The sequence below is a fragment of the Streptococcus sp. 400_SSPC genome (assembly GCF_001072745.1).
Taxonomy (GTDB): domain Bacteria; phylum Bacillota; class Bacilli; order Lactobacillales; family Streptococcaceae; genus Streptococcus; species Streptococcus xiaochunlingii.
Genome location: NZ_JVIQ01000069.1, coordinates 1 through 42,276, shown reverse-complemented (window position 1 = coordinate 42,276; position 42,276 = coordinate 1). Strand labels below are relative to the sequence as shown.

Annotated in this window: 46 protein-coding genes and 2 pseudogenes; 43 read left to right on the top strand and 5 right to left on the bottom strand. The window is 43.4% G+C overall.

Annotation, left to right across the window (positions count from 1 at the left end; translation table 11 throughout):
- Nucleotides 1-228: 228 nt before the first annotated feature.
- Nucleotides 229-1,191: an asparaginase gene (locus ADH49_RS08765; protein ID WP_048691740.1), complete on the bottom strand. Its 963-nt coding sequence runs from the start codon at nucleotides 1,189-1,191 to the stop codon at nucleotides 229-231.
- 64 nt (nucleotides 1,192-1,255) lie between these two features.
- Here ADH49_RS08765 and ADH49_RS08760 point away from each other — a divergent pair, with 64 nt between their 5' ends.
- Nucleotides 1,256-2,668, top strand: a complete 1,413-nt coding sequence (locus tag ADH49_RS08760; protein WP_048691738.1) for a Cof-type HAD-IIB family hydrolase — start codon at nucleotides 1,256-1,258, stop codon at nucleotides 2,666-2,668.
- 41 nt (nucleotides 2,669-2,709) lie between these two features.
- On the opposite strand, the gene ADH49_RS08755 is transcribed toward ADH49_RS08760, so the two are convergent.
- Complete coding sequence (locus ADH49_RS08755; protein ID WP_048691736.1) at nucleotides 2,710-3,162, bottom strand: universal stress protein; 453 nt, start codon at nucleotides 3,160-3,162, stop codon at nucleotides 2,710-2,712.
- A 212-nt stretch (nucleotides 3,163-3,374) separates the two neighbouring features.
- Here ADH49_RS08755 and ADH49_RS08750 point away from each other — a divergent pair, with 212 nt between their 5' ends.
- The 9 genes from ADH49_RS08750 (at nucleotide 3,375) to ADH49_RS08710 (ending at nucleotide 12,105) form a co-directional block, all read left to right on the top strand.
- Entirely contained in the window at nucleotides 3,375-4,589 is a 1,215-nt protein-coding gene (locus ADH49_RS08750) for a pyridoxal phosphate-dependent aminotransferase (RefSeq protein WP_023024219.1), read from the top strand.
- Between the two features lie 183 nt (nucleotides 4,590-4,772).
- Nucleotides 4,773-5,561, top strand: coding sequence for a GTP-sensing pleiotropic transcriptional regulator CodY (gene codY / locus ADH49_RS08745; protein WP_048691732.1), 789 nt, complete (start codon nucleotides 4,773-4,775; stop codon nucleotides 5,559-5,561).
- Nucleotides 5,561-6,130: a cysteine hydrolase family protein gene (locus tag ADH49_RS08740; RefSeq protein WP_048691730.1), complete on the top strand. Its 570-nt coding sequence runs from the start codon at nucleotides 5,561-5,563 to the stop codon at nucleotides 6,128-6,130. The genes codY and ADH49_RS08740 overlap by 1 nt, the downstream gene beginning before the upstream one ends.
- 136 nt (nucleotides 6,131-6,266) lie before the next feature.
- On the top strand, nucleotides 6,267-6,569 hold the full coding sequence (gene gatC, locus ADH49_RS08735; RefSeq protein ID WP_002884769.1) for an Asp-tRNA(Asn)/Glu-tRNA(Gln) amidotransferase subunit GatC: 303 nt from the start codon (nucleotides 6,267-6,269) through the stop codon (nucleotides 6,567-6,569).
- Entirely contained in the window at nucleotides 6,569-8,035 is a 1,467-nt protein-coding gene (gatA, locus tag ADH49_RS08730) for an Asp-tRNA(Asn)/Glu-tRNA(Gln) amidotransferase subunit GatA (protein ID WP_048691728.1), read from the top strand. The genes gatC and gatA overlap by 1 nt, the downstream gene beginning before the upstream one ends.
- Complete coding sequence (gatB, locus tag ADH49_RS08725) at nucleotides 8,035-9,477, top strand: Asp-tRNA(Asn)/Glu-tRNA(Gln) amidotransferase subunit GatB (RefSeq protein WP_048691726.1); 1,443 nt, start codon at nucleotides 8,035-8,037, stop codon at nucleotides 9,475-9,477. The genes gatA and gatB overlap by 1 nt, the downstream gene beginning before the upstream one ends.
- Nucleotides 9,478-9,577: 100 nt before the next feature.
- Nucleotides 9,578-9,958, top strand: coding sequence for a hypothetical protein (locus ADH49_RS08720; RefSeq protein WP_048691724.1), 381 nt, complete (start codon nucleotides 9,578-9,580; stop codon nucleotides 9,956-9,958).
- A gap of 108 nt (nucleotides 9,959-10,066) precedes the next feature.
- Nucleotides 10,067-11,107, top strand: coding sequence for a 2,3-butanediol dehydrogenase (locus ADH49_RS08715; protein WP_048691722.1), 1,041 nt, complete (start codon nucleotides 10,067-10,069; stop codon nucleotides 11,105-11,107).
- 86 nt (nucleotides 11,108-11,193) lie between these two features.
- A complete protein-coding gene (locus ADH49_RS08710; protein ID WP_048691720.1) occupies nucleotides 11,194-12,105 on the top strand; it encodes a DMT family transporter in 912 nt (303 codons plus the stop codon).
- 32 nt (nucleotides 12,106-12,137) lie between these two features.
- On the opposite strand, the gene ADH49_RS08705 is transcribed toward ADH49_RS08710, so the two are convergent.
- Nucleotides 12,138-12,758 (bottom strand): TVP38/TMEM64 family protein, encoded by a 621-nt coding sequence (locus ADH49_RS08705; RefSeq protein WP_048691717.1) that lies wholly within the window; start codon nucleotides 12,756-12,758, stop codon nucleotides 12,138-12,140.
- Between the two features lie 183 nt (nucleotides 12,759-12,941).
- Between ADH49_RS08705 and ADH49_RS08700 the strand changes: the two genes are divergently transcribed.
- The 25 genes from ADH49_RS08700 (at nucleotide 12,942) to ADH49_RS08580 (ending at nucleotide 32,812) form a co-directional block, all read left to right on the top strand.
- Nucleotides 12,942-13,469, top strand: coding sequence for a YqeG family HAD IIIA-type phosphatase (locus ADH49_RS08700; RefSeq protein ID WP_125329136.1), 528 nt, complete (start codon nucleotides 12,942-12,944; stop codon nucleotides 13,467-13,469).
- Nucleotides 13,470-13,471: 2 nt separating this feature from the next.
- Complete coding sequence (yqeH, locus tag ADH49_RS08695; RefSeq protein WP_048691712.1) at nucleotides 13,472-14,578, top strand: ribosome biogenesis GTPase YqeH; 1,107 nt, start codon at nucleotides 13,472-13,474, stop codon at nucleotides 14,576-14,578.
- 224 nt (nucleotides 14,579-14,802) lie between these two features.
- Nucleotides 14,803-15,114 (top strand): ribosome assembly RNA-binding protein YhbY, encoded by a 312-nt coding sequence (yhbY, locus tag ADH49_RS08690; RefSeq protein ID WP_006595720.1) that lies wholly within the window; start codon nucleotides 14,803-14,805, stop codon nucleotides 15,112-15,114.
- 21 nt (nucleotides 15,115-15,135) lie between these two features.
- Complete coding sequence (locus ADH49_RS08685) at nucleotides 15,136-15,768, top strand: nicotinate-nucleotide adenylyltransferase (RefSeq protein ID WP_048691710.1); 633 nt, start codon at nucleotides 15,136-15,138, stop codon at nucleotides 15,766-15,768.
- Nucleotides 15,765-16,361: a bis(5'-nucleosyl)-tetraphosphatase (symmetrical) YqeK gene (gene yqeK / locus ADH49_RS08680; protein ID WP_048691709.1), complete on the top strand. Its 597-nt coding sequence runs from the start codon at nucleotides 15,765-15,767 to the stop codon at nucleotides 16,359-16,361. Before ADH49_RS08685 ends, yqeK begins: the two co-directional genes overlap by 4 nt.
- Complete coding sequence (locus tag ADH49_RS08675) at nucleotides 16,362-16,862, top strand: cysteine hydrolase family protein (protein WP_048691706.1); 501 nt, start codon at nucleotides 16,362-16,364, stop codon at nucleotides 16,860-16,862. It abuts the gene before it with no gap.
- A 14-nt stretch (nucleotides 16,863-16,876) separates the two neighbouring features.
- Nucleotides 16,877-17,230, top strand: a complete 354-nt coding sequence (rsfS, locus tag ADH49_RS08670; RefSeq protein WP_048691704.1) for a ribosome silencing factor — start codon at nucleotides 16,877-16,879, stop codon at nucleotides 17,228-17,230.
- A 170-nt stretch (nucleotides 17,231-17,400) separates the two neighbouring features.
- Nucleotides 17,401-18,141 (top strand): class I SAM-dependent DNA methyltransferase, encoded by a 741-nt coding sequence (locus tag ADH49_RS08665; RefSeq protein WP_048691701.1) that lies wholly within the window; start codon nucleotides 17,401-17,403, stop codon nucleotides 18,139-18,141.
- Between the two features lie 6 nt (nucleotides 18,142-18,147).
- On the top strand, nucleotides 18,148-19,242 hold the full coding sequence (locus tag ADH49_RS08660) for a nucleotidyltransferase (protein WP_048691699.1): 1,095 nt from the start codon (nucleotides 18,148-18,150) through the stop codon (nucleotides 19,240-19,242).
- A 237-nt stretch (nucleotides 19,243-19,479) separates the two neighbouring features.
- A complete protein-coding gene (locus tag ADH49_RS08655; RefSeq protein ID WP_172605103.1) occupies nucleotides 19,480-19,734 on the top strand; it encodes a type II toxin-antitoxin system Phd/YefM family antitoxin in 255 nt (84 codons plus the stop codon).
- Between the two features lie 3 nt (nucleotides 19,735-19,737).
- Nucleotides 19,738-19,992 (top strand): Txe/YoeB family addiction module toxin, encoded by a 255-nt coding sequence (locus ADH49_RS08650; RefSeq protein ID WP_048691696.1) that lies wholly within the window; start codon nucleotides 19,738-19,740, stop codon nucleotides 19,990-19,992.
- Between the two features lie 174 nt (nucleotides 19,993-20,166).
- A complete protein-coding gene (locus ADH49_RS08645; protein WP_006146163.1) occupies nucleotides 20,167-20,883 on the top strand; it encodes a YebC/PmpR family DNA-binding transcriptional regulator in 717 nt (238 codons plus the stop codon).
- Nucleotides 20,884-21,070: 187 nt separating this feature from the next.
- Nucleotides 21,071-22,213 (top strand): amidohydrolase, encoded by a 1,143-nt coding sequence (locus ADH49_RS08640; RefSeq protein WP_048691692.1) that lies wholly within the window; start codon nucleotides 21,071-21,073, stop codon nucleotides 22,211-22,213.
- 128 nt (nucleotides 22,214-22,341) lie between these two features.
- Entirely contained in the window at nucleotides 22,342-23,169 is an 828-nt protein-coding gene (locus tag ADH49_RS08635) for an amino acid ABC transporter substrate-binding protein (protein WP_048691689.1), read from the top strand.
- A 32-nt stretch (nucleotides 23,170-23,201) separates the two neighbouring features.
- A complete protein-coding gene (locus ADH49_RS08630) occupies nucleotides 23,202-24,074 on the top strand; it encodes a MetQ/NlpA family ABC transporter substrate-binding protein (RefSeq protein ID WP_048691686.1) in 873 nt (290 codons plus the stop codon).
- Between the two features lie 68 nt (nucleotides 24,075-24,142).
- A complete protein-coding gene (locus ADH49_RS08625; RefSeq protein WP_048691684.1) occupies nucleotides 24,143-25,516 on the top strand; it encodes a M20/M25/M40 family metallo-hydrolase in 1,374 nt (457 codons plus the stop codon).
- Nucleotides 25,509-26,576, top strand: coding sequence for a methionine ABC transporter ATP-binding protein (locus tag ADH49_RS08620; protein ID WP_048691682.1), 1,068 nt, complete (start codon nucleotides 25,509-25,511; stop codon nucleotides 26,574-26,576). Before ADH49_RS08625 ends, ADH49_RS08620 begins: the two co-directional genes overlap by 8 nt.
- A complete protein-coding gene (locus tag ADH49_RS08615) occupies nucleotides 26,573-27,265 on the top strand; it encodes a methionine ABC transporter permease (protein ID WP_048691680.1) in 693 nt (230 codons plus the stop codon). The genes ADH49_RS08620 and ADH49_RS08615 overlap by 4 nt, the downstream gene beginning before the upstream one ends.
- A gap of 15 nt (nucleotides 27,266-27,280) precedes the next feature.
- Complete coding sequence (locus ADH49_RS08610; RefSeq protein WP_048691677.1) at nucleotides 27,281-27,859, top strand: MptD family putative ECF transporter S component; 579 nt, start codon at nucleotides 27,281-27,283, stop codon at nucleotides 27,857-27,859.
- Between the two features lie 17 nt (nucleotides 27,860-27,876).
- The gene (locus ADH49_RS08605) at nucleotides 27,877-28,725 is read left to right on the top strand and encodes an SAM hydrolase/SAM-dependent halogenase family protein (RefSeq protein ID WP_048691675.1); all 849 of its coding nucleotides are present in this window, start codon (nucleotides 27,877-27,879) and stop codon (nucleotides 28,723-28,725) included.
- Nucleotides 28,726-28,738: 13 nt separating this feature from the next.
- Entirely contained in the window at nucleotides 28,739-29,290 is a 552-nt protein-coding gene (locus tag ADH49_RS08600; protein WP_048691672.1) for an ECF-type riboflavin transporter substrate-binding protein, read from the top strand.
- 139 nt (nucleotides 29,291-29,429) lie between these two features.
- Nucleotides 29,430-29,624 carry a helix-turn-helix transcriptional regulator gene (locus ADH49_RS08595; protein ID WP_048691669.1) on the top strand — a complete coding sequence of 65 codons (195 nt, stop codon included), beginning with the start codon at nucleotides 29,430-29,432 and terminating at the stop codon, nucleotides 29,622-29,624.
- Between the two features lie 28 nt (nucleotides 29,625-29,652).
- Nucleotides 29,653-30,129 (top strand): DUF6773 family protein, encoded by a 477-nt coding sequence (locus tag ADH49_RS08590; protein WP_048691667.1) that lies wholly within the window; start codon nucleotides 29,653-29,655, stop codon nucleotides 30,127-30,129.
- Between the two features lie 440 nt (nucleotides 30,130-30,569).
- Nucleotides 30,570-31,553 carry a rhodanese-related sulfurtransferase gene (locus ADH49_RS08585; protein ID WP_048691664.1) on the top strand — a complete coding sequence of 328 codons (984 nt, stop codon included), beginning with the start codon at nucleotides 30,570-30,572 and terminating at the stop codon, nucleotides 31,551-31,553.
- 362 nt (nucleotides 31,554-31,915) lie between these two features.
- Nucleotides 31,916-32,812, top strand: coding sequence for a DUF4299 family protein (locus ADH49_RS08580; RefSeq protein ID WP_048691662.1), 897 nt, complete (start codon nucleotides 31,916-31,918; stop codon nucleotides 32,810-32,812).
- A 306-nt stretch (nucleotides 32,813-33,118) separates the two neighbouring features.
- On the opposite strand, the gene ADH49_RS08575 is transcribed toward ADH49_RS08580, so the two are convergent.
- The gene (locus tag ADH49_RS08575) at nucleotides 33,119-34,399 is read right to left on the bottom strand and encodes a uracil-xanthine permease family protein (protein WP_009731544.1); all 1,281 of its coding nucleotides are present in this window, start codon (nucleotides 34,397-34,399) and stop codon (nucleotides 33,119-33,121) included.
- A 459-nt stretch (nucleotides 34,400-34,858) separates the two neighbouring features.
- Between ADH49_RS08575 and ADH49_RS08570 the strand changes: the two genes are divergently transcribed.
- From ADH49_RS08570 to ADH49_RS08550, 6 genes and pseudogenes are all read left to right on the top strand, one after another.
- On the top strand, nucleotides 34,859-35,632 hold the full coding sequence (locus ADH49_RS08570) for a nucleoside phosphorylase (protein ID WP_048691659.1): 774 nt from the start codon (nucleotides 34,859-34,861) through the stop codon (nucleotides 35,630-35,632).
- Nucleotides 35,633-36,484 (top strand): annotated as a pseudogene (locus tag ADH49_RS10490) (DUF3744 domain-containing protein); the annotation flags it as partial.
- Between the two features lie 27 nt (nucleotides 36,485-36,511).
- A pseudogene (locus tag ADH49_RS10485) lies at nucleotides 36,512-37,315 on the top strand (energy-coupling factor ABC transporter ATP-binding protein); the annotation flags it as partial.
- Nucleotides 37,308-38,138 (top strand): energy-coupling factor transporter transmembrane component T family protein, encoded by an 831-nt coding sequence (locus ADH49_RS08560; protein ID WP_048691654.1) that lies wholly within the window; start codon nucleotides 37,308-37,310, stop codon nucleotides 38,136-38,138. The pseudogene ADH49_RS10485 and the gene ADH49_RS08560, both read left to right, overlap by 8 nt.
- Nucleotides 38,139-38,142: 4 nt before the next feature.
- Nucleotides 38,143-38,898 carry an SDR family oxidoreductase gene (locus ADH49_RS08555; RefSeq protein ID WP_048691652.1) on the top strand — a complete coding sequence of 252 codons (756 nt, stop codon included), beginning with the start codon at nucleotides 38,143-38,145 and terminating at the stop codon, nucleotides 38,896-38,898.
- Between the two features lie 72 nt (nucleotides 38,899-38,970).
- Complete coding sequence (locus tag ADH49_RS08550) at nucleotides 38,971-39,891, top strand: carbohydrate kinase family protein (protein WP_048691649.1); 921 nt, start codon at nucleotides 38,971-38,973, stop codon at nucleotides 39,889-39,891.
- Nucleotides 39,892-39,920: 29 nt separating this feature from the next.
- Here ADH49_RS08550 and rsmG read toward each other — a convergent pair whose 3' ends face one another.
- Nucleotides 39,921-40,634 (bottom strand): 16S rRNA (guanine(527)-N(7))-methyltransferase RsmG, encoded by a 714-nt coding sequence (gene rsmG / locus ADH49_RS08545; protein WP_048691646.1) that lies wholly within the window; start codon nucleotides 40,632-40,634, stop codon nucleotides 39,921-39,923.
- Between the two features lie 71 nt (nucleotides 40,635-40,705).
- Here rsmG and ADH49_RS08540 point away from each other — a divergent pair, with 71 nt between their 5' ends.
- Together ADH49_RS08540 and htpX are read left to right on the top strand one after the other, a co-directional pair.
- Nucleotides 40,706-41,266, top strand: a complete 561-nt coding sequence (locus ADH49_RS08540; protein WP_003004967.1) for a LemA family protein — start codon at nucleotides 40,706-40,708, stop codon at nucleotides 41,264-41,266.
- Between the two features lies 1 nt (nucleotide 41,267).
- Complete coding sequence (gene htpX, locus ADH49_RS08535; protein ID WP_048691643.1) at nucleotides 41,268-42,164, top strand: zinc metalloprotease HtpX; 897 nt, start codon at nucleotides 41,268-41,270, stop codon at nucleotides 42,162-42,164.
- Nucleotides 42,165-42,276 lie beyond the last annotated feature (112 nt).

The following is a 42,276-nucleotide window of genomic DNA, read 5'->3' as shown; positions in this document are numbered from 1 at the left end:
GCGGAGGTGGGACGACGAAATCGAATTCTAACGAATTACCGATTTCTGTCCCACTCTCTTTTTATCTTATTTTAAGTTTATGGACCTATAATCGTAAAAAATAGAAAAGAGGTCCTAGCTATGCGAACCATGTTGAAATTCATCTTGTCAATCATTATCTCAGTCCATCAGAGCTATTTTTAAATACAAAAGGCGGATGTATCCACCATCACACCTTCTATTGTCATTCTACCCTTCTATATAGCCTCTTAATTCATCGCCTTTTAATCCGGCATTGAGAGCAATCAGGAGCTTCAGCCGGGCCTTAGCTGCATTGAGCTCTTTGACAAAGAAGATGCCGTGCTCGTGAAGTTTGACTCCGCCTCCATCGTAAGCATAGACAGGTTCCGCAATTCCATTGAAGCAACGGGACACCAAGGCAATAGGAAGGCCAGCCTCTTGAAATTCAAAGAGTTTCTCAGCTACTTCCTTAGGAAGATTTCCTGCACCAAAGGCTTCAATGATCAAACCATCCATTTGTTGGACATCTAGTAGGTCAAGGACTTCTGTTTTCATGCCAGCATAGGCTGAAATGATGGGGACAACTCCCTTGATTTCTTGCAAATCAAAACGCACACGGGGTTCAGCTGTTTTGAAGAAAAGAACTTCTTTTTTCATGACCAAGCCTAGAGGGCCATGTGTGGGGGTCTGGAAGGTGCTGACATTGGTGGTATGTGTTTTGGTCACGTACTTGGCTGCATGGACTTCATCATTCATCACGACCAAGACACCCTTGTCTTGTGATTTGGGATCTGCTGCTACTCGGATGGCAGTCAGATAGTTATAGACGCCGTCGCTTCCTAATTCATTGGAGCTTCTCATAGCTCCTGTTAGGACTACCGAAATGGTTGGCAAGTCCATGGTATCTAAGAAGTAGGCTGTTTCTTCAAGAGTATCGGTACCATGGGTAATGACAATCCCATCATACTGGGAAGCCTCTTTCTGAATCTTATGATAGAGTTGCAACATGTGCTGAGGAGTTACATGAGGGCTGGGTAAATTTAAAAAATCTTCTGAAGTAAGCTCAATCCCTGCCAGTGACAGATCAATATGGTTCATGGGGTTGGATGAATTGGTCACGACAGCTCCAGAGGCATCTGCCTGCATGGAGATGGTCCCTCCTGTATGAAGGGCCAAAATTTTCTTAATCATGTGTGTCTCCTTGGAATGTGTGTTATAATTTATTGTATCATAAAACGGAAAGAAAGCAGTCATCATGGAAATAAAAGCGGTCTTTTTTGACATTGACGGAACCTTGGTCAATGATAGTCGAATGGTCTTGAAGTCAACTGAAAAAGCCATTCGCGCCTTAAAGGAACAAGGAATTTTTGTTGGTTTGGCAACAGGGCGAGGACCCTTCTTTGTCCGTCCTTTTATCGAGCGCTATGACTTTGATTTTGCGGTCACCTATAATGGTCAGTATATTTTTACCAAGGACAAGGTCTTATCTGCTTCTCCAATTGATAAGAAGAATCTGCATGACTTGATTGACTACGCAAAAAAACATCGGATTGAGATCGCCTTAGGAACAGAAGATGGAGTTGAAGGCTCTCGCATTATGAGTTTTGGTCTGAGTCCGATTTCTCTATGGTCTGCACGGTTTGTACCAAAAGGCTTTTCGAAGGCAGTGAGTCAGGGCTTCAACAAGGTGGTTAGCAAGGCTGTCCCTCAGGATCAAAAGGAACTGCAACAAATTGCCCAGGGACCAGTTTATCAGGTTCTCTTATTGGCTAGTCCTAAGGACACGCAGAAAGTTGAGCAAGCTTTTCCTGAATTAAAATTTACGCGTTCTAGCCCCTTTGCGGCGGATGTCATTAATCCAGACAACTCAAAATTGGAAGGGATTCGGATCGTAGGAGAAGAATTTGGATTTTCGATGGACCAGGTGATGGCCTTTGGAGATTCGGATAATGACTTAGAGATGCTCTCGGGTGTTGGCTTATCGATTGCGATGGGCAATGGAACTAGCAGGGTCAAAGAAGTAGCTCAGCATACGACGACCAGTAATACCAAAGACGGGATCCAAAAAGCGCTTGAACATTTTGGCATTATCACGGATCAGTCACTTTTTGTTAGTCGTGACGATCACTTTAATAAGGTCAAAGCCTTCCATCAACTCATGGATGGTCAAACTCAGGAAGAACCAAAGGCCTGGGATAATCAAGAGTCTCTTTACCGAACCATGTTTAAGCAGGAGGAATTGGTTGAATTTATTCGAGCAGCGAGCAAGGATGAAGCAACCTTTGATCGTTCAATCGAAAGCTTGCATCAAGCCTTAGATGAAGCAGCCAATAAGGTTCGTAGCAAGCATCCAGCTGAGATATCCATGGTGGGGCAGGTCGATGCCTTGATTGATACGCTCTATCTGACTTATGGTAGTTTTGTTCTAATGGGGGTCGATCCGGAAGAGGTCTTTGAGATTGTTCACCGTGCAAACATGGGGAAGATTTTCCCAGATGGTCAGGCTCACTTTGATGAAGTCACGCATAAAATTTTAAAACCGGACGACTGGGAAGAAAAGTATGCACCTGAGCCAGCCATTCAAAAAGAGTTGGAACGGCAAATCAAAGCTTATCAAAAACACTGCTCTGAAAAAACAGCAGAATCGGAAGAAAATAAAAAGGTGTGAGGAAATTCGTTTTCCTTCACACCTTTTGGTTTTTATAAAGTTTATAAGGTCTTTTCTGTCTCACGAACCACTAACAAATCGACTTTGGCATGGCGGAGAATGTATTCAGATGAAGACCCGACTAGTAAACGTTCAAAAGCATTTAGACCAGTTGCCCCAACCATGATGAGATCAACTCCCTCTGCTTCAGGGATATCAGTCGCTAAGAGGACTTTGGGATTACCCATTTCAATCACCGAAGCAATGTTTTGGACACCGGCTTCTTTAGCACGCTTGATATACCCTTCTAACAGTTCATTAGCTTCTGTTTGGAATCCTTCATACACCTCGGCATCAAAACTAGAGACACTTTGTAAGGCACGTGTATCAACGACATGAGCAAGGGTAAGTTTGGATCCGTTTCGCAACGCAACATTGACCCCTTTCTCAAAAGCGAGTTCAGCTTCGCGAGATCCATCAACTGCAACCATGATGTTTTCGTATTTTTGAGACATGTTCCGTCCTCCTTTACTGCTTGAAAACGTGAAAAGAAATGGAAGAACCCATTTATGTTACCTATAATTATATTTTAAACCTTTTACCATAGAAAGTAAAGGTCAAATCAGATATCTATAGGATTTCATCGAAAATGAAAGAGGTTGCTCAGTTGTACTCCAGATTAACTAGTGGTATAATGGAAGCAGTTTGATAAAGTGAGGAAAAAATCATGAAAGAATACAATAAGTCCGTCAAGCTAGAGCACGTTGCTTACGATATTCGTGGTCCAGTCTTAGAAGAAGCGATGCGCATGCGGGCAAACGGGGAGAAAATCCTTCGCTTAAATACAGGAAATCCGGCTGAATTTGGGTTCACGGCTCCCGATGAAGTCATTCATGATTTGATTATGAATGCTCGGGATAGTGAAGGGTATTCGGATTCAAAAGGAATTTTTTCTGCCCGTAAGGCCATTATGCAGTATAGCCAATTGAAAAAGATTCCGAATGTTGAGATTGATGATATCTATATCGGAAATGGTGTCAGTGAGTTGATCGTGATGTCTATGCAAGGCTTGCTGGATAATGGCGATGAAGTCCTTGTGCCAATGCCAGATTATCCTCTTTGGACAGCAGCGGTCAGCCTAGCAGGTGGAAATGCGGTGCATTATGTCTGTGATGAAGAAGCAGAGTGGTACCCAGATATCGATGATATCAAGTCAAAAATTACCTCAAACACCAAGGCTATCGTCGTGATCAACCCAAATAACCCAACCGGAGCTCTCTATCCAGATGAGATTCTGTTGGAAATTGTCGAAATTGCTCGTCAACATGGCTTGATTATTTTTGCAGATGAGATCTATGATCGCTTGGTCATGGATGGTGCCAAACACACAGCTATTGCTAGTCTCGCGCCAGATTTGTTCTGTGTCAGCATGAACGGTTTGTCTAAATCACACCGCATCGCGGGCTTCCGTGTGGGCTGGATGGTCTTGTCTGGACCAAAACACCACGTGAAGGGCTATATCGAAGGTTTGAATATGCTCTCCAATATGCGTCTGTGTTCAAACGTCTTGGCCCAACAAGTGGTCCAGACTTCTTTGGGAGGCTACCAGTCAGTGGACGAACTCTTGCTTCCAGGCGGTCGAATCTACGAACAACGGAACTTTATCTACAAGGCTATCAATGATATTCCAGGACTCTCAGCTGTCAAACCAAAAGCTGGTCTCTATATCTTCCCTAAGATTGATCGTGAAATGTACCGGGTAGATGATGATGAGCAGTTTGTCTTGAATTTCTTAAAACAAGAAAAGGTTCTCTTGGTTCACGGACGTGGATTTAACTGGAAAGAGCCAGATCATTTCCGGATTGTTTACCTTCCTCGAGTAGAAGAATTGGCTCAAATTCAAGAGAAGATGACTCGTTTCTTAAAACAATACAAACGATAAGTGTAAGAGAAATCGCTAATAGGCGGTTTCTTTTTTGAATGAATCCAGCGAATATTTTGTTACGTAAGGCTAATTTTTCTGAATTGCATATAATTGTAGAAAAAATAAATAATTTTCAGATAATTCGATTGAAATTCCCCCTCTTATATGATATACTTTAGCTGACTATATGCGAGGTTTATTATGGCTAAATTATTAGAAAAAACGAGAAAAATTACATCTATCTTGAAACGTTCTGAAGAACAGTTGCAAGATGAAATGCCGTATAATGCAATTGCCCGTCAACTGGCTGATATCATTCATTGTAACGCTTGTATTATTAATAGCAAGGGAACTCTTCTAGGTTATTTCATGCGCTACAAAACCAATAATGACCGGGTTGAGGCTTTTTTTGACAATAAAAAATTACCTGAAGATTATGCGAAAGCAGCCAGTTTAGTCTATGATACAGAGGCGAATTTAGATGTAGATCACGATTTAAGTATCTTTCCAGTAGAGACAAAGTCTGATTTTCCTGATGGGTTGACAACGATTGCTCCTATTCATGTATCTGGGATTCGTTTGGGGTCATTGATTATTTGGCGCAATGATAAGGAATTTGCGGATGATGATTTGATTTTGGTTGAGATTGCTAGTACCGTAGTTGGAATTCAAATGTTGAACTTCCAACGAGAGGAAGATGAGAAAAATATTCGTCGCCGGACTGCGGTCAATATGGCTGTCAATACCTTGTCCTATTCAGAATTGCGGGCAGTTTCCGCTATCCTTAGTGAATTGAAGGGAAATGAAGGGCAGTTAACTGCTTCCGTGATTGCGGATCGGATTGGTATTACCCGCTCTGTGATTGTCAATGCACTTCGGAAACTGGAGTCAGCCGGTATTATTGAAAGCCGCTCTCTTGGGATGAAGGGAACCTACCTCAAAGTCTTGATCCCAGATATTTTTGAAGAAATAAAGAAAAGAGACTACTAATGACTAAAGCGTTAATTTCGATTGACTACACCGTTGATTTTGTAGCGGATGAAGGTAAGCTAACGGCAGGAGCTCCTGCACAAGCTATTTCTGAGAGCATTGCTCAGGTGACCCGGCTAGCCTTTGACCAAGGGGCCTATGTCTTTTTTGCGATTGATGCTCATGATGTAGACGATCCATTTCATCCAGAAAGCAAGCTCTTCCCACCTCATAATATCATTGGGACTAGTGGACGGGATTTGTATGGTCCCTTAGCTGATTTTTATCGGGAGCACAAAGCGGATCCACGTGTCTTTTGGATGGACAAGCGTCATTATTCTGCTTTTTCAGGAACTGATCTGGATATCCGCCTCCGGGAACGTGGCGTAGATACGGTTATTTTGACGGGAGTCTTAACGGACATTTGTGTCCTCCATACAGCAGTAGATGCCTATAATCTGGGCTATCAGATCGAAGTGGTCGCGCCTGCAGTGGCATCGCTCACTCCTGAAAATCACCAGTTTGCTTTAAATCATTTCAAACATGTTTTGGGAGCAAAAGTGGTGAATGAACAATTAGAAGAATTGTAAGATTAGAGTTCGAGGAGAATGGCCTAATGCCTAGCCTTCCTTGGACTCTATTTTCTTGCCAAACTACCGCATAAATACTAAAAATATGGTAAAATAGAAGGTATTGAAAAATCATCATTTCACGAAAGGAAGCAAGATGAAAATTACGCAAGAAGAGGTAACCCACGTTGCCAATCTTTCAAAATTGAAATTCTCTCCAGAAGAGACAGCTGAGTTTGCGACAACCTTATCGAAAATTGTCGACATGGTGGAATTGTTGGAAGAAGTGGACACAACCGGTGTGGCTCCAACAACGACCATGGCGGATCGTAAGACCGTATTGCGTCCGGATGTTGCTGAAAAAGGGACGGACCGTGACCGTTTGTTTAAAAATGTACCTGAAAAAGATAATTACTACATCAAGGTACCAGCTATCCTAGAAGATGGAGGAGATGCCTAATGTCATTCAACCATAAAACCATTGAAGAGTTGCACGACCTCCTTGTCTCTAAGGAAATTTCAGCAACCGAATTGACCCAAGCGACGCTTGATGATATCAAGGCGCGTGAAGAAGCAATCAATGCCTTTGTAACGGTGGCCGAAGAAGCTGCCCTTGCACAAGCCAAAGCTATTGATGAAAAAGGAATCGATGCAGACAACCTCCTATCAGGGATTCCGCTCGCGGTCAAAGACAATATCTCAACAGATGGTATCTTGACGACTGCGGCATCAAAAATGCTCTATAACTACGAGCCAATCTTTGATGCGACAGCTGTTGCCAATGCCAAAGCTAAAGATATGATTGTCATCGGGAAGACCAACATGGATGAATTTGCCATGGGTGGATCTGGTGAAACTTCATATTATGGACCAACCAAGAATGCATGGGACCACAGTAAGGTGCCTGGTGGATCTTCTAGTGGTTCAGCAGCTGCTGTAGCTTCAGGTCAAGTCCGTTTGTCCCTTGGTTCAGATACTGGTGGTTCTATCCGCCAACCAGCTGCCTTCAACGGGATTGTTGGTCTCAAACCAACTTATGGAACAGTTTCACGTTTTGGTCTCATTGCCTTTGGTAGCTCACTAGACCAAATTGGACCATTTGCACCAACGGTCAAGGAAAATGCCCTCTTGCTCAATGTCATTGCCAGTGAAGATGTCAAAGATTCAACATCTGCGCCTGTTCGTGTAGCAGACTTTACTTCTAAGATTGGTCAAGACATTAAAGGCATGAAGATTGCCCTTCCTAAGGAATACCTCGGTGAAGGGATTGACCCAGAAGTCAAAGAAACCATCCTCAATGCGGCTAAACACTTTGAAAAATTGGGAGCAACTGTCGAAGAAGTCAGCCTGCCTCATTCTAAATACGGGGTTGCCGTTTACTACATCATCGCTTCATCTGAAGCTTCTTCAAACTTGCAACGTTTCGACGGTATTCGCTATGGTTTCCGTGCGGAAGATGCCAAGAACTTGGATGATATCTATGTGAACACTCGTAGCCAAGGCTTTGGTGATGAGGTTAAACGTCGGATCATGCTGGGTACCTTTAGTTTGTCATCTGGTTACTACGATGCCTACTACAAGAAAGCTGGCCAAGTCCGCACGCTCATTATCGAAGACTTTGAAAAAGTTTTTGCAGATTATGACCTTATCCTTGGTCCAACCGCTCCAAGTGTAGCCTTTGATTTGGATTCGCTCAACCACGACCCGGTTGCCATGTACTTGGCTGACCTCTTGACAATCCCAGTCAACTTGGCAGGTCTTCCAGGGATTTCGATTCCTGCAGGTTTTGCGCAAGGTCTTCCAGTTGGTTTGCAGTTGATTGGTCCCAAGTATTCTGAAGAAACCATCTACCAAGCTGCAGTGGCCTTTGAAGCAACGACGGATTACCACAAGCAACAACCCCTTATTTTCGGAGGTGACAATTAATGAACTTTGAAACAGTCATCGGACTTGAAGTCCACGTTGAATTGAATACAAACTCAAAAATTTTCTCACCAACCTCTGCTCACTTTGGGAACGAGCAAAATGCCAATACCAATGTGATCGACTGGTCTTTCCCAGGGGTGCTTCCTGTCTTGAACAAGGGTGTTGTGGATGCTGGCATCAAGGCTGCTTTGGCGCTGAATATGGATATCCATCAGCACATGCACTTTGACCGTAAGAACTATTTTTACCCTGATAATCCAAAGGCCTATCAAATTTCGCAATTTGACGAGCCAATCGGATATAACGGTTGGATTGAAGTGCAATTGGAAGACGGCTCAACTAAGAAAATCGGGATTGAACGGGCTCACTTGGAAGAAGATGCCGGTAAGAACACCCACGGAACAGACGGTTTCTCTTATGTAGACCTCAACCGTCAAGGGGTCCCATTGATCGAAATCGTATCTGAAGCAGATATGCGTTCTCCAGAAGAAGCCTACGCTTATTTGACAGCTTTGAAAGAAGTCATCCAGTACACTGGTATTTCAGACGTCAAGATGGAAGAAGGATCGATGCGGGTGGATGCCAACATTTCCCTTCGCCCATACGGCCAAGAGGAATTCGGTACCAAGACGGAGTTGAAAAACTTGAACTCCTTCTCAAACGTCCGTAAAGGTCTTGAATACGAAGTACAGCGCCAAGCGAAAATCTTGCGATCAGGTGGGGTCATTCGTCAAGAAACACGCCGTTATGATGAAGCGAATAAGAGCACCATTCTTATGCGTGTCAAAGAAGGAGCAGCGGATTACCGTTACTTCCCAGAACCAGACCTTCCCTTGTTTGAAATCTCAGATGAGTGGATCGAGGAAATGCGCACAGAGTTGCCAGAGTTTCCAAAAGTCCGTCGTGCTCGCTACGTGGCAGAGCTTGGCTTGTCTAACTATGATGCCAACCAATTGACAGCGACGAAAGTCACTTCTGACTTCTTTGAAGCAGCTGTGGCCCTTGGTGGTGATGCCAAACAAGTCTCTAACTGGCTCCAAGGAGAAGTCGCACAATTCTTGAATGCAGAAGGTAAGACGCTGGAAGAAATCCAATTGACACCAGAAAACTTGGTGGAAATGATTGCCATCATCGAAGATGGAACGATTTCATCTAAGATTGCCAAGAAAGTCTTCGTTCACTTGGCGAAAAACGGTGGCGGCGCGCGTGAATACGTCGAAAAAGCTGGATTGGTACAGATTTCAGATCCTGAAGTCTTAATCCCTATCATCCACCAAGTCTTTGCAGACAACGAAGCAGCAGTAGCCGACTTCAAGTCAGGGAAGCGGAATGCGGACAAGGCCTTCACTGGCTTCCTCATGAAAGCAACTAAAGGCCAAGCCAACCCACAAGTAGCCCTCAAGTTACTTGCCCAAGAATTGGCGAAGTTGAAAGAAGAGTAATAGAGAAAAAAACCAGCCGAGAGGTTGGTTTTTACTATCCATAAAATTGTGTTAGAATAGGAAAGATCATTACATATCAACTGGCATTAGGAGGAGTTACATGAACAAATTTTTAAGAGTCTTATTTATCCTGGTTATCATCGCCATGTCTGGAGCGATTGTCTTCCAGCTGTTCTTTCCATCTTATATGGGAAGTCATTCGGGATATGGTATTTCTATCGGTTGGCAACGGGAAATTGGGATTTGGAATGTGGCAGTTCTTGTGATTCTCATTGCTGTTAATTTCAAATATGATTGGTTTTATCTTCGTACGGTTTTATTGGCCTTGATTGTTGGTGGCATCGGAATTGGGACTAATCATTTATTTGCTTATCTCAACTATCATTTGCCAGTAAATGCTATTGGAGCTTTTGAAAATTATCTTCTTGTTCTGGGCTGGATTGTCGGTTGGAAACTAGAGTCATCTCGGGCCGATGATTAAGATATTAACCGTCTGTTTCTTCTTGACAAAGTTTGTGAAAGGGTTTACAATATGGTTATCGGGTTTCCTGAAAGGGAATTGCAATTCATGGAAAAATAGGAGAATCATATGGAAACAATGAAAGCTGCCCGCTGGCATGGTAAGAAGGACGTTCGTATCGAAGAAGTAGAAGTCCCTAAAGTACAACCTCATCAAGTAAAGGTTGCGGTCAAATTCACAGGAATCTGTGGGACAGACTTGCATGAATACTTGGATGGACCAATTTTCATTCCAACAGAAGAGCATGTTTATTCTGGTCAAAAAGCACCCGTTACCCTCGGTCACGAGTTTGCTGGAGAAATTGTTGAGGTTGGAAGCGATGTGACTCGGGTCAAAGTCGGTGATCGTGTGACAATTGAGCCAATTTTGGCAAAACACAACTTAATTGGTGACTATAACCTTGATCCAAACTTGAACTTCGTCGGCCTTGCGGCAGATGGTGGGTTTGCTAAATACTGTGTCCTAGATGGAGATTTAGTCCATGTGATTCCAGATAGCTTGAGCTATGAGCAAGCAGCGCTTACAGAACCTGCTGCTGTAGCCGTTTATGCAGTTCGTCAATCTGCTATTAAGGCAGGAGATACAGCTGTTATCTTTGGTTTGGGGCCTATTGGTCTCTTGATCGTGGAAGCCCTTCGTGCGGCTGGTGCTTCAAAAATCTATGCGGTTGAATTGTCTGCAGAACGTCAAGCCAAAGCAGAAGAGTTGGGTGCCATTGTTGTTCGTCCAGAAGAAGGTGAATCAATCGTTGAAGCCATTCATCGTTTGACGGATGGTGGAGCGGATGTGTCTTATGAAGTAACAGGGGTTCCTGTTGTTCTTGGACAAGCTTTGGCAGCTGTCCATAAGGCTGGTGAATGTATGGTTGTTTCTATTTGGGAACGCGAAGCGAGCATCAATCCAAATGAATTCGCCATTCAAGAAAAGACCCTTAAAGGGATTATCGCTTATCGCCACATCTTCCCTAAAGTATTGGAATTGATGGAACAAGGCTACTTCTCTGCTGAAAAATTGGTTACCAAGAAAATCAAATTGGAAAACATTGTTCAAGATGGCTTTATCGAATTAACGCAAGATAAATCTCAAATCAAGATTTTGGTTGAGCCGTAAATTAGTATATTTTATGAATAAAACCAGTCCATTTGGACTGGTTTTTATGTTACAATTAGGATGTAAATAATATTTGTGGAGGCAACATGTCTACATCTTTCAAAGGAACCTTGATGACTGTGATTGCTGGAATTGCTTGGGGGCTTTCTGGTGTTAGCGGGCAATATTTGATGGCACATGGTTTTTCAGCTATAGGGTTAACTAATTTTCGTCTACTTTTTTCAGGCATTGTCCTTATTATATTATCTTACGTAGCGGATAAAGAGAAGGTATTAGCCTTTGCTAAAGATAAATCTTCCTACCTTCCCCTTCTCGTTTTTTCATTTTTAGGATTGTTACTAACTCAATTGACCTATTTAGAGGCGATTGCAGAAACCAATGCTGGGACTGCCACCGTTTTGCAGTATCTCTGTCCAGTGGGGATTTTATCCTATACCTGTATCAAGGATAGAGTAGCTCCTACTCTTGCGGAAGTAGCTTCCATGCTGTTAGCGATTGGTGGCACATTCTTAATTGCAACACACGGTCAAGTCAACCAACTGGCCATTAATCCAAAAGGTCTGGCTTGGGGAGTGGTTTCAGCCTTTGCTTATGCTCTGTATATTGTCCTTCCTCTTAATTTAATTAAAAAATGGGGAAGTATGCTGGTGATTGGAGTTGGGATGGTCATTCCAGGAATTCTGATGATTCCTTTTAGTGGTCTTCTTTCTTTTTCTGGAAACTACAGACTGGATACCTTGATGGCTTTTTTTGGTTTGGTTGTTATTGGAACGATTTTTGCCTACACAGCCTTTCTTAAAGGGACCTCTTTGGTCGGAGCTGTAAAGGGAAGCTTATTAGCCTCTATTGAGCCAATTTCGGCAGTTTTCTTTGCCTTTATCATTATGAAGGAGCATTTCTTTATGATTGACTTCTTGGGTATGGGCATGATTCTGTTAGCGGTCCTCCTGATCACTCTAAAGGACTTCATTATTCAAAAAGAAAAAGGAATTCTATAAAAAAGATGCTGGGTGTTTTCCCAACATCTTTTTTACATCATTTGCCAGAAATAGTCGATGATATAGGTGAGACCATAAGTGTAGATGACCAGAGTAATCGGTTTACAGAGAATAATAATGGTCATATAGCGCTTAAAGGTCATATTGGTTAATCCAGCTAGCATGCAGAGAAAGTCCGCTGGACTGATGGGCCAGATCATCATGAAGATAAAGAAACGATCAAACCGCTTACCTTCGTTGAGCCAGTTAATATACTTGTCGTAAGTCTTCTGGCTAACCATAGACTGGACAAATTTAGGCCCGTACATTCTTGCGAGGTGGAAGATGATGGCACAGCCAATGACGATGCCGATGTAGTTGTAGATGGTCCCAATGATGTGGCCATAGATAAAGACACCAGCGACAGACGTAAGAGCGCCAGGAATAATAGGCACCACTGTTTGAAGGATCTGAAGAAAGATAAAGAGAGGTGGACCGAAGATACCTGCTTGGAGAATAAAAGCCGACAAGGTTTCCTTGGATTGGAGGATGCCAGCAAAGTAGGCCCAGATACAGAAAGCAAGGGTTGCCAGGGCCCCAATGATGGAGGACCAATTAATGATTTTTTGGAGGAGAGGGGAGACCTCCCTCAATTTTTTTTCTTTTGTTATCATAACTCTTCCGCGTATTTTTTTCTTCTACTATACCACGTTTTTGGAACTTTGTAACGTTTTTGTCTATTTTAGGGAATATCAAAGAGATAGAATGGATCCTCTTACAAAGGGGAGACAACGAAGCAAGTGCAAAATGCGTCTATTTATGCTACAATGAAGAGAATATAAAAAATGGAGAAAAACGTGTCAATCGAAAATTACAAACCAGATTTTGCGGTGGAAGCAGCCTATGATCTCACCGTTGCAGACTTGAAAAAACAAGGCATTAAGGCGGTCCTTGTGGATTTGGATAACACCTTGATTGCTTGGAATAATCCAGATGGTACTCCTGAGATGCGCCAGTGGTTGCACGACCTTCGTGATGGCGGAATTCGGGTTATCGTGGTGTCCAATAATAGCCCCAAACGGGTCAAGCGCGCTGTTGAGAAATTTGATATTGACTATGAAGCTTGGTCGCTCAAGCCCTTTACTTTTGGGATTGATCGGGCCCTTAAACGTTTCCACTATGAGAAAAATGAAGTGGTCATGGTCGGGGATCAACTGATGACGGATATCCGGGCTGCCCATCGTGCAGGCATTCGCTCGATTTTGGTCAAGCCTTTGGTTGAGCATGACTCCATCAAGACCAAGATCAACCGGGCGCGTGAACGCCGTGTCATGAAGCAAATGGCCGAAAAATATGGTCCGATTGTATACAAAAAAGGAATTTAAGAATGGAAGAATTATTCTGTATTGGCTGTGGAGCGCCCATTCAGACAGAAACCAAAGAGGGGATAGGCTATACTCCCCAATCAGCTCTTGAAAAGGGCTTGGAAATAGGCGAAGTCTATTGCCAACGCTGTTTCCGTCTACGTCACTACAATGAAATCACAGATGTGCATCTGACAGATGATGATTTCCTAAAACTCCTTCACGAAGTAGGAGATAGTGATGCTCTCGTGGTCAATGTAGTCGATATTTTTGACTTTAATGGCTCTGTCATTCCTGGCTTACCGCGCTTTGTAGCAGGTAATGATGTCCTCTTGGTCGGAAATAAAAAAGACATCTTGCCCAAGTCTGTCAAGGATAGCAAAGTGACGCATTGGTTGATGGAGCGGGCCCACGAAGAAGGCATGCGTCCTGTCGATGTGGTCCTCACCTCTGCCCAAAACAAGAGTGCCATTAAGGATTTGATGGAAAAGATTGAACAGTACCGTAAGGGTCGTGATGTCTATGTGGTGGGGGTAACCAATGTAGGGAAATCGACCCTCATCAATGCGATTATCCAGGAAATCACTGGTGACAAGGATATCATCACGACCTCTCGCTTCCCAGGAACGACACTGGACAAGATTGAAATCCCATTGGACGATGGATCCTACATCTACGATACACCGGGGATTATTCATCGCCACCAGATGGCTCACTACTTGACTGCGAAAAACCTCAAGTATGTCAGCCCTAAAAAGGAAATCAAACCCAAGACTTATCAGCTCAATCCAGAGCAGACTCTCTTCTTGGGTGGCTTGGGACGCTTTGACTTTATCAAGGGGGAAAAGCAAGGTTTTACTGCCTTCTTTGATAACGAACTCAAGCTTCATCGAACCAAGCTAGAAGGAGCGACCGCTTTTTATGACAAGCATGTTGGTGGCTTGCTAACTCCACCTAATAGCAAAGAAAAAGAAGAGTTCCCACCCTTGGTTTCTCATGAGTTTACCATCAAGGACAAGACAGACCTCGTCATCTCTGGACTCGGCTGGATCCGCGTCAATGGGGAAGCCAAAGTAGCCGTCTGGGCACCAGAAGGCGTTGCCGTCGTCACCCGCAAAGCTATTATTTAAAAAAACAGGAAAAAATATATCTAAAGAGCGAACAAAGTGAGCTCATAAAGAGATCGTTATTGCCGTGGTGTAGTTGCCAATCGTGAGATTGGCAAGGGCAAAATGGAGACCAAGGCTCCATTTTGAGGTGAGGAAATCCATTTTTCAAAGATGAGATCTTTGAAAAATTAGTTCCGGCCGTCCCCACCACTTAAAATAACGATCAAAAAAAAGGAAGTAAAAATATGACATTAACATCTAAACAACGGGCTTTCCTCAACAGCCAAGCCCACAGCCTCAAACCCATTATCCAAATCGGGAAAAACGGGCTCAATGACCAAATCAAAACCAGTGTGCGCCAAGCGCTAGATGCACGCGAACTGATCAAGGTGACCCTTCTTCAAAATACGGATGAGAATATCCATGAAGTAGCGGAAATCTTAGAAGAAGAAATCGGTGTGGATACAGTTCAAAAAATTGGACGCATCCTCATCTTATACAAACAATCAAGCAAAAAAGAAAACCGGAAGATTTCAGTCAAAGTAAAAGAAATCTAAGAGACACAGGAGAGCAGGTATATGGCCATTGAACTATTAACCCCCTTTACCAAGGTGGAGTTAGAGCCAGAGATCAAAGATAAGAAACGCAAACAAGTGGGAATCCTCGGAGGGAATTTTAATCCCGTCCATAATGCCCATCTTGTAGTTGCAGATCAAGTCCGCCAGCAACTAGGCTTGGATAAGGTCCTTCTCATGCCAGAATATGAGCCTCCGCATGTGGATAAAAAAGAAACCATTGATGAAGGCCATCGCTTGAAAATGCTGGAACTAGCCATTGAGGGCATTGAAGGTCTGGAAATCGAGACGATTGAGCTAGAGCGTAAAGGGATTTCCTATACCTACGATACGATGAAGTTGCTCAATGAGCGAGACCCAGATACAGACTATTACTTCATCATTGGAGCGGATATGGTAGACTACCTGCCAAAATGGTATCGGATTGACGAATTAGTGGAGATGGTGCAGTTTGTCGGTGTTCAACGTCCCCGTTACAAGGCAGGAACCTCCTATCCTGTGATTTGGGTTGATGTTCCTCTTATGGACATCTCTTCTAGCATGGTGCGAGAGTTTATCGCCCAAGGTCGGACGCCGAATTTTATGTTGCCAAAGCCAGTCTTGGACTACATCAAGAAAGAAGGTTTGTATCAATGACCTATGAAAACTATCTCGGCTTTTCTCGTGAAGTCTTGCTTGAAAAAATGGGTCAAATCTTGCCAGAAAAACGCCTAACCCACTGTTTAGGGGTTGAGAAAGCTGCGCGTGACTTGGCCAAACGCTATGAAGCAGATGAAGAACAGGCTGGACTAGCAGGTCTCTTGCATGACTATGCCAAGAAATTATCGGATCAGGAATTTCTAGACTTGATTGATCGCTATAGTCTTGATCCAGAATTAAAAAACTGGGGCAATAACGTCTGGCATGGAATGGTCGGCATTTATAAGATTCAGGAAGATCTCGGACTGATAGATCCAGCCATTCTTCGTAGTATTGAGATTCACACCGTGGGGAGTGGACAGATGTCAACCTTAGATAAGATTGTCTATGTGGCAGATTATATTGAACACAACCGGGCCTTTCCGGGGGTAGAGCAAGCACGTGACATCGCCCAAGTCTCCTTGGATCGTGCCGTGGCCTATGAGACGGCTCGCACAGTCGAACACCTGGCCCACCAAGGATTGCCCATTTATCCCCAAACCCTTGAAACCTATAACGCATTTGTGAAGTATTTGAAAGAGGAGCAGTAAGTGAAGACAGCTTTTATCATTATTGATGTACAAAATATCTTAGTGGAATCAGGTTTTGAGACAGAAAAGCTCCTAGAGAAGATTGCTTATTTGCAAGATCAGGCTAGAAAACAGCAGATTGAAATCATCTACATTCAGCATATTGAAACGCCAGAGGCTTTAACTTCGGAAGATTGGCAATTGTCTCCTCTGTTGAAAAGACAGGAGAATGAAAAGGTATTTCAGAAGCGATACAATAGCATGTTTAAGGAGACAGGATTAAAAGAATACTTGGATCAACAAGGAATTCAACAACTGGTCCTGTGTGGCATGCAGACAGAATATTGTGTCGATACATCCGTCAAAGTGGGGTTTGAATACGGCTATAAGTTGGTTGTTCCAGAAGGAGCTGTCACAACCTTTGATGGAGAGGATATTCCGGCAGAAACGCTTAATGAATTTTATGAAAATATTTGGGCAGGACGTTTTGCGGATGTCTTAGATTACAAATCAATTTTTTAAGGAAAGAGGATTACATGAAAGAAAAAGAACTACTTGAACTTGTTGTTAAAGCTGCCGATGAAAAGCGCGCGGAAGACATTGTGGCTTTGGATGTTCAAAGCTTGACCAGCGTGACAGATTACTTTGTCATCGCAAGCTCTATGAATAGCCGTCAGTTGGAAGCTATCGCAGAGAATATTCGTGAGAAAGTCGTTGAAGCTGGTGGCAATGCCAGTCACGTCGAAGGTGACTCAGCTGGAGGTTGGGTCCTTCTTGACTTAGGTGGTGTAGTAGTCCATGTCTTCTCAGAAGAAATGCGTACCCACTATAACCTAGAAAAGCTATGGCACGAAGCAAGTGTTGTCGATCTTTCAGCAGCCCTAGCATAAGCAGGTAAACTCAGTTGGTATCAACTGAGTTTTGTTGGTTAAATTGAAATTCTATGGAAAGAAAGGATGGAGCCTTGTGCTTGGTTAGGTTTCTAACTGAACACGAGCTAAAAGCTTTAAGAAAGAGAAAAATTTTCTCTTTGCTTTTAACGCTCTTTGTATCTTGATTTATGGCGACTTATGAAACGTTTGCGGCGGTCTATGATGCGGTCATGGATGACAGTCTGTATGATTTGTGGACGGATTTTTCTCTCCGGCACCTTCCTAAAAGCAAGGATCGGAAAAAATTACTGGAATTGGCTTGTGGGACAGGGATTCAATCTGTTCGCTTTTCTCAAGCTGGGTTTGATGTGACAGGATTAGACCTGAGTGCTGACATGCTGAAAATTGCTGAAAAAAGAGCTGCTTCAGCCAAACAGAAGATTGATTTTATCGAGGGAAATATGCTGGACCTGTCGCAAGCAGGCACTTATGATTTCGTGACCTGCTACTCGGATTCTATCTGCTATATGCAGGACGAGGTAGAAGTAGGGGATGTCTTCAGAGAAGTCTATAATGCCCTCAATGAGGACGGAGTCTTTATCTTTGATGTCCATTCGACCTACCAGACAGATGAGGTCTTCCCAGGCTATTCTTACCACGAAAATGCGGAAGATTTTGCAATGCTCTGGGATACCTATGAGGATGAAGCCCCCCACTCCATCGTCCATGAGCTGACCTTTTTTGTCCAAGAAGAAGATGGCTCCTTTAGTCGGCTCGATGAAGTTCATGAGGAACGCACCTATGAAGTTTTAACCTATGACATCTTATTGGAGCAGGCTGGCTTTAAATCTTTCAAATTGTACGCAGACTTTGAAGATAAGGAGCCAACAAAGACCAGCAAACGTTGGTTCTTCGTAGCGCAGAAGTAGGACGGCATGATAGTTACAGGTATTATTGCTGAATTTAATCCCTTTCACAATGGACACAAGTACCTGCTGGAACAGGCAGAAGGGGTGAAAATCGTCGCCATGTCTGGAAATTTTGTTCAACGTGGCGAGCCTGCCATTGTAGACAAGTGGACACGGGCTCAGATGGCTTTGGAAAATGGAGCGGATCTGGTGGTCGAGCTCCCCTTTCTCGTGGCTGTTCAGTCTGCTGATCATTTTGCCAAGGGAGCGGTAGAGATTTTGTCCCGTCTGGGAATCGACCATTTGACCTTTGGGACAGAAGAAGTCTTGGATTACCAAGCAATTGCGACAGTTTACTCGGAGAAATCATCGGAAATGGAAGCTTTCCTGCGAAGCCTTCCTGATGATTTATCCTATCCACAAAAGACCCAAAAAATGTGGGAAACCTTTGCCGGAGTGGAGTTCACAGGAGATACTCCTAACCATATTCTGGGCTTGGCCTATGCCAAGGCCTGTGCTGGGAAGGGGATTGCGCTCAAGCCTATTCAACGCCAGGGAGCAGGCTACCATTCAGAAGAAAAAGAAGGGGACTATGCTTCTGCGACTAGTCTACGCCTGCACAAGGAAGATCAGGACTTTGTCGCTAAATTCATGCCCAATAGCCAGCTCTTTCAGTCGGCTCCGCAGGTGTCTTGGGAGGATTATGACCAACTGCTCCGTTATCAAATCCTAACCCATCCGGATTTGACACAGATTTTTCAAGTCAATGAAGAACTGGCCAATCGGATAAAAGATGCGGTTCGAAGTGCTAGTTCTGTGGAAGACCTGGTGGAGAAAGTCGCAACCAAGCGCTATACCAAGGCGCGCGTGCGCCGCATTTTGACCTACATCTTGGTAGGGGTGATGGATCAAGCTCTTCCCGATGCCATTCATGTCTTAGGATTTTCCGCAAAGGGACAAGCCCACCTCAAAGGCTTGAAAAAATCAGTAGAAATCGTGACCCGAATCGGTAAGGAACCTTGGGATGCTTTGAGCCAGCAAGCGGATCAGGTGTATCAGCTAGGTCACCCCCAATTGCCTGAACAAATCTGGGGCCGGGTGCCAGTGAGAGTGGAAGAATAGAAAGTTTCACGTAAATTTTTTCTGCCCACATTCACGTAAGGCAAGAACGTTATGATGCACGAAAATAGTGTTTATCCATTGACTAAAAATTTTTTTAGACAATGGATTTTTTTGTTTTTGCCAAATTTAAAATTTTTTTCGAATAATTAGGTAGAGAGGGAAAAACTTGTACAAGTTCCTGACAAGTTTTTCTTTTTCATGTATAATAATAGAAAAGAGGTAGAATGAGGTATGGTCATGAAAGCAGTCGTTTATTCAACATTCCGCAATCATTTGAAGGATTATATGAAGAAGGTGAACGATGAGTTTGAGCCTTTGACAGTCGTGAATAAGAATCCTGATGAAGATATTGTGGTCATCTCTAAGAGCGAGTGGGACAGCCTACAAGAAACCCTGAGACTAGCTCATAACAAGGACTTGTCAGATAAGGTCTTGCGGGGTATGGCAGAAGTCCGAGCTGGTCAGGTTCAACTCCATGAGATTGAGGGGTAACGGATGTTACTCAAATTTACAGAAGAGGCCTGGAAGGATTATTGTTACTGGCAAAGTCAGGACAAAAAAACACTGAAGCGGATTAATAGCCTTATTAAAGAGATCCAAAGGGATCTATTTACTGGGATTGGTAAGCCTGAGCCCTTGAAATATGACTTTCAAGGAGCATGGTCAAGACGGATTGATGCAGAGAATCGCCTGATTTATATGCTAGATGAGTCAGGTGTCGCTTTTCTCTCTTTTAAAGACCATTACTAAGTTTCTAAAAGAGAGTCTTTTTTATAGTTAGACTAGCTATTTAAAGTTTCCAACTCATAGAAAATTCGCATGAATTCCCCCGTTAAAAATAGAAAAATCTAGTCTAATGTGGACGATTTGTGATATAATGTTAAAGATTGAAAATAATATGAATCAAACACAAGGAGAATCCTCATGGGACGTAAATGGGCCAATATTGTAGCCAAGAAAACTGCCAAAGATGGCGCTAACTCAAAAGTATATGCGAAATTCGGAGTAGAAATCTATGTAGCCGCTAAAAAAGGTGAGCCAGATCCAGAATTGAATACTGCTTTGAAATTCGTTATCGACCGTGCCAAACAAGCGCAAGTGCCAAAACACGTAATTGATAAAGCGATCGATAAGGCAAAAGGAAACACAGACGAAACCTTTACAGAAGGACGTTACGAAGGATTTGGGCCAAATGGTTCCATGTTGATCGTTGATACCTTGACTTCAAATGTTAACCGTACAGCGGCCAATGTGCGTGCTGCCTTTGGTAAAAACGGCGGGAACATGGGAGCTTCTGGTTCTGTATCTTACCTCTTTGACAACAAGGGGGTCATCGTCTTTGCAGGTGATGATGCGGATGCCATCTTTGAGCTTTTGTTGGAAGCAGATGTGGATGTAGATGATGTTGAAGCAGAAGAAGGAACAATCACTGTTTACACTGCTCCAACTGACCTTCACAAGGCGATCGTTGCTTTGCGTGAATCTGGTATCGAAGAATTCCAAGTAACCGAATTGGAAATGATTCCTCAATCAGAAGTTGAGTTGTCAGGTGAAGATTTGGAAACATTTGAAAAACTTTACAGCGTTCTTGAAGATGATGAGGACGTGCAAAAGATCTACACTAACGTAGATGGATTCTAATAGAAATAGACCTTTGAAGATAATTTCTTCAAAGGTTTTTTTCTTTAGGTTTGCATTTTTAGGAAGGAAGGCAGAGGTCCAAAAAATAATGATATAGTTCCTGGCTATAACTGAGAGAAAAAAATAGGAATTAGACGAATAGGGGAGGCAGTGATAGAATAGAACTATGCTAGAAAGGGGACGAAAAATGGTATCATTTTCCTATGAACATCTAGTGCCCATTCGGCATTACGTGCATCAGCATCCAGAGTTATCTGGACAAGAATACAAAACTACAGCTTATCTTAAAGCCTATTTGGAAAAGTTAGGTGTACGCATTTTAAACAGTGGCTTAAAAACCGGTCTGATTGCTGAAATCGGAAGCGGTAAACCAGTCATTGCCCTTCGCGCAGATATTGATGCCCTTCCAATACAGGAGAACACGGATCTCGACTACCAAAGTCAAAACCCTGGTGTCATGCATGCCTGTGGCCATGATTTCCATCAGGTCAGCCTATTAGGGGCTGCAGAAGTCCTAAAAGGTATGGAAGCAGACTTAAAGGGAACGGTTCGGTTGATTTTTCAGCCGGCTGAGGAGACTTCTGAAGGAGCATCTGCGGTATTAGCGACCGGGCTCCTAGAGAATGTACAGGCCATCCTTGGATTTCACAACATGCCGTCATTGCCTGCGGGTCAGTTGGCCCTGCGTCCAGGTGCCATGATGGCGGGGGTTGAAAAGTTCAAGGTGACTGTCACTGGGGTGAGCAGTCATGCGGCTCGACCGGATCTCGGTTTAGATACGGTTGTAGCAATCACTAGTATGGTCCAGCAGTTGCAGACCTTGGTCTCGCGTACGGTTTCGCCATTTGAGACAGCTGTCCTATCGGTGACCCATATTGAAGCTGGTTCAACCTGGAATGTTCTTCCCAAGTCTGGTTACTTTGAAGGAACCATTCGAACCTTTAATCCGGATCTCCAGAGACGGCTCAAGGCGGATTTCATTCGCGTGATCGAACAGATCTCCAACAGCACGGGAGTCATGGTCCAATTTGATTGGGGCAAGACACCACCGGTTACCTATAATGATAAGGCCCTGGCTAAAAAAGTCTTTCGCTGGTCCAAGTCTTTTGCAGAAGTTGTTGAGGCCCAGCCATCGACAGCGGGTGAAGATTTTGCTTTCTATCAAGAGAAAATCCCTGGAGTCTTTGCTTTTATCGGATCGAATGGTGCAGCGGATGCACCGGATCTCCACCATGATAGCATGGTCATAGATGATGCTGCTTTTGCAGTATCAGTTCCATATTACGTAGAAAATGCCCTCGCTTTGCTGGAAAAATTTTCAACCAAATGAGACGTGATAGATAAAACCTATCACCGTCATAAAGAAAATATAATACCCAAGAGTCAGGAATTTTGATATGATGGAAAAAGCTGTTTTTTTAAAGAGGAATAAACAATTTTAGTGAAAAAGGAGAACAAATGAAATTGAATAAATTCGTCAAATATGTTGGTTTGAGTCTTGTGGGCTTAGTAGCAGTTGGGACTTTGGTAGCCTGCTCATCCAAGTCATCAAGTAAATCAAGCGGAAAACGGACCATTGAAGTCGCAACAGTTGGAACAACCAAACCCTTCACCTATGATAAGGACGGGGAATTGACTGGTTATGAAATCGAAGTCATGCGTGAAATCTTCAAAGGTTCAGATAAGTATGAAGTCAACTTTAATAAGACAGAATGGTCTTCTATCTTTGCTGGCTTAGACGGCGATCGTTACCAAATCGGTGTCAGCAACCTTAGCTACGATAAAAAACGTGCGGAAAAATACTTGTACCCAAATCCATACGCAAAGAACCCAGTGGTCTTAGTGGTTCGCAAAGATTCAGGGATCAAGTCACTGGATGATATCGGTGGCAAGTCTACAGAGGTCATCCAAGGAACTTCTACAGCGAAACAATTGGAAGCATACAATGAAGAGCACAAGGATAATCCAACTGAGCTCAAATATACAGATGGAACGATTCAATCTATTCTTGCTAATTTGAGCGATGGCCGTTCAGATTATAAGATTTTTGAACGTTTGACAGTTGAAGCCTTAATCAAGGACCAAGGGTTGGATAATTTGGAAGTGATTGAACTTCCAAGCGATCAACAACCATACGTTTACCCAATCCTTGCCAAAGGTGAAAAAGAATTGGAAACCTTCGTCAACAAACGAATCAAAGAATTGTACGAAGATGGGACACTTGAAAAATTGTCTAAGAAGTACTTTGGTGGAACCTTCCTTCCAGAAGCTTCTGATATTAAATAAGGTTATTTAAAAACATCATAAGGAGAAAGAACATGAAATTAACAAAACTTTTTGGTGTAGCAGCTCTTGCTACCGTTGCAACCTTTGCCTTAGCAGCATGTGGGTCTTCAAAATCATCTAAATCATCTGATAAAGATGGTGTGACAACTGTTAAAGTTGGGGTGATGAGCTTAAGCGATACAGAAGAAGCTCGTTGGAAAGAAGTGCAAAAGAACTTGGATGATGCAAAAGCAAACATCAAGTTGGAATTCACTGAGTTTACAGACTATTCTCAACCAAACCAAGCTGTTCGTGATGGGGATGTGGATATCAACGCTTTCCAACATTACAACTACCTTGAAAACTGGAACAAAGAAAACAGCGCAGACCTAGTTTCTGTAGCAGATACTTACATTGCGCCAATCCGTCTTTACTCTGGTACAAAAGATGGAAAGAACAAATACACAGATGTGAAAGACATTCCTGAAAAAGGAACCATTGCAGTACCAAACGACCCAACAAACGAAAGCCGTGCTTTGTATGTATTGGAATCAGCTGGTTTGATCAAGTTGGATACAAAAGATGGGGAATTGGCTACCATCAGCAACATCAAAGACAATCCAAAGAACTTGACAATTTCTGAGTTGGACGCTTCTCAAACAGCTTCTTCACTTCCATCAGTTGATGCGGCGATCATCAATAACACCTTTGTTCGTGAAGCAGGCATTGATTACCAGAAAGCTCTCTTTGTAGAAAAAGCAAACAGCAACTCTAAACAATGGTACAACTTGATTGCAGCGAAGAAAGATTGGAAATCATCTGATAAAGCCAAAGCAATCGAAGCCATTATTAAAGCCTACCATACTGACAACGTGAAGAAAGTCATCGAAGAATCTTCAGACGGTATGGACCAACCAGTTTGGTAATTGAGAGGATGAATAGAGAGGTGGAGAAGGTTTTCTCTACCTCTTATCGTGTATAGTAGGAGGAAATGATGTCCAATCCAAGAGAGACAGAACAAATACGCAAATTTGAAAATGATGAGGTAGCTCAGCATTATTTTGAAGTCCTGAGGACCCTCATTTCCAAGCGCTCCATCTTTGCCCAGCAGATTGGCTTAAAGGAAGTGGCGACCTATTTGGGAGAAATTTTCACAGCTGCAGGAGCTAAGGTAACTGTGGATGACAGTTACACAGCGCCATTTGTCATTGCTAAATTTGTTTCACCCAATCCGGACGCGAAGACCATCATTTTCTACAACCATTACGATACCGTTCCAGCAGATGGCGACCAACCTTGGACGAGTGATCCCTTTACGCTGTCGGTCCATTACGGGACCATGTATGGTCGAGGGGTAGATGACGACAAGGGTCATATAACAGCACGCTTGACGGCTATTCGCAAATATATCCGTGAGAATGGCGACCTGCCGGTCAACATTACCTTTATCATCGAAGGAGCAGAAGAATCTGCTTCGACCGACCTGGATAAGTATTTGGCCAAACACAAAAAACACTTGCGTGGGGCAGATCTCTTAGTCTGGGAACAAGGGACTCGTAACCAACAAGGGGAACTGGAAATCTCCGGTGGCAACAAGGGGATTGTTACTTTTGACATGGTGGTCAAAAGTGCAGATGTGGATATCCATTCCAGCTATGGTGGAGTGGTGGAATCAGCATCTTGGTATCTGCTCAATGGTTTGTCCAGTCTTCGAGATAAAGACGGTCGCATCCTGGTGGATGGCCTCTATGACTTGATTGAGGAACCTAACGAGCGGGAACTGGCCCTGATTGATCGGTATGCCAATAAAACGGCGGACGATGTGACAGAAATCTACAATCTCCAATTGCCTATCTTAAAAGAGGAACGAAGTGAGTTCTTAAAACGTTTTTATTTTGAGCCAGCTATGAACATTGAAGGCTTGGGAACGGGGTATCAGGGACAAGGAGTCAAGACGATTCTCCCTGCGGAAGCTCGAGCCAAGATGGAAGTTCGATTGGTGCCAGGCTTGGAGCCTGAACAAGTCTTGGAGTTGATCCGTAAACAATTGGATCAGAATGGCTATGAGAAGATTGAACTTGTTTTCACACTAGGGGAAATGAGCTATCGGAGTGATATGAGTGCGCCGTCTATTCTCAATGTGATTGATCTGGCCAAACGCTTTTATCCAGAAGGAGTCTGTGTCCTTCCGACAACTGCAGGTACTGGTCCCATGCATACGGTCTTTGAGGCCTTGCAAGCTCCAATGGCTGCCTTTGGTATCGGAAATGCCAATAGTCGAGATCATGGTGGTGATGAGAATGTGAAAATTGCAGACTACTATACCCATATTGAATTAATTAAGGAGTTAATCACAAGTTATGAGTAAAGAAATTATCAAACTTGACCATATCGATGTTACCTTTCATCAGAAAAAACGTGAAATTGCAGCCGTGAAGGATGTGACCATTCATATCAATGAAGGGGATATTTACGGGATTGTTGGATATTCTGGTGCAGGGAAATCAACTCTTGTACGGGTCATCAATCTCTTGCAAGTACCGTCAGCAGGTACTATCACCGTAGATGGTGATGTCATCTATCAAGATCGGGAGACCTTGAATGCTGCGGCTTTACGTCAAAAACGCCGAGACATTGGTATGATTTTCCAACACTTCAATCTAATGGCCCAAATGACTGCAGCTGAAAATGTGGCTTTCGCCCTCAAACATTCAAATTTGTCTAAAGAGCAAAAGGCTGAAAAAGTAGCCAAGTTGTTGGAACTAGTGGGACTATCAGATCGGGCGGACAACTATCCTGCTCAATTGTCAGGTGGACAAAAACAACGGGTGGCGATTGCGCGTGCGCTCGCCAACGATCCAAAGATTTTGATTTCTGACGAATCAACATCTGCCCTAGATCCAAAAACGACCAAACAAATCCTTGCTCTTCTACAAGAGCTGAATCAGAAGTTGGGCTTGACAGTAGTCTTGATTACCCACGAAATGCAAATTGTCAAAGACATTGCCAATCGGGTTGCGGTCATGCAAAATGGTGAATTGATTGAAGAAGGTTCTGTTTTAGATATCTTCTCTAATCCTAAGAATGAATTGACGCAAGACTTCATCACAACAGCAACAGGAATCGATGAAGCTATGGTGAAAATCAACCAGCAACAAATTGTTAAGCAATTGCCAGAGGATTCTGTTTTAGCTCATTTGAAATATTCTGGTTCGGTGACAGACACAGCGATTATCAACGATATTTATAAACAGTACCAAGTATCTGCAAATATTCTACACGGAAATATTGAAATTTTGGATCATACCCCTGTTGGAGAGTTGGTTGTTATCCTGACTGGAGAGGCAGCGAACCTATCTGCAGCGCAACGGGATCTACAAGCGGCAGGTGTTTCTGTTCGTGTCTTAAAAGAAGGGAGTAATGCATGATTGACTTTATTCAAACCTATCTACCAAATGTTTACCGGATGGGCTGGAGTGGCCAAGCTGGATGGGGAACAGCGATTTATCTGACCCTTTACATGACCTTTATCTCTTTTGTGATTGGTGGTTTGTTGGGACTCATTGCAGGCTTATTATTAGTCTTGACAGCACCAGGTGGGATTATCGAGAATAAATTGGTTTTCCAAATCTTGGATAAAATCACTTCCATCTTCCGTGCCATTCCATTTATCATCTTGCTAGCCTTGATCAATCCCTTCACTCGTATGATTGTCGGAACTGGGATCGGTCCTACAGCAGCCTTAGTTCCCCTATCTTTAGCTGTCTTTCCGTTCTTTGCTCGCCAAGTTCAAGTCGTTTTGTCTGAGCTTGACCGAGGTGTAATTGAAGCAGCCCAAGCCAGTGGGGCAACATTTTGGGATATTGTTGGTGTCTATCTTCGTGAAGGTCTTCCAGATTTGATTCGTGTTACAACTGTTACCCTTATTTCCTTGGTTGGTGAAACAGCCATGGCGGGTGCGATTGGAGCCGGTGGTCTCGGAAACGTGGCTATTTCCTATGGTTACCAACGCTTTAATAATGATGTCACCTTGCTAGCAACCTTCTTGATTCTGCTTTTGATCTTCTTTATTCAGTTTATCGGTGATTTCTTGACCAAGAAAATTAGTCACCGGTAAGGATGGGTTAGGTATATGAACATGATACAGAAACATCAATTTAAGCAGGTTGCAGCCTTTGCAGGCTTGTATTTTCTTGCCATTGGTTTAGGCGTCCTGCTAGGAAGTCTGGTTGACCATCGAGGGAATATGTTTTATGCTCCAGCCTTCTCTGCCCTAGTTGGTGGAGGAATCTATCGAGTCTATGTTGAGAAAATTCAACGGACAGGAGCTATTCAAGTAGTTGCTCTTGTGATTGGTGCTTTTTTCCTTTTCACTCGTCATGGAGCTGGAGCCTTTCTTCCTGCTCTTGTTGGGGGGCTTTTGGCTGAATTGGTCGCAGCTCGTGGCCACTACCAGTCGAAGTTAGGCAATGCGCTTTCCTTCCTCTTCTTTTCCTTTACGACGACAGGGCCCATTCTCATGATGTGGATCCAACCAGCTAGTTACCGTGCTTCTTTACTAGCCCGTGGGAAGTCGATGGATTATATTGAACGCGTTATGGTACTGTCAAATATGGAGATGGTGAGCTGGTTTTTATTTACCCTTCTTCTTGGAGCTCTACTAGGTTATCTTCTGGGACAGTTGGTCTATCAAAAGCTAGATAGAAAATGACATGATGGAGAAAAAATATGCACAATAATTTACTAGTTCTTCAGTCAGACTTTGGTTTGGTGGATGGAGCAGTATCCGCTATGATTGGGGTTGCTTTAGAAGAATCGCCAACCCTTAAAATTCACCACTTAACTCATGATATTACCCCCTACAATATCTTTGAAGGGAGTTACCGTCTCTTTCAGACAGTAGATTACTGGCCAGAAGGGACGACCTTTGTTTCGGTGGTCGATCCTGGTGTCGGTTCCAAACGAAAGAGTGTCGTAGCTAAAACGGCGAAAAATCAATACATTGTCACTCCGGATAATGGCACTCTCTCTTTTATCAAGAAACATGTAGGGATTGTTGCTATCCGTGAGATTTCAGAGGTGAAGAACCGCCGGGCCAATACAGAGTTTTCTTATACCTTCCATGGGCGTGATGTCTATGCCTATACAGGAGCTAAGTTAGCCAGTGGCCATATCAGCTTTGAGGAAGTGGGACCAGAACTCAGTGTTGAACACATTGTAGAAATCCCTGTGGTGGAAACGATTATGGAGGACAATCTTGTCAAAGGAGCCGTTGACATCTTGGATGTACGTTTTGGTTCCCTCTGGACGTCGATTACTCGAGAAGAATTCAATCATTTGGAACCTGAATTTGGGGAACGCTTTGAAGTGACCATCTATAACAATGACATGCTGGTTTACCAAAACCAAGTAACCTACGGCAAGTCTTTCGCTGACGTGCGGATTGGACAGCCAATCCTTTATATCAATTCCCTCTACCGTGTTGGTCTTGCTATCAACCAGGGATCCTTTGCCAAGGCCTATAATGTAGGAGTTGGGGCTTCTTGGCATATCGAAATTAGAAAAATGGAAAATTAATAGGAGATAAAATATGAAACAAAAACAAGCTTTTACAATTAAGGATGTTGTAGCCATCGGGGTTGGAGCGGCCCTCTTTGTGGTCATTGCGATGATCCCAATTCCAGCGCCAGCTCCAAATACCAACATTCAGTTGCAATACGCTCTTCAAGCCCTCTTTAGTGTGATCTTTGGTCCGATTGTTGGTTTCTTAATGGGCTTTATCGGACATGCCATTAAAGATGCGATGACTTATGGCCTCTGGTGGACTTGGATCATTTCTAGTGGCTTGTTTGGACTCTTTGTTGGTATCTTCCGCAAGCAAATCGGTAACCTAAAAGGAGAAGTGACCAAGAAAGAATTGATCGTCTTTAACGTCGTACAAGTCATTGCCAACTTGCTTATTTGGGGATTGATTGCTCCGATTGGGGATGTGATGATCTACAAAGAAAGTGCAAACAAGGTCTTCCTACAAGGTGTTGTAGCAGGTTCTGTCAATGCTTTAGTTGTAGCTATTGCAGGTTCTCTTCTCTTGATTGCTTATGCACGGACTCAAACAAAAGATGGAAGTTTGTCTAAAGACTAATCATAAATAAGAAGATAAAGTCTGGGAAACCAGGCTTTTTTTGTTTACCAAAAATATTTTTTACAAAATGCAAAATATATGTTGCAAAATAGAAAATATAGTGTATAATAGAGTTATAAAAACAAGAAAGGAAAAGCATGTGACGAAAAATCTCAAATTAAAAATGGCCCGGGTCGAGCATGATATGACCCAGGGGGATCTTGCAGATGCCATCGGGGTGACACGTCAGACCATTGGCCTGATCGAGGCAGGGAAGTACAATCCAACCCTCAGCCTCTGCCTAGCCATTTGTAAGACCTTGGATAAGACGCTGGATCAACTGTTCTGGGAGTAACAGTTTTAACAATAGAAAGAGGAAACATATGAAACAAAAGAAAGAACCAATTGTAAAAGATGAACGGACCATGCTGCTTGATGGAAAAATTGCAGGGGAACTTGTTCTAGGAATGACCTGCTTTATCGCCTTATCTGCCTTTGTGAAAGCTAGTATTCTTGACTTAGCTCTAGTAGCCTATATGCCCGAACTTATTCTCTTGATTGTCATGGGAGTTTATGTCTTTGTGAGAAGGATTAGCTCAGGGATCGACATTCGAGATATGTTAGAAAAAGATAGCTGGTTCAGCCGCATCGGGGCAGGCGTCTTATTTTCCTTATTTGTGATCGCAACGGATGTGATTGGGAAGCACGAAACGATGAGCTTTATGTTCAGTCCCAAGTATCTGCTCAAAATCGTTCTTGCTATTTTAGTCTTTGCCCTTTTGACTTATCTGTTAGAGAAACCACTTGCTCTTATCAATCGGAAAAAACAAAAGAAGATTGAGGCAGAGTTAGAGGATTAAGGAGATTGCTTAAAAGTTGTTTAGAAATTTGAATAAAAGTCTGGAACCCCAGGCTTCAGATTGAAGACAAAGTCATATTAAAAACTTTCCTTAGGTGAGTACGGACGTCAGCGAACTTCTTCGAAGTTCCAAGACTAATTATTGAGCCTATGGTCTCAATAATTCCGAGTGCCTGAAACGTTATTGTTTCAGGCACTTTTCTCACAGCGGAAAGTTTTGGTATTTTTTGAATCGATTTAAAAATTGGAACTCATTTTTATTTCTTTGCAGAATCGCTTAACTTATTTTACTTTAAAATAGTTTGTCTATCTTCTAAAGTCTGGAACCCCAGGCTTTTATTTTTCAGTCAAATAAATTGCATTCGCTTTCTTGGGGGAGTATACTGGTATAGTTGAATGAAAAATTCTGATAATTTAATCTTAGAAAAGAGAATCAATCTTATGTCAAAAGATATTCGAGTTTTACTTTACTATAAATATGTTCCTATCGAAAACGCAGAACAATTTGCGGCTGACCACTTGGCTTTCTGTAAATCAATCGGGCTCAAGGGCCGCATCCTAGTCGCTGACGAAGGAATCAACGGAACCGTTTCTGGTGATTACGAAACGACGCAAAAATACATGGACTATGTTCACAGCCTTCCAGGTATGGAAGACCTCTGGTTCAAGATTGATGAGGAAGAAGAGCAAGCCTTCAAGAAAATGTTTGTACGTTATAAGAAAGAGATTGTCCACCTTGGATTAGAGGATGATAACTTCGATAACGATATCAATCCCCTTGAAACGACAGGTGCTTACTTGTCTCCAAAAGAATTTAAAGAAGCTCTTCTAGACGAGGATACAGTTGTCCTTGATACTCGTAACGACTATGAGTATGACCTTGGCCATTTCCGTGGCGCTATTCGTCCAGATATCCGCAATTTCCGTGAGTTGCCACAATGGGTCCGTGATAACAAGGAAAAATTCATGGACAAGCGTGTCGTAGTTTACTGTACAGGTGGCGTTCGTTGTGAGAAATTCTCAGGCTGGATGGTGCGTGAAGGCTACAAAGATGTCGGTCAATTGCACGGCGGAATTGCAACCTACGGAAAAGACCCAGAAGTTCAAGGAGAGCTGTGGGATGGTAAAATGTACGTCTTTGACGAGCGGATTGCTGTCGATATCAACCATGTCGATCCAAGCGTTGTCGGAAAAGACTGGTTTGATGGAACACCATGTGAACGCTATGTCAACTGTGGAAATCCTTTCTGTAACCGTCGCATCTTGACTTCAGAAGAAAATGAAAACAAGTACCTCCGTGGTTGCTCACATGAGTGCCGTGTTCATCCACGCAATCGCTATGTAGAAGAACACAACTTGTCACAAGCAGAGGTTGCTGAGCGTTTGGCTGTTATCGGTGAGACGCTTGATGGAACTCTTGCATAAGCTAAAAACAGCCTTTTGGCTGTTTCAGATTGAAGACAAAGTCTTTTGAAAAACTTCCCTTAGGTGAGCACGGACGTCAGCGAACTTCTACGAAGTTCCATGACTTAGTTTTGAACCTAAGGTTTCAAAACTCCCGAGTGCTTGAACCACAGTGGTTCAAGCACTTTTTCTCACAGCGGAAAGTTTTTCATCTTCTTTAATGACAAAAAAATATAAGTCATGTTTTGAAAGTCATCTAGCTGTTTAATGTAGTACAATAGTTTGTCTACATTCAAAAACAACCTTTCGGCTGTTTTTTTCTATGGAAAGTCATGAAAATTTGTGCTATAATTTGGTAAGCGATTACAAAAAGGAGAAAACAAATGTCCGTTGTGTTTTCAATTCGAAATAAAAAGAGTATGTTTGGCTATCAAAAAGTGATGCCAGCTAAAGATGTATTGAATTTGGTGGAAGGAGTTCTTACCTACAGTTTTGAGGAAGCCCTGCTTGGTCGCTCTCTCAAAGATTTTCCAGCCATGATGTGTATCCGCTATGGCAAGAGCTGCTTGCCCGTCATCCTTCGTTATCTGGATCAAGATCATGCTTATCAGTTCATCCTTGCAGATTTTGCCACCCTTGAAGATTGGCGACTCATCTTGGAATGGCTCAGTGCCCTAGCTCGCCAGTTAGGAAATGAGATCCACGATAATTTGGGAACCAGCTATGACGCAGATTCTATTTTCTCTTTTGATTATGAGAACCATTTGCTGAAGAATCTACAGAATCTAGAAAAAGATCCAGACCTTCATCAATATCAGCTTCAGGGATTTGCTCATCCTGTAATTTTAGATCGTGAGCTCCTTCGTAAAATCCTAGACTCCGCTCAACCTTTAGAGGAGTTCAGTCAAGTGGTTAAAAAGGTACAATACAGCTCCGCCTTCTTTAGTCAGGTTCGTTTCTACCGTCAGAACGAAACAGGAGGCATTATTGGCAGTTACAGTCTAACAGAAGATACGGATACCGTCTTGCCACGAGTGCCTTTTGCACCTGCTGAGTTTGTAGAGAAGGTCAATATGGATGAAGTCATCGACTGGAAAGTGAACCTAGTGGAAATCATTGGAAATCCTGATATGCCAGAGAGTTATAAGCCGGTGGCGGCTGTGAATTTAGAAGCCCTACTGGATGCTTTGGACTCGAGTGAATTTGAATTGTTGGATGCTAATCAAATTGAAATTAAAAAATTGTCCAAAGAACGCTTGTTGCAATTAGCCCAACTCTAATAAAAAAACAGTTCATTTGAACTGTTTCAGATTGAAGACAAAGTAATTTTAAAAACTTTCCTTAGGTGAGAGCGGACGTCAGCGAACTTCTACGAAGTTCCATGACTAATTATTGAGCCTAAGGTCTCAATAATTCCGAGTGCCTGAAATAACTGTGATTCAGGCACTTTTCTCACAGCGGAAAGTTTTCTATATTCTTAAATGACTAAAAAATATAAATTATTTTATGAAAATTATCTAGCTGTTTTATGTAAAAAAGTAGTTTGTCTACATTCAAAAAGTTCTCAGTGTTGAGAACTTTTTCTTTTAGTTTGATTCATGTGGCAAGATCAAGTTAAGGATGATTCCTGTCATAGCGGAGAGGGCTGTTCCTGATAGGGTCACTGGACCAAGTTTCAGAATTGCTCCACCAAGTCCAAGAACCAACATGGCACTTGCAATAATCAAGTTGCGCATCAAGCTGAAGTCAACGCGTTCTTTGATCAAGACTTTCAAACCATTACTTGCGATTACCCCATAGAGCAAGATGGACATACCACCGAGAACAGAGTTTGGAATGGTAGAAATGAGAGCAGTAAATTTACCAAGGAAGCTCAAGGAAATAGCAATCAAGGCTGCATTTCGAATAACGGAAACAGAAGCGATGCGAGTCATCCCAATAACGCCTGTATTTTCACCGTAAGTGGTATTGGCTGGACCACCAAGGAAGGCTGATACAGATGTTGCAATCCCGTCACCAAGAAGGGTACGGTGAAGACCTGGTTGTTTCAAGAATTGACGGCCACAGATTTGGCTAAGCACGGTATGGTCACCGATGTGTTCTGAAATAGTTACGATAGCGATTGGCAAGATGGCGATGGTTTCAGGACCGAAATATAAGTTGTATTGTTTGAAGGCCCCACCCGTATTGAAAGGAAGATAGAAACCAGGGATTTCAAACCAGTTAGCCTTGAGGACCGGATCAAAGTTCACCAAGCCCAAGCAAACTGCGAAGACATAACCACCGATAATGGCAAAGAGGAAAGGAATGATTTTGAAGAAACCTTTTCCTTTGGTGTTGATGAAGGCGGCAATCAGGAAGGTTACGACAGCGACAAGGGCATTTTTCCAATCTCCCCCTTCGACAAAACCGGCGTTTTTAACAGCGGATCCTGCAAGTCCAAGACCAATAACGATAATCATAGGTCCAATGACAACGGCAGGAAGCAATTTGTCAATCCAGCGAGTGCCTGCTACTTTAACCCCTGCAGCGACTAGCACGTAGATCAGACCGGTCAGGATAACCCCTGTTTGGGCTGCATCGACTTTTCCTCCCATTTCCTTCATTGCCAAAGCCATGGCTGTGATGAAGGCGAAGGAAGAGCCGAGGTAGACAGGGACTTTAAAGCCGGTACAAGTCATATAAATCAGTGTCCCAACCCCTGATGCAAAGAGGGCAACGGATACGGGCATGCCCAAGATGAGTGGTACCAGGATGGTTGCCCCAAACATGGCGAAAACGTGTTGGAAACTTAATAAGATTCCTTTTAGGGGTGCCGGACTTTGGTCGACATCCAGGAGCAAATCAACAGTTGATTCTTCTTTCATAATAACCTCACTTTTGGGCACCAAAAAAGAGCCCATGAATATTTTTGCATAGCAAGGGCCCTCAGATTATTCATATTCTGTGTCTTTGTCACCTCACAGGATGACATTAAAAACCTTTGCTTCTAAGAAGTATAGCAGAAAAAATTCGTTTTGTAAACGAATTTTTCCCGAGCCCGAAAACGAGAAAGCGAGGCTCATTTTGTAAACGAATTTTTCCCGAGCCTAGAAACGAGAGAGCGAGGAGGGAATCATTGAAGTTCTCATTTTTGTATCAGGAAAGAGGTTAACGATCGACGCAGTGGTTGAGTGGTTCATTTTCTTTTACTTTTTGAGAGATTCGGTATCATTTTCTACTACAAAAGGCAAACAAGTCAGCTTGCTTTCCCATTTGTTAGAAGGAAAGAGGCCGATTTTGTGGTATAATAGGGGCCTAGAAGTAGAATGAAAGAGGTGCACGAAATGCTGTTAGAAGAATTTGATGCCAATCGACAGGCGATTATCAACCCACAAGACCTACATGGTCCCATTGAAGGATTTCCCAAAGTAGTCATCTCTTGCTTTTCAAGAGTAACTTTTGCACGCCTCCTTGAGAATTATGACCATGAGGTCATTGCAAGAACCTCCATGGCCAATTTTGAAGTCCTAGTCTATGGGATCACGATTGGAGACCAACAGGTTGCTGTCTTTAATGCACCAGTTGGGGCTGCTTCCTGTGTGGGGATTATAGAGGATTTGATTCAATTTGGGATGGAGAAACTCGTTCTCTTTGGGACTTGTGGGGTTTTGGATCGAGATATTGAAGCAACCTCCATCATCATTCCAACAGCTGCTCTTCGAGACGAGGGGACCAGTTACCACTATCTTCCGGCGAGTGATGAAGTGGAAGTGAATAAGGAAAGTCTTCCTCTCTTCCAAGCTTTTCTGGATAGTCACAAGGTTTCTTATCAGTCAGGAAAAGTGTGGACGACAGATGCTCCCTACCGGGAAACCATCGACAAGATGAAGAGACGAATGGAAGCAGGAGCCATCTGTGTGGATATGGAATGTTCGGCAGTGGCAGCTTTAGCAGCTTATAGGGGCTTTGAGCTCTGCCATTTCTTCTATGCAGCAGACCACCTCTCGGAAGAAAAATGGGATATCCGAACCTTATCTAGTCATGAGGATTTAGATAGCAAGGATCGAATCGCGGAGTTAGCCATCCAATTTGCGCTCTTATGGGAAAAGGCAAACTAAATGAAAGAAGCAATGATTGAACTGAAGGATTTTTCCTTCCAATACAAGGCCCAGTCTGAACCAACCTTGAAAAATCTCAACTTAACCATTTATAAGGGGGAAAAGGTCCTGATTGTTGGGCCATCTGGTTCTGGCAAGTCAACCATTGGCCAGTGCTTAAATGGGATTATCCCCAATATCTATAAGGGAACCAGTAGTGGGCAATTCCTCATTCAGGGGAAAGAAGCCTTTGATCTCAGTATTTATGAGAAATCTCACTTGGTCAGTACGGTCTTGCAGGATACAGATGGTCAGTTTATTGGTCTCAGTGTTGCAGAAGACTTAGCTTTTGCCCTTGAAAACGATATGGTGGAGCTGGAAAGCATGAAATCCCGGGTCCATACCTGGGCGGAGCGCTTAGATTTGAGCAAGCTCTTGGACCATCGGCCTCAAGATTTATCCGGTGGACAAAAACAACGGGTCAGCTTGGCGGGTGTCCTGATTGACGAAAGTCCGATCCTGCTCTTTGATGAGCCGCTAGCTAATCTAGATCCCAAATCGGGTCAGGATATCATAGATCTGATTGATCAGATTCATGAAGAGCAGGGAACGACAACCATTATCATTGAACACCGTTTGGAGGATGTACTCTACCGTCCCATCGATCGGGTCATCTTGATCAATCAAGGGCAAGTCCTCTTTAATGGGAGCCCAGATGAGTTGTTGAGGACGACACTGCTGGCAGAAAATGGGATTCGTGAACCCCTCTATTTAACGACTCTTCGCCAGTTAGGCGAGGATATCAGCAAGCTACCGCACTTGGACAAGGTAGAAAAATTACCACTTGGGGATATGTCAGTGGATATCCCAACTCCTCATTTTAAAAAAGGAGTAGAGGCAGAGACAATCCTAGAACTTGGTCATTTGAACTTTGCCTATCGAGAAGGCCAGCCCATTCTAAAAGATCTTTCCTTAACCATTCCAAAAGGCCAACGATTAGCTATTGTTGGTAAAAATGGGGCTGGAAAATCAACCCTTGCTAAGGCAATTTGTGGCTTTATCCAGACGGAAGGAACCTATTTCTCAAAGGGAGAGGATATCAAGGGAGATAGTGTCAAGGAGCGGGCAGAGCGCGTGGGCTATGTCTTGCAAAACCCCAACCAGATGATCTCGACCAACATGATTTTTGATGAGGTGGCTCTGGGTCTTCGCTTGAGAAATGTTCCAGAGGACCAGATTGAAAGTCGTGTCCATCAAGCCTTGAAGACCTGTGGTCTCTACGAATTTCGTAAGTGGCCGATTTCTGCTCTGTCCTATGGCCAGAAAAAGCGGGTGACCATCGCCTCTATCCTTGTCTTGGGACCAGATGTTCTCGTCCTCGATGAGCCGACGGCTGGTCAGGACCAACGAAACTATACGGAAATTATGGATTTCCTTGATGAACTCCATCAAAAAGGGCATACTATTGTCATGATTACCCATGATATGCAGCTCATGCTGGATTATTCGGACCGGGCAGTCGTGGTCATGGATGGGCAGGTTTTGGATGATTTGACACCGGCAGAGCTCTTGACCCAACCAGAAATTTTGACGCGGGCTAATTTGAAAGAAACGTCTATTTTCGCCTTGGCAAATCGACTTGGTGTCGATCCTCTTGCCTTGACCCAGTTTTATATGAATCAGAAGGGGGAAGGTCATGAATAATCGCTTAGTCGGCTACCATGCCGGAACCAGTTTTCTGCATCGCCTTTCAGGCGCTAGCAAACTTCTTTTCTTACTCTTGGTATCATTAGCTGCCATGTTGAGTTACGATACACGCTTGTTGTTGGTCATTGGTATAGGTGCCCTCGCCTTATTTGCAACCTCAGGCATTCGTTTGAAAGACATCTCCTTTGTTCTGAGTTTTGCCTTAGCTTTTGCCCTACTCAATGTCTTGATGGTCTATCTTTTTGCCCCTCAATATGGGGTAGAAATCTATGGAGCAAAGACAGTTCTTCTAGATGGTTTAGGGGCATATAGTATTACAGCCCAAGAGTTATTTTATCTCTTCAACCTAGCTTTGAAGTATGTGTGTACCATTCCCTTAGCTCTCATTTTCTTGATGACCACCCATCCCAGTCAGTTTGCTTCGAGTCTCAACCAGATTGGGGTGTCCTACAAGATTGCTTACTCAGTGAGCTTAACCTTGCGCTATATTCCAGATGTGCAGGAGGAATACCAGATTATCAAGCTCTCGCAAGAAGCAAGAGGCTTGGAGTTGTCCAAAAAGGCCAACTTTGTCCAACGGGTGAAGGGAAATCTTCAGATGATTTCTCCCTTGATTTTTAGTTCTTTGGAGCGGATTGAAACGATCTCTACGGCCATGGAACTGCGCCGCTTTGGTAAAAATAAAAAACGAACTTGGTACACCTATCAGGAGAGGACCACTCGTGATCGCTTGATTATCCTGGGGTCAATCTTCATGGTAGTCTTGAGTATCGTCCTGATTTGGGTAAACAAAGGTCGCTTCTATAATCCTTGGAGGTAAGAAAATGGCAGAAACAATTTTAGTAACGGGAGCATCTGCTGGCTTTGGTCAAGCGATTTGCCGCCGCTTAGTTACCGATGGGCATCGCGTGATTGGTGCTGCTAGACGCATTGAAAAATTACAGGCTCTTCAAGAAGAGCTGGGAGAAGCTTTTTATCCCCTTCAAATGGATGTGACGGATCTTTCTCAGGTGGATCTTGCACTTGCTAGTTTGCCAAAAGCTTGGGAGAGAGTGGATGTTTTGGTCAATAATGCTGGCTTGGCCCTAGGCCTCGCTCCAGCTCATGAAGCAGAGGTTGCAGATTGGTTGACCATGATTCAGACCAATATTATCGGCTTGACCTATCTGACAAGGAAAATCTTGCCTCAGATGGTGGAACGAAATGATGGTTATGTCATCAATATGGGGTCAACTGCTGGGACAGTGCCTTATCCAGGGGCCAATGTTTATGGTGCTTCCAAGGCCTTCGTTAAACAGTTTTCATTAAATCTGCGTGCGGACTTGGCTGGAAAACAGATTCGGGTGACCAACATTGAGCCAGGTCTCTGTGAAGGGACCGAGTTTTCGATGGTTCGCTTTAAAGGGGATGAAAAACGGGTAGAGGCTCTCTATCGAGACGCCCAAGCCATTCAGTCTGAAGACATTGCCAACACTGTAGCTTGGCTCATCCAACAACCCAAGCATTTCAATGTCAACCGGATTGAAATCATGCCAGTTTCCCAAACCTTTGGTCCGCAACCGATCTATCGGGGTGATTAGTTTTACTAACCAGCACGATCCGGTGCTGGTTATTTTTCCATGTTGAGAATAGAGAATAGGAGGGGGAAACCCATGTCAAAAGCTTTAGTGATTGGATCTACTGTTTGTGATGTTATGGTCTATCTGAATCGACTACCGAGTCGGGAAGGAGACGCCCATATCCATGAGCAGACTTGGTCTCTTGGAGGGTGTGCCTTTAATGTGGTCTCCGTACTTCATGCTTTGGATCAAAATGTTGACTTCATCTCGCCAGTGGGGACGGGTGTCTACGGGGACTTTGTCAAGGCAGAACTCGAGAGGCTGGGTATACATACTCCAATCTCAGTAACCGGGGCAAATGGTTGTTGTTATTGCTTTATCGAGTCGGATGGTGAACGAACCTTTTTATCAGATCATGGAGTAGAATATAGTTTTCAGAAGGAATGGCTCCAGTCTCTGGAGCAGGAAAGCTACGAATTTATTTATCTCTGTGGCCTTGAAGTAGAAGAGCCGACTGGATTGGAACTGATTCAATCTGTGTCAAAAGTCAAAGGCCAAGTCATTTTTGCGCCAGGACCTCGAGGTCTCTTGATTCCTAAGGAGCGTTTGGAAGCTATCTATGATTTGCATCCAATCCTTCATGTCAATGAGGCAGAAGCCAAGGCTTTTTCAGCTTGTGAAGAGATTGCTGACGCAGCTAAGAAGCTCTACCAAAGAACGGGACAGTTAGTCATCGTCACCTTGGGAGAAAAAGGAGCGATCGCATACGATGGTAGGTTCTACGAGGTGGTCGGATTTCCGACAGAAGTTCGTGATACCGTAGGAGCAGGAGACAGTCATCTGGGGGCTTTTTTAGTGGCATCTTTGCAAGGGCTAGATGTGAAAGAAGCGCTAACCTTTGCTAACCATCTAGCAAGTATGGTTGTGGCGACCAAGGGAGTTCATTTAGAGCGCCATTACTACCATACCCTAGAGCAAGAGTTAAAAAAATTAGTTTATTCAAAAAGAAGCTGACAAACTGTCAGCTTCTTTTTAGTATCATCTTATAACGGACGCTTATTTGGCATGCCTGCTTTTCTTGGATATTTATTTGGGGTTTCTTTTTTCTTTTCTACAAGAGTGATATAGCGTGGATCCCCATTTGGCAATTCATACTGTAGATTGTCTTCAACCTTGCTAAAGAGCAGATTGAGGGCGTTTTTGGCTTCATCCAACTCTTCTGGAGCATTGCTAGCCTTGAGAGCAAGAAGCTGTCCCCCTACTTTCAGATAGGGAATGGTCAGTTCAGACAAGACTTGCATGCGGGCAACGGCGCGGGCAGTTACGATATCAAATTGGGCACGAAAGGCCTTGTCTTGTGCAAAGTCCTCAGCTCGTCCATGGTAGAAATGAACTCCGCTCAAGCCTAACTCTTCAGCTAGCAAGTGAAGGAAATTGATTCGCTTATTGAGGGAATCAATAATGGTCACATCTAGCTCAGGGAATAGGATCTTCATTGGTAGACTCGGAAAGCCAGCACCAGCGCCGATATCCAAGAGACGGATGGGTTGGTTTTCAATCAAACCTTGTAAAATGGGTGCGATAGAATCATAAAAATGCTTGAGATAGACTTCATCTTTATCGGTGATAGCGGTGAGATTAATTTTCTCATTCCATTCCACGAGGAGCTCGAAATAGCGTTCGTATTGCTCTTTTTGTCGATCAGTTAGTGGGAAGCCGAGGTCGGCTAAACGGTCATAAAATTCTTCTGGTTTCATAAGATAATTTTACCACAAAATAAGGGAAATTTGATATACTGGTACTAAAGAAATGAAAGGAATTCAATAAAATGATTTGGATTATTCTTGGGGTCCTAGTGGTCCTCGCATTATTAGTTGTTGGAGTATACAACGGCTTGGTAAAAAGTCGGATGCAGACTCGCGAAGCTTGGAGTCAAATCGATGTGCAATTGAAACGTCGGAATGACTTGATTCCAAACTTGATCGAAACCGTTAAAGGGTATGCTAAGTACGAAGGAGATACACTAGCAAAAGTAACTCAACTTCGCCAACAAGTAGCTCAAGCATCTTCACCTGCAGAAGCAATGGCAGCCAGTGATGCTCTTTCACGTCAAGTGGCAGGTATCTTTGCGGTGGCTGAAAACTACCCAGACTTGAAGGCTAACACCAACTTCATGCAATTGCAAGAAGAATTGACTAACACAGAAAACAAAATTTCTTATGCTCGTCAATTGTACAATAGTGTAACTAGCAACTACAATGTCAAGTTGGAAACTTTCCCAACAAATGTGATTGCTGGAATGTTTGGCTTCAAACAAGCCGAATTCCTTCAAGTACCTGAAGAAGAAAAAGCAGTACCAAAGGTGGACTTTAGCGGATTAGGAGACTAATATGCTCTTTGACCAAATTGCAAGCAATAAAAGGAGAACCTGGATTCTCCTTATTGCTTTTTTCATACTCTTGGCTCTCATCGGAGCGGCCGTTGGCTACCTCTGGTTAGGCTCCTCACTTGGTGGCGTCATCCTAGCTTTGATTATTGGTGGGATTTATGCCTTTAGCATGATTTTCCAATCAACCGAGGTCGTCATGCGGATGAACGGGGCTCGTGAGGTAACGGAAGAGCAAGCCCCTCAACTCTACCATATTGTACAAGATATGGCTATGGTAGCTCAAATCCCTATGCCTCGAGTTTATATTGTAGATGATCCTTCGATGAATGCATTTGCGACAGGATCCAATCCTCAAAATGCAGCCGTTGCAGCGACAACAGGTCTTCTGGCTGTGATGAACCGTGAGGAATTGGAGGGAGTCATCGGACACGAAGTCAGCCATATTCGAAATTACGATATCCGCATCTCCACGATTGCGGTTGCCCTTGCCAGTGCCATCACCATGCTCTCTAGTATTGGAGGACGGATGATGTGGTGGGGCGGTGGTCGTAGACGAGATGATGATCGAGAAGGAGGCAGTGGTTTAGAAATTATTATTCTGATCCTTTCCTTGATTGCCATCGTTTTAGCTCCATTAGCGGCGACTTTGGTTCAGTTAGCCATTTCTCGTCAACGAGAGTTCCTAGCGGATGCCTCAAGTGTTGAATTGACACGGAATCCTCAAGGAATGATCAATGCTCTTTTGAAACTGGATCATAGTGCACCCATGCAGCGAGAAGTTGATAGTGCAAGTAGTGCTCTCTTTATCAACGATCCCAAAAAAGAATCCGGCTTTCAAAAGCTCTTTTATACCCACCCACCCATTGCTGAGCGGGTTGAAAGATTAAGAAACATGTAAAAAATCCACCAAATAGTGGATTCAGATTGAAGACACAATCATCTAGAACCTTTCCTTAGGTGAGTACGGACGTCAGCGAACTTCGAAGAAGTTCCATGACTTAGTTTTGGAC

Coding starts and splice junctions, on each gene's coding strand:
- yhbY (WP_006595720.1), top strand. CDS start 14,803: ATGACATTAACATCTAAACAACGGGCTTTCCTCAACAGCCAAGCCCAC.
- ADH49_RS08615 (WP_048691680.1), top strand. CDS start 26,573: ATGATTGACTTTATTCAAACCTATCTACCAAATGTTTACCGGATGGGC.
- ADH49_RS08590 (WP_048691667.1), top strand. CDS start 29,653: ATGAAACAAAAGAAAGAACCAATTGTAAAAGATGAACGGACCATGCTG.
- gatC (WP_002884769.1), top strand. CDS start 6,267: ATGAAAATTACGCAAGAAGAGGTAACCCACGTTGCCAATCTTTCAAAA.
- ADH49_RS08640 (WP_048691692.1), top strand. CDS start 21,071: ATGGTATCATTTTCCTATGAACATCTAGTGCCCATTCGGCATTACGTG.
- ADH49_RS08660 (WP_048691699.1), top strand. CDS start 18,148: ATGATAGTTACAGGTATTATTGCTGAATTTAATCCCTTTCACAATGGA.
- ADH49_RS08710 (WP_048691720.1), top strand. CDS start 11,194: ATGTCTACATCTTTCAAAGGAACCTTGATGACTGTGATTGCTGGAATT.
- ADH49_RS08600 (WP_048691672.1), top strand. CDS start 28,739: ATGAAACAAAAACAAGCTTTTACAATTAAGGATGTTGTAGCCATCGGG.
- ADH49_RS08605 (WP_048691675.1), top strand. CDS start 27,877: ATGCACAATAATTTACTAGTTCTTCAGTCAGACTTTGGTTTGGTGGAT.
- ADH49_RS08555 (WP_048691652.1), top strand. CDS start 38,143: ATGGCAGAAACAATTTTAGTAACGGGAGCATCTGCTGGCTTTGGTCAA.
- ADH49_RS08625 (WP_048691684.1), top strand. CDS start 24,143: ATGTCCAATCCAAGAGAGACAGAACAAATACGCAAATTTGAAAATGAT.
- gatA (WP_048691728.1), top strand. CDS start 6,569: ATGTCATTCAACCATAAAACCATTGAAGAGTTGCACGACCTCCTTGTC.
- ADH49_RS08575 (WP_009731544.1), bottom strand. CDS start 34,399: ATGAAAGAAGAATCAACTGTTGATTTGCTCCTGGATGTCGACCAAAGT.
- ADH49_RS08760 (WP_048691738.1), top strand. CDS start 1,256: ATGGAAATAAAAGCGGTCTTTTTTGACATTGACGGAACCTTGGTCAAT.
- gatB (WP_048691726.1), top strand. CDS start 8,035: ATGAACTTTGAAACAGTCATCGGACTTGAAGTCCACGTTGAATTGAAT.
- rsmG (WP_048691646.1), bottom strand. CDS start 40,634: ATGAAACCAGAAGAATTTTATGACCGTTTAGCCGACCTCGGCTTCCCA.
- codY (WP_048691732.1), top strand. CDS start 4,773: ATGGCTAAATTATTAGAAAAAACGAGAAAAATTACATCTATCTTGAAA.
- ADH49_RS08645 (WP_006146163.1), top strand. CDS start 20,167: ATGGGACGTAAATGGGCCAATATTGTAGCCAAGAAAACTGCCAAAGAT.
- ADH49_RS08630 (WP_048691686.1), top strand. CDS start 23,202: ATGAAATTAACAAAACTTTTTGGTGTAGCAGCTCTTGCTACCGTTGCA.
- ADH49_RS08765 (WP_048691740.1), bottom strand. CDS start 1,191: ATGATTAAGAAAATTTTGGCCCTTCATACAGGAGGGACCATCTCCATG.
- ADH49_RS08665 (WP_048691701.1), top strand. CDS start 17,401: ATGGCGACTTATGAAACGTTTGCGGCGGTCTATGATGCGGTCATGGAT.
- ADH49_RS08750 (WP_023024219.1), top strand. CDS start 3,375: ATGAAAGAATACAATAAGTCCGTCAAGCTAGAGCACGTTGCTTACGAT.
- htpX (WP_048691643.1), top strand. CDS start 41,268: ATGCTCTTTGACCAAATTGCAAGCAATAAAAGGAGAACCTGGATTCTC.
- ADH49_RS08540 (WP_003004967.1), top strand. CDS start 40,706: ATGATTTGGATTATTCTTGGGGTCCTAGTGGTCCTCGCATTATTAGTT.
- ADH49_RS08705 (WP_048691717.1), bottom strand. CDS start 12,758: ATGATAACAAAAGAAAAAAAATTGAGGGAGGTCTCCCCTCTCCTCCAA.
- ADH49_RS08570 (WP_048691659.1), top strand. CDS start 34,859: ATGCTGTTAGAAGAATTTGATGCCAATCGACAGGCGATTATCAACCCA.
- ADH49_RS08650 (WP_048691696.1), top strand. CDS start 19,738: ATGTTACTCAAATTTACAGAAGAGGCCTGGAAGGATTATTGTTACTGG.
- ADH49_RS08620 (WP_048691682.1), top strand. CDS start 25,509: ATGAGTAAAGAAATTATCAAACTTGACCATATCGATGTTACCTTTCAT.
- yqeH (WP_048691712.1), top strand. CDS start 13,472: ATGGAAGAATTATTCTGTATTGGCTGTGGAGCGCCCATTCAGACAGAA.
- ADH49_RS08550 (WP_048691649.1), top strand. CDS start 38,971: ATGTCAAAAGCTTTAGTGATTGGATCTACTGTTTGTGATGTTATGGTC.
- ADH49_RS08655 (WP_172605103.1), top strand. CDS start 19,480: ATGAAAGCAGTCGTTTATTCAACATTCCGCAATCATTTGAAGGATTAT.
- ADH49_RS08715 (WP_048691722.1), top strand. CDS start 10,067: ATGGAAACAATGAAAGCTGCCCGCTGGCATGGTAAGAAGGACGTTCGT.
- rsfS (WP_048691704.1), top strand. CDS start 16,877: ATGAAAGAAAAAGAACTACTTGAACTTGTTGTTAAAGCTGCCGATGAA.
- ADH49_RS08560 (WP_048691654.1), top strand. CDS start 37,308: ATGAATAATCGCTTAGTCGGCTACCATGCCGGAACCAGTTTTCTGCAT.
- ADH49_RS08685 (WP_048691710.1), top strand. CDS start 15,136: ATGGCCATTGAACTATTAACCCCCTTTACCAAGGTGGAGTTAGAGCCA.
- ADH49_RS08585 (WP_048691664.1), top strand. CDS start 30,570: ATGTCAAAAGATATTCGAGTTTTACTTTACTATAAATATGTTCCTATC.
- ADH49_RS08580 (WP_048691662.1), top strand. CDS start 31,916: ATGTCCGTTGTGTTTTCAATTCGAAATAAAAAGAGTATGTTTGGCTAT.
- ADH49_RS08740 (WP_048691730.1), top strand. CDS start 5,561: ATGACTAAAGCGTTAATTTCGATTGACTACACCGTTGATTTTGTAGCG.
- ADH49_RS08635 (WP_048691689.1), top strand. CDS start 22,342: ATGAAATTGAATAAATTCGTCAAATATGTTGGTTTGAGTCTTGTGGGC.
- ADH49_RS08610 (WP_048691677.1), top strand. CDS start 27,281: ATGAACATGATACAGAAACATCAATTTAAGCAGGTTGCAGCCTTTGCA.
- ADH49_RS08755 (WP_048691736.1), bottom strand. CDS start 3,162: ATGTCTCAAAAATACGAAAACATCATGGTTGCAGTTGATGGATCTCGC.
- yqeK (WP_048691709.1), top strand. CDS start 15,765: ATGACCTATGAAAACTATCTCGGCTTTTCTCGTGAAGTCTTGCTTGAA.
- ADH49_RS08720 (WP_048691724.1), top strand. CDS start 9,578: ATGAACAAATTTTTAAGAGTCTTATTTATCCTGGTTATCATCGCCATG.